52 protein-coding genes (1 of these 52 cut by a window edge) are annotated in these 45,884 nt (G+C 52.8%); 12 read left to right on the plus strand and 40 right to left on the minus strand.

Translation table 11 applies throughout. From position 1 onward, the window contains the following. Nucleotides 1–1,296, plus strand: the 3' portion of a protein-coding gene (gene abc-f, locus DQG23_RS25300; protein ID WP_113033812.1) for a ribosomal protection-like ABC-F family protein. The gene continues 582 nt to the left of window position 1, outside the view; 1,296 of the gene's 1,878 nt are visible here — the last part of the coding sequence; its start codon lies off the left edge, out of view; its stop codon occupies nt 1,294–1,296. A gap of 350 nt (nt 1,297–1,646) precedes the next feature. On the opposite strand, the gene DQG23_RS25305 is transcribed toward abc-f, so the two are convergent. After that, nucleotides 1,647–2,786 carry a M20/M25/M40 family metallo-hydrolase gene (locus DQG23_RS25305; protein WP_113033813.1) on the minus strand — a complete coding sequence of 380 codons (1,140 nt, stop codon included), beginning with the start codon at nt 2,784–2,786 and terminating at the stop codon, nt 1,647–1,649. Between the two features lie 153 nt (nt 2,787–2,939). Here DQG23_RS25305 and prli42 point away from each other — a divergent pair, with 153 nt between their 5' ends. Beyond that, entirely contained in the window at nt 2,940–3,047 is a 108-nt protein-coding gene (gene prli42 / locus DQG23_RS42255) for a stressosome-associated protein Prli42 (RefSeq protein WP_158560677.1), read from the plus strand. 259 nt (nt 3,048–3,306) lie between these two features. Here the strand turns inward: prli42 and DQG23_RS25310 are convergent, their stop codons facing one another. The 4 genes from DQG23_RS25310 to lpdA form a co-directional block, all read right to left on the minus strand. Next, the gene (locus tag DQG23_RS25310) at nt 3,307–4,674 is read right to left on the minus strand and encodes a dihydrolipoamide acetyltransferase family protein (RefSeq protein ID WP_113033814.1); all 1,368 of its coding nucleotides are present in this window, start codon (nt 4,672–4,674) and stop codon (nt 3,307–3,309) included. A gap of 147 nt (nt 4,675–4,821) precedes the next feature. Then, nucleotides 4,822–5,802: an alpha-ketoacid dehydrogenase subunit beta gene (locus tag DQG23_RS25315; protein ID WP_113033815.1), complete on the minus strand. Its 981-nt coding sequence runs from the start codon at nt 5,800–5,802 to the stop codon at nt 4,822–4,824. A 3-nt stretch (nt 5,803–5,805) separates the two neighbouring features. Next, nucleotides 5,806–6,819 (minus strand): thiamine pyrophosphate-dependent dehydrogenase E1 component subunit alpha, encoded by a 1,014-nt coding sequence (locus DQG23_RS25320; protein ID WP_113033816.1) that lies wholly within the window; start codon nt 6,817–6,819, stop codon nt 5,806–5,808. 127 nt (nt 6,820–6,946) lie between these two features. Next, nucleotides 6,947–8,368 carry a dihydrolipoyl dehydrogenase gene (gene lpdA, locus DQG23_RS25325; protein WP_113033817.1) on the minus strand — a complete coding sequence of 474 codons (1,422 nt, stop codon included), beginning with the start codon at nt 8,366–8,368 and terminating at the stop codon, nt 6,947–6,949. Nucleotides 8,369–8,578: 210 nt separating this feature from the next. On the opposite strand from lpdA, the gene DQG23_RS25330 reads away from it, so the two are divergent. Next, on the plus strand, nt 8,579–8,854 hold the full coding sequence (locus DQG23_RS25330) for a DUF2627 domain-containing protein (RefSeq protein ID WP_113033818.1): 276 nt from the start codon (nt 8,579–8,581) through the stop codon (nt 8,852–8,854). Between the two features lie 184 nt (nt 8,855–9,038). On the opposite strand, the gene DQG23_RS25335 is transcribed toward DQG23_RS25330, so the two are convergent. From DQG23_RS25335 to steA, 5 genes are all read right to left on the minus strand, one after another. Then, nucleotides 9,039–10,037: a DUF4871 domain-containing protein gene (locus DQG23_RS25335; protein WP_113033819.1), complete on the minus strand. Its 999-nt coding sequence runs from the start codon at nt 10,035–10,037 to the stop codon at nt 9,039–9,041. Beyond that, the gene (locus DQG23_RS25340) at nt 10,034–10,576 is read right to left on the minus strand and encodes a sigma-70 family RNA polymerase sigma factor (RefSeq protein WP_113033820.1); all 543 of its coding nucleotides are present in this window, start codon (nt 10,574–10,576) and stop codon (nt 10,034–10,036) included. Before DQG23_RS25340 ends, DQG23_RS25335 begins: the two co-directional genes overlap by 4 nt. Before the next feature lie 55 nt (nt 10,577–10,631). Next, nucleotides 10,632–11,543: an MraY family glycosyltransferase gene (locus DQG23_RS25345; RefSeq protein WP_113033821.1), complete on the minus strand. Its 912-nt coding sequence runs from the start codon at nt 11,541–11,543 to the stop codon at nt 10,632–10,634. 61 nt (nt 11,544–11,604) lie between these two features. Next, a complete protein-coding gene (locus tag DQG23_RS25350) occupies nt 11,605–12,321 on the minus strand; it encodes a glycosyltransferase family 2 protein (protein ID WP_113033822.1) in 717 nt (238 codons plus the stop codon). Continuing rightward, the gene (steA, locus tag DQG23_RS25355; RefSeq protein WP_113033823.1) at nt 12,300–13,346 is read right to left on the minus strand and encodes a putative cytokinetic ring protein SteA; all 1,047 of its coding nucleotides are present in this window, start codon (nt 13,344–13,346) and stop codon (nt 12,300–12,302) included. The genes DQG23_RS25350 and steA overlap by 22 nt, the downstream gene beginning before the upstream one ends. 220 nt (nt 13,347–13,566) lie before the next feature. On the opposite strand from steA, the gene DQG23_RS25360 reads away from it, so the two are divergent. The 6 genes from DQG23_RS25360 (at nt 13,567) to DQG23_RS25380 (ending at nt 16,145) form a co-directional block, all read left to right on the plus strand. Beyond that, complete coding sequence (locus tag DQG23_RS25360) at nt 13,567–13,776, plus strand: hypothetical protein (RefSeq protein WP_113033824.1); 210 nt, start codon at nt 13,567–13,569, stop codon at nt 13,774–13,776. 25 nt (nt 13,777–13,801) lie between these two features. Then, the gene (locus DQG23_RS25365) at nt 13,802–13,981 is read left to right on the plus strand and encodes a DUF2524 domain-containing protein (protein WP_113033825.1); all 180 of its coding nucleotides are present in this window, start codon (nt 13,802–13,804) and stop codon (nt 13,979–13,981) included. A 34-nt stretch (nt 13,982–14,015) separates the two neighbouring features. After that, nucleotides 14,016–14,300: a hypothetical protein gene (locus DQG23_RS25370; RefSeq protein WP_113033826.1), complete on the plus strand. Its 285-nt coding sequence runs from the start codon at nt 14,016–14,018 to the stop codon at nt 14,298–14,300. Nucleotides 14,301–14,334: 34 nt separating this feature from the next. Beyond that, complete coding sequence (locus DQG23_RS43060) at nt 14,335–14,448, plus strand: DUF6254 family protein (RefSeq protein ID WP_238178021.1); 114 nt, start codon at nt 14,335–14,337, stop codon at nt 14,446–14,448. 215 nt (nt 14,449–14,663) lie between these two features. After that, nucleotides 14,664–15,533 carry a S1C family serine protease gene (locus DQG23_RS25375; RefSeq protein ID WP_113033827.1) on the plus strand — a complete coding sequence of 290 codons (870 nt, stop codon included), beginning with the start codon at nt 14,664–14,666 and terminating at the stop codon, nt 15,531–15,533. 174 nt (nt 15,534–15,707) lie between these two features. Further along, on the plus strand, nt 15,708–16,145 hold the full coding sequence (locus DQG23_RS25380; RefSeq protein WP_113033828.1) for a GreA/GreB family elongation factor: 438 nt from the start codon (nt 15,708–15,710) through the stop codon (nt 16,143–16,145). A gap of 218 nt (nt 16,146–16,363) precedes the next feature. On the opposite strand, the gene spo0A is transcribed toward DQG23_RS25380, so the two are convergent. The 29 genes from spo0A to DQG23_RS25525 form a co-directional block, all read right to left on the minus strand. After that, the gene (gene spo0A / locus DQG23_RS25385; RefSeq protein ID WP_113033829.1) at nt 16,364–17,170 is read right to left on the minus strand and encodes a sporulation transcription factor Spo0A; all 807 of its coding nucleotides are present in this window, start codon (nt 17,168–17,170) and stop codon (nt 16,364–16,366) included. 222 nt (nt 17,171–17,392) lie between these two features. After that, nucleotides 17,393–18,724, minus strand: a complete 1,332-nt coding sequence (gene spoIVB, locus DQG23_RS25390) for a SpoIVB peptidase (RefSeq protein WP_113033830.1) — start codon at nt 18,722–18,724, stop codon at nt 17,393–17,395. 166 nt (nt 18,725–18,890) lie between these two features. Next, nucleotides 18,891–20,618 carry a DNA repair protein RecN gene (recN, locus tag DQG23_RS25395; protein ID WP_113033831.1) on the minus strand — a complete coding sequence of 576 codons (1,728 nt, stop codon included), beginning with the start codon at nt 20,616–20,618 and terminating at the stop codon, nt 18,891–18,893. Between the two features lie 33 nt (nt 20,619–20,651). Continuing rightward, a complete protein-coding gene (gene ahrC / locus DQG23_RS25400) occupies nt 20,652–21,101 on the minus strand; it encodes a transcriptional regulator AhrC/ArgR (RefSeq protein ID WP_113033832.1) in 450 nt (149 codons plus the stop codon). After that, a complete protein-coding gene (locus DQG23_RS25405; RefSeq protein WP_113033833.1) occupies nt 21,098–21,568 on the minus strand; it encodes a hypothetical protein in 471 nt (156 codons plus the stop codon). Before DQG23_RS25405 ends, ahrC begins: the two co-directional genes overlap by 4 nt. A 315-nt stretch (nt 21,569–21,883) precedes the next feature. Continuing rightward, nucleotides 21,884–22,747, minus strand: a complete 864-nt coding sequence (locus tag DQG23_RS25410; RefSeq protein WP_113033834.1) for a TlyA family RNA methyltransferase — start codon at nt 22,745–22,747, stop codon at nt 21,884–21,886. A 35-nt stretch (nt 22,748–22,782) separates the two neighbouring features. After that, nucleotides 22,783–24,666, minus strand: coding sequence for a 1-deoxy-D-xylulose-5-phosphate synthase (gene dxs / locus DQG23_RS25415; RefSeq protein ID WP_113033835.1), 1,884 nt, complete (start codon nt 24,664–24,666; stop codon nt 22,783–22,785). Further along, nucleotides 24,641–25,273 carry a hypothetical protein gene (locus DQG23_RS25420; RefSeq protein ID WP_113033869.1) on the minus strand — a complete coding sequence of 211 codons (633 nt, stop codon included), beginning with the start codon at nt 25,271–25,273 and terminating at the stop codon, nt 24,641–24,643. The genes dxs and DQG23_RS25420 overlap by 26 nt, the downstream gene beginning before the upstream one ends. Nucleotides 25,274–26,059: 786 nt before the next feature. Next, the gene (locus DQG23_RS25425; RefSeq protein ID WP_238178025.1) at nt 26,060–26,965 is read right to left on the minus strand and encodes a polyprenyl synthetase family protein; all 906 of its coding nucleotides are present in this window, start codon (nt 26,963–26,965) and stop codon (nt 26,060–26,062) included. Between the two features lie 192 nt (nt 26,966–27,157). Then, nucleotides 27,158–27,727 (minus strand): GNAT family N-acetyltransferase, encoded by a 570-nt coding sequence (locus DQG23_RS25430; RefSeq protein WP_113033836.1) that lies wholly within the window; start codon nt 27,725–27,727, stop codon nt 27,158–27,160. Nucleotides 27,728–27,780: 53 nt separating this feature from the next. After that, nucleotides 27,781–28,392: a TVP38/TMEM64 family protein gene (locus DQG23_RS25435; protein WP_113033837.1), complete on the minus strand. Its 612-nt coding sequence runs from the start codon at nt 28,390–28,392 to the stop codon at nt 27,781–27,783. A gap of 276 nt (nt 28,393–28,668) precedes the next feature. After that, a complete protein-coding gene (gene xseB, locus DQG23_RS25440; protein ID WP_113033838.1) occupies nt 28,669–28,920 on the minus strand; it encodes an exodeoxyribonuclease VII small subunit in 252 nt (83 codons plus the stop codon). Next, complete coding sequence (gene xseA / locus DQG23_RS25445) at nt 28,917–30,269, minus strand: exodeoxyribonuclease VII large subunit (protein ID WP_113033839.1); 1,353 nt, start codon at nt 30,267–30,269, stop codon at nt 28,917–28,919. Before xseA ends, xseB begins: the two co-directional genes overlap by 4 nt. Before the next feature lie 16 nt (nt 30,270–30,285). After that, nucleotides 30,286–31,167: a bifunctional methylenetetrahydrofolate dehydrogenase/methenyltetrahydrofolate cyclohydrolase FolD gene (folD, locus tag DQG23_RS25450; protein ID WP_113033840.1), complete on the minus strand. Its 882-nt coding sequence runs from the start codon at nt 31,165–31,167 to the stop codon at nt 30,286–30,288. Nucleotides 31,168–31,232: 65 nt separating this feature from the next. Next, nucleotides 31,233–31,685, minus strand: a complete 453-nt coding sequence (nusB, locus tag DQG23_RS25455) for a transcription antitermination factor NusB (RefSeq protein WP_113033841.1) — start codon at nt 31,683–31,685, stop codon at nt 31,233–31,235. Between the two features lie 147 nt (nt 31,686–31,832). Next, a complete protein-coding gene (locus DQG23_RS25460; RefSeq protein WP_113033842.1) occupies nt 31,833–32,060 on the minus strand; it encodes a DUF2273 domain-containing protein in 228 nt (75 codons plus the stop codon). A gap of 15 nt (nt 32,061–32,075) precedes the next feature. Beyond that, nucleotides 32,076–32,636, minus strand: a complete 561-nt coding sequence (gene amaP / locus DQG23_RS25465; protein WP_113033843.1) for an alkaline shock response membrane anchor protein AmaP — start codon at nt 32,634–32,636, stop codon at nt 32,076–32,078. 91 nt (nt 32,637–32,727) lie between these two features. Next, nucleotides 32,728–33,138, minus strand: coding sequence for an Asp23/Gls24 family envelope stress response protein (locus DQG23_RS25470; protein WP_113033844.1), 411 nt, complete (start codon nt 33,136–33,138; stop codon nt 32,728–32,730). Nucleotides 33,139–33,259: 121 nt separating this feature from the next. Next, complete coding sequence (accC, locus tag DQG23_RS25475; RefSeq protein WP_113033845.1) at nt 33,260–34,618, minus strand: acetyl-CoA carboxylase biotin carboxylase subunit; 1,359 nt, start codon at nt 34,616–34,618, stop codon at nt 33,260–33,262. 45 nt (nt 34,619–34,663) lie between these two features. Continuing rightward, the gene (accB, locus tag DQG23_RS25480; RefSeq protein WP_113033846.1) at nt 34,664–35,155 is read right to left on the minus strand and encodes an acetyl-CoA carboxylase biotin carboxyl carrier protein; all 492 of its coding nucleotides are present in this window, start codon (nt 35,153–35,155) and stop codon (nt 34,664–34,666) included. Nucleotides 35,156–35,314: 159 nt separating this feature from the next. Then, a complete protein-coding gene (locus tag DQG23_RS25485) occupies nt 35,315–36,055 on the minus strand; it encodes a SpoIIIAH-like family protein (protein ID WP_113033847.1) in 741 nt (246 codons plus the stop codon). A gap of 36 nt (nt 36,056–36,091) precedes the next feature. Continuing rightward, a complete protein-coding gene (gene spoIIIAG / locus DQG23_RS25490) occupies nt 36,092–36,727 on the minus strand; it encodes a stage III sporulation protein AG (RefSeq protein WP_238178022.1) in 636 nt (211 codons plus the stop codon). Nucleotides 36,728–36,820: 93 nt separating this feature from the next. Next, nucleotides 36,821–37,516 (minus strand): stage III sporulation protein AF, encoded by a 696-nt coding sequence (gene spoIIIAF / locus DQG23_RS25495; RefSeq protein ID WP_113033848.1) that lies wholly within the window; start codon nt 37,514–37,516, stop codon nt 36,821–36,823. Nucleotides 37,517–37,579: 63 nt separating this feature from the next. Then, nucleotides 37,580–38,818 carry a stage III sporulation protein AE gene (spoIIIAE, locus tag DQG23_RS25500; protein WP_113033849.1) on the minus strand — a complete coding sequence of 413 codons (1,239 nt, stop codon included), beginning with the start codon at nt 38,816–38,818 and terminating at the stop codon, nt 37,580–37,582. Nucleotides 38,819–38,855: 37 nt separating this feature from the next. Then, entirely contained in the window at nt 38,856–39,245 is a 390-nt protein-coding gene (spoIIIAD, locus tag DQG23_RS25505) for a stage III sporulation protein AD (protein WP_113033850.1), read from the minus strand. A gap of 132 nt (nt 39,246–39,377) precedes the next feature. Then, nucleotides 39,378–39,581, minus strand: a complete 204-nt coding sequence (gene spoIIIAC, locus DQG23_RS25510; RefSeq protein ID WP_113033851.1) for a stage III sporulation protein AC — start codon at nt 39,579–39,581, stop codon at nt 39,378–39,380. A gap of 63 nt (nt 39,582–39,644) precedes the next feature. Then, nucleotides 39,645–40,163: a stage III sporulation protein SpoIIIAB gene (gene spoIIIAB / locus DQG23_RS25515; RefSeq protein ID WP_113033852.1), complete on the minus strand. Its 519-nt coding sequence runs from the start codon at nt 40,161–40,163 to the stop codon at nt 39,645–39,647. Next, nucleotides 40,151–41,161 (minus strand): stage III sporulation protein AA, encoded by a 1,011-nt coding sequence (gene spoIIIAA / locus DQG23_RS25520; RefSeq protein ID WP_113033853.1) that lies wholly within the window; start codon nt 41,159–41,161, stop codon nt 40,151–40,153. Before spoIIIAA ends, spoIIIAB begins: the two co-directional genes overlap by 13 nt. Before the next feature lie 88 nt (nt 41,162–41,249). Further along, nucleotides 41,250–41,516 carry a YqhV family protein gene (locus DQG23_RS25525; protein WP_113033854.1) on the minus strand — a complete coding sequence of 89 codons (267 nt, stop codon included), beginning with the start codon at nt 41,514–41,516 and terminating at the stop codon, nt 41,250–41,252. Between the two features lie 178 nt (nt 41,517–41,694). Between DQG23_RS25525 and comA the strand changes: the two genes are divergently transcribed. From comA to DQG23_RS25540, 3 genes are all read left to right on the plus strand, one after another. Next, nucleotides 41,695–42,537, plus strand: coding sequence for a phosphosulfolactate synthase (comA, locus tag DQG23_RS25530; RefSeq protein WP_113033855.1), 843 nt, complete (start codon nt 41,695–41,697; stop codon nt 42,535–42,537). A 102-nt stretch (nt 42,538–42,639) separates the two neighbouring features. Beyond that, complete coding sequence (locus tag DQG23_RS25535; protein ID WP_113033856.1) at nt 42,640–43,371, plus strand: 2-phosphosulfolactate phosphatase; 732 nt, start codon at nt 42,640–42,642, stop codon at nt 43,369–43,371. Between the two features lie 56 nt (nt 43,372–43,427). Continuing rightward, a complete protein-coding gene (locus DQG23_RS25540) occupies nt 43,428–43,892 on the plus strand; it encodes a DUF441 domain-containing protein (protein WP_113033857.1) in 465 nt (154 codons plus the stop codon). 72 nt (nt 43,893–43,964) lie between these two features. On the opposite strand, the gene DQG23_RS25545 is transcribed toward DQG23_RS25540, so the two are convergent. Then, nucleotides 43,965–45,227 carry an aspartate kinase gene (locus DQG23_RS25545; RefSeq protein ID WP_113033858.1) on the minus strand — a complete coding sequence of 421 codons (1,263 nt, stop codon included), beginning with the start codon at nt 45,225–45,227 and terminating at the stop codon, nt 43,965–43,967. Between the last annotated feature and the right edge of the window lie 657 nt (nt 45,228–45,884).

Consider the following 45,884-nt stretch of genomic DNA (forward strand, 5'->3'; position numbering starts at 1 on the left):
CATCTGGACCGGGAGTCGCTCGAGTGGCTGGAGCGCTGGCTTCAGTCATATGACGGCACTATCCTGTTCGTTTCGCATGACCGGGCATTTCTCGACAGCGTTGCGGACGCGATTTACGAACTGTCTTCTGCCGGATGCAAACGGTATGCAGGCGGATACTCGGAATACCGCAAGCAAAAGCAAATCGAGCTGCAAACGCAGCAAACGATGTATCGCAAGCAGGAACAGGAACGGGAGGCGCTGCTGGCTTGCATACAGCGTTATAAGCAATGGTTCCAGGTCGCTCACCGCGATGCGGCCAAGGTCGAAGACCCTGTGACGAAGGGCTTCTGGCAGGCAAGAGCAGGCAAAAACGTCTCTCGCTTTCATGCCAAGGAGAAGGCGCTCGAGCGGCTGGAGCAAAACCGCGTCGACATGCCGAAGCAGGCTCCAAGCGTCCACGTCCGGTTCGGGCATGACGCGATCGCCGCAAATACGCTTCTGAAGACGGAGCGCATGACTTTCGGCTATAACGATCGGAGCACGCTATTCCGCGATGTCTCGCTTTCTATTGAGCGGAATGAGCGCATCGCCGTCATCGGCCCGAACGGTGCGGGCAAAACGACGCTGCTCAAGCTTCTGCTTGGCCATTTGCAGCCGACGGCAGGAAGCGTGACTTGCAATCCGCAAGTGAAAGCGGGATATTTCTCGCAGGAGCTCGAGCAGCTGGAAAACGGCGAATCCGCACTCGACCAGCTGCTCGGTTTGCCCGATATGACACAGTCGCAGGCGCGAACGATACTCGGTTGTTTTCTTTTCTCCCGCGACGACGCTTTCAAGAAGCCGGAAGAGATGAGCATGGGCGAAAAATGCCGGCTTGCCTTTATCAAGCTTTATTTCAGCGGGGCTAACCTTCTCGTGCTGGACGAACCGACCAACTACCTCGATATCGACACCCGCGAGCGGATGGAGGAAGCGTTCCAGCGTTTTCCCGGCACGATCGTCATCGTATCGCATGACCGGTACTTGATCGATAAGCTGGCTACACGCATCGTGCTGATCGACGGCGGCGCGGTCACGCAATACGCCGGCACTTACCGCGAGTTTACGGAGCGTAATTCCGCAAAAGGCGCGGTTACAGCGGAGGAGCAGTCGCTTTTAAACGAGCTACAGCGGTTGGAGCTGGACTTTTCCACGCTTATGGTCAAAAATACCGGGGACGATCCGGAACAAAATGAGCAGCTGCTGCAGGATGCTAGAAACATTCGTACGGAAATAGAACGGCTGAAAAAAACGATGAAAGACGCAAAAAGCTAATCGCTCTATCCATTGCCTCTAATCGAATTTACTTCTTCTTTTCCGTACCGCGTACGACTCACGTCGCGCGGTGCTCGGTCACACATCGGCCGTTATACCTCGTGCGGCAAGAAAAAGCCTCAATCGGCATCGGCCGATTGAGGCTTTTCTGGGCGTATTTGTGATTTCAATGATTCGTCAGCAATCGGAATTACCGGGTTGCCGATGTTGACGGCGGCCTGGTGCCGGTTTCGGCTCCCGGGCCGGCGCACAAGAGGTTTGACTGCCACTATCTCACCGAGCACCGCAGGCATGGAGCCGCAACGCTGCGGATCTCCAATTCCCGCGGGTGGCCGAGCTGCCCCTTCCGCCTACGCGCGTTTCATTGCTGCGGCTTCCTCAATGATCGCCAGAACCGCTTTTGCGGTGTCGACAAGCTCGCTGAGCGGGATTTGTTCCTTCGTCGTATGGATGTGCTCATACCCTACGGCCAGGTTGACCGTCGGCACGCCCATACCGTTGAAAATATTGGCGTCGCTGCCGCCGCCGGAATGAAACGTCGTCGGATTTTTGCCGATTTTCCGCAGTGCTCCGCTGGTAAGTTTCACGACTTCCGACGATTCGTCGAACATGAAGGACGGATATATCAGCTCATGCTTGAACTCTACCGTACCGCCCATTTCTTGCGCCGCCGATTCGCTGGCCGAGCGCATGGCTTCGATCTGCTTATCGAGCTTCTCGCCGACGATACTGCGCGCTTCGGCCTGCAGCGTAACCGAATCGCAAACGATATTGGTCGCTCCGCCGCCCATGAAGCTGCCGATATTGGCGGTCGTCTCTTTGTCGATCCGGCCGAGCGGCATGCGGGAAACCGCTTTGCTCGCCACGGTGATCGCGCTGACGCCATCCTCCGGATTTACGCCGGCGTGCGCCGACTTGCCGCCGAAAACGATCGATATTTTCGCTTGCGACGGCGCAGCCACGGCGATCTCGCCGACTTTGCCGTTCGAGTCCAGCGCAAAGCCGAACTCCGCGTCCAGCCGTTTCGAATCCATGGCGCGAGCCCCCATAAGGCCGGATTCTTCTCCGACCGTAATGACGAACTGCACTTGACCATGATCGATCTTGTTTTCCTCCAGAACGCGAACCGCTTCCAGCATAGCCGCAAGGCCCGCTTTATCGTCGCTTCCGAGAATCGTCGTGCCGTCTCCTCTTATGTAGCCGTCATCGTCCAACCGCGGCTTGATCCCTTTGCCCGGTACGACCGTATCCATGTGCGACGTAAAGAAAATCGGCGGCGCTTCCGCACCTCCCGCGGTCGCCGGCAGCGTGCAAATCAAATTGCCTGCGCCATGCCCTGTTTTCGCCGCGGCATCGTCCTCTTCCACCTTCATCCCGAGCGAAGCGAACTTTTCCTTCAGCACTTTGCTTATCTCCTGCTCGTGCTTCGTTTCGCTGTCCACGCGGACCAGCTCGAAAAACTCTTCCATTAAACGTTCCTGCCGAATCATCGGACTTCCCTCCGCTCCGTAAAATAGGTTACAATATAAGGGACTGTCTGGCTTCTTAGACTGCGCATTTGCGTTTATGCCTAGAAGCTATGGTTCCAGTATAACCATATTCGAAACACGCCAACAAGCAATCATAGATAAGGAGTCGATCGCATGTCACGCCGCAACAAACTATGGTTTCGCGTCATCATTTACGTTATTCTCATTACGATGGTATTGTCCAGTCTTATTCTGGCGATAACGTCTGCCGTTACCATGTAGTCAGGCTTAGCGTTACCGTTATCGATGGACGCAAACCGTGCTTCAGCCGATAAGGAGAATCGGACATGCCATGGCTAGTCAAAGATGAACGCCTTCCGGCGTATAACGTTGGCATTTCCCGAAGGTCTACGGACGCTTCCATGATAGTCGATATCCGCTAGACCGAAAAAAGCGAGTGTTCCGGCAACTGCCGCAACGGCTCGCTTTTTTTATTGGGATCGGCGCTAACCGGCTAATCGCGCTCTGCGCTATATATCCGTCAGAACAGCTTCGTATCCAGGTTGTAGCTTTCGAGATTTTCTTTGACCCGCTGCAGAAAACGACCGCAAATGACGCCGTCCAAAATCCGATGGTCCAGCGACAAGCACATATTCGCGATCGAGCGAACCGCAATCATATCCTGGATGACGACGGGCTTTTTCACGATCGATTCGAAGGTCACGATCGCCGCTTGCGGATAATTGATGATCGGATACGACAAAATCGAACCGAACGACCCGGTATTGTTAACGGTGAACGTGCCGCCGGTCATCTCGCTTAAGCTGAGCTTGCCGGCGCGCCCTCTTTTCGTCAGATCGTCGATTTCCTGGGCAAGGCCCGCAATGTTCTTCTGGTCGGCTTTCTTGATGACCGGGGCAAGCACCGAATCCTCCGTGCCAACAAGCAGCGACAGGTTGATATCCTTCTTGACGATAATTTTATCTACCGCCCACACCGAATTCATGATCGGATAATCTTTAATGGCATTAACGACAGCCTTCAGAACGAATGCCAAGTATGTCAGGTTGAAGCCTTCCTTGCGGATGAATTCATCCTTCCACTTGTTCCGAAGTACGACCAAATTCGTAACGTCCACTTCGATCATCGTCCAGGCATGCGGAATCTCCGTGACGCTCTGGCGCGTGTTTCTGGCGATCGTACTGCGAATCGGGGTGACATCGATAAAATACTCGCCGCGCCCCTCAACCGTCTGGCCAACCGTTTCGATTCTCGGCGTCGGCGGATTTTCCGATAAATGCATGCCCGTCGACCGCACCGGCGCCCGAGCCGGCTCAGGGATCGCAACTGGGGCTTGCGTACGAACCGGCTTACCCTCTTCCACATACTGCAAAATATCTTTGCGCGTAATGCGTCCCCCAAGGCCCGTTCCCAACACATGCTCGAGTCCGATGCCATGCTCTTCGGCCAGTTTCAGTACTGCCGGAGAGTACCTCTGGCGCATTGAGCCTTCTTCGGATTGAGCCGCGGGAGCGCCATCTTTTCTTGCTGCAGGTGCCGTATGTATCGCTTCGCGATTATTCGCAGCAGCGGCGACAGCCGGAATCGCAGGTTCTTGTTTAGCGGCGGGCGCCGACGCTTCCAAGCCTGCCGCTTTGCCAGGCTCTTCAATTAAACAGATCGGCGCGCCCACATCGGCGGTTTCGCCTTCTTGAACAAGAATCGCCTTCAATACGCCCTCGATCGGACAAGGCATTTCGACGGTTACTTTCTCCGTCACAAGCTCGCATATGACATCATACTGCTCGATATAATCGCCCGGCTTTCTCAGCCATTTCGCTACCGTAGCGGAAACAAGGCTCTCCGCCAAATGCGGCACGGGCACTTCCGTTCCATGCACGTTATTCATGTTCTACCTCCCGCTTGGTTCCTTGCAAAGCATTCCCCGCAAACCGCTCCGATCATTCCGGAAACGATGCGGGGAACCTCACGCCGTTTAACGAAAGTCAGCGAACGCAGCTAGAACCGGCAGCATTGCGGCTCGCTGTCATTCGATTTATATTTCAGCCAGCTTCCGCATGGCGTTCTTCAGCTTCTCCGGGCTAAGCAGATAAAAGCGTTCCATCGGCGGATTCATCCCGACAGGAGGCACATCCGGCGCAGCCAGCCGCATTATCGGCGCATCCAGTTCATAAAACATCTCTTCGGAAATAATCGCTGATATTTCGCCGCCGACGCCGCCCGTCTTATTGTCCTCGTGAACGATCAGCACTTTGCCCGTGCGCTTGGCCGCTTCGAGAATCGCTTCCTTGTCGAGAGGCTGAATCGTGCGCAGATCAAGCACATGAACGCTGATACCCTCTTTTTCAAGCTCGGCTGCGGCTTTCAACGCATAATGGACCGTAACGCCATACGTGATGACGGTTATGTCGGTGCCTTCCCGTTTCACTTCCGCTTTGCCGATCGGTACAATGTAATCTTCGTCGGGCACTTCATCGTTTACCATGAAATAACATTTGCGATGCTCGAAATACAACACGGGATCTTCATCGCGAATCGCCGCTTTCATCAGTCCTTTGGCATCGTAAGGCGTCGAAGGCGCGACAATCTTCAATCCCGGCGTTCCGAAAAATACCGACTCCGGGCATTGCGAGTGATACAACGCGCCGCCGCCCGTAGCCCCGTAAGGAACGCGGATGACGATCGGGCAATTCCAGTCGTTATTGGAGCGGTAACGGATTTTGGCCGCTTCGCTGATGATCTGGTTCGTCGCCGGAAAAATAAAATCCGCAAACTGCATTTCGGCTACCGGCCTCATGCCGTACATCGCGGCGCCGATCGCAACCCCTGCGATCGACGACTCGGCGAGCGGAGTGTCCAGCACGCGCTCTTCTCCGAACTGATCCCTCAAGCCTACGGTCGCTTTAAACACGCCGCCTTTGCCGACATCCTCGCCCAATACAAATACGTTCTCGTCCCGCTCCATCTCTTCCTTCATAGACGAGCGAATCGCTTCCAAGTAGCTGATAACCGCCATTCGTTATGCACCCTCCCCGTTCGTTCCGTAAACATGAAGCAGCGTATCCTCCGGTTTCGGGAACGGCGCATCGTCGGCATATTGCGTGGCATCGACGATTTCTTGCTTAATCCGCTCATTCATGTCTTGCTCCTGTTCTTCGCTCCACAATCCGCATTCGATCAAGTAAGCTTTGAACTTCGGAATTCCGTCCTTCTCTTTGTTCGCTTCAACCTCTTCCTTCGTCCGGTACAACATGTCGTCGTCGGACGTGGAGTGCGGCGATATCCGGTACATCACGGCTTCGATCAGCGTCGGCCCTTGTCCCGCAAGCGCCCGTTCGCGAGCTTCCTTGACCACCCGGTACACCTCCAGCGCATCGTTCCCGTCGACGCGGACGCCGGCGAAGCCGTATCCGATCGCCCGTTCGTAGATGTTGCCGGAAACCTGCTTCGCAATCGGAACCGAAATGGCATATTGATTGTTTTCACACATCAGAATGACCGGGAGCTTATGAACGCCGGCAAAATTGCAGCCTTCGTGAAAATCGCCCTGGTTGCTCGAGCCTTCGCCGAATGTAACGAAAGTGGCGAAGCTCTGCTTCTTCATTTTACCGGCGAGGGCAATGCCCACAGCATGCGGCACTTGCGTCGTTACCGGGCTGGATCCCGTAACGATATGATGCTTCTTATGGCTAAAATGACCTGGCATTTGCCTGCCCCCGCTGTTCGGGTCTTCCGCCTTGGCGAATACCGACAGCATCAGATCGCGCATAGTCATGCCTACCGATAAAACTAATCCGTAATCGCGGTAATACGGAAAGAAGTAGTCCTTACGCTGCTCCAGCGCGAACGCCGCGCTGACTTGCGCGACTTCTTGGCCGATTCCCGATACGTGAAAGGCAATCTTGCCGGAGCGCTGGAGCACGAAGCAGCGTTCGTCGAATTTACGGGCACGCTGCATATTGATGTACATATCCACAACTTGCTGGTCGGAAAGTCCGAGTGTCTGATGCTTCGTCAATTGGCCGATCGTCATTAGATCAACCTCCTTATGAATGGGAAAATTTATTACCTGGTCTTAAGACTTACCCTTATATTTATATTATAAGCGCTTTTCGATATGAATACAATTGTACGCAAGTCGAGACCTCATTTTCCTGTTATCAGACGCCGATCGCCTTCCCGTCGACTGCCAGCATCGCTTCGCCGAGCGCCTCCGATAAGGTCGGGTGAGGGTGAATCAGACTGCCGACTTCCCATGGCGTTGCGTTCAACAGCTGGGCAAGTGCCGCTTCGGTAATATAGTCGGTTACATGCGGCCCGATCATATGCACGCCCAAAATATCGTTCGTTTTGCTGTCCGCAATTACTTTGACGAAACCGTCCGCTTCACCGTATACAAGCGCTTTGCCGATTGCCTTGAACGAAATTTTGCCCGTCTTGACATCGAAGCCTTGCTCTTTCGCCTGCTTCTCGGTCCAGCCTACGCTTGCCGTCTCGGGACGCGTATAGACGCAGCGCGCTATCAAATGCCGCTGCAGCGGGTGCGGACTCAAGCCTGCGAGATGCTCAATCGCCGTAATTCCTTCATGGGAAGCCTCATGTGCAAGCTGCAGACCGCCCGTCACGTCGCCGATCGCATAAATATGCGATTCCGCCGTTTGCATATGATCATTCACTTTAATAAAGCCGTTCTCGATAAGCACATCGGTCGTGTCGAGGCCAATCCGCTCGACATTCGCCTGTCTGCCTACGCAAACAAGCATTTTTTCGGCCTGCAGATCGACAACATTGCCTTTGTGGTCTACTTGCACGGTTACGCCATGCTCGCCGGTTGCTGCAGTGTCGGCAAGCAGCTTAGCTTTCGTCATTACCTTGACGCCGCGCTTCTTGAGAAGCCGCTCCAGCTCGCGCGAAACGTCCTCGTCTTCTTTGGGAACTAAACGCTCGTCATACTCGATTATCGTGACCTGTACGCCGAAATCGTTCAGCATCGAAGCCCATTCCACACCGATAACGCCGCCTCCGACAATAAGAATCGATGCCGGCAGCTCCTCCATCAACAGCGCATCGTCGCTTGACAGGATGCGCTTCCCGTCAAACTCAAGTCCCGACAGGGGGCGCGGCCTGGAGCCCGTCGCGATGACAAGATTGTCCGGAATAAGCAGCTCAAGCTCGCCATCCGCAAGCTCGACGCTGATTTGACCGGTTTGAGGCGAAAAGATCGACGGTGAAATAATGCGGCCTACGCCGTTGAATACGTCGATTTTATTTTTTTTCATCAGAAATTGAACGCCTTTATACAGCTGCTCCACGACGTTCTCCTTACGCGATTGCACCTTCGTAAAGTCGATCGCCGCGCCGCCGACCGTAATGCCGTATTCGTCGCCGCGTTTCACATGCGAATACACTTCCGCGCTCCGCAAAAGCGCTTTGCTGGGAATACACCCTCTATGCAAGCATGTTCCGCCCAGCTTGTCCCGCTCGACGATCGCTACGGATTTCCCCAGCTGAGCAGCTCGTATCGCAGCAACGTATCCCCCGGTGCCGCCCCCTAATATTACAACATCATATTTTTTGGACATATTCGGTCTCCTCTTTTCCGTAAACGATTATTCCCCTATTTTACCCTTAGTTCACACCGAAAATATAGTACAAAATGTGAACAAGATGCAAGCTTGCGGGATATTCGCCGTTATCCGTTCATTTCGATTCGACAGAACCGGCCAACCCTAGTATCATAATAATGATCCCGTTTATTCACTGAAAACCCGCAATAGAAAGAGGATATAACGATGAAGGATACTCTTGGCCGATTTATAGCAGCCATTATTTTGGTCATACCCGGCGTTTCCGCCACCTACGGTTTTTTGGCGATGAAGGATGCGATTTTCGCCCAATTCGGCCCGCCCGAAACGAACCCTCATTTCCTATGGGGAAAGTTTCTGCTTGGTCTCGTATTGTTCGCCATCGGCGTGGCGTTTATCGCCGGCTGGATTTTTTTCCGCGACCGCAAACGCAACTATGTCGCTCCCCGTTTCAGAGCCAACCGCCGCAAGCGGAAAGCTTAGCGGGCTCTTACAAGCACACAAAAACCGCCCGGGACGTGATGTTCCGGACGGTTTTTTATTAATATCAGCATTTATAGGTTTCACAATAACTTAAGCCTGATCGTTCACCGGTAAGCGCGCCTGTCCTTATGCGTATGCTTATCGAAGCCGCTATCTTCTAAAGCATTTATCTTTGCATACGGCATTATTTCACATTAACGACTACGCTGCCGAACAACGTCCCGTCAATATAGGCCATGAGCCTCCATAAACCCGGCGTAGGCATCGTCATTAATGACGGCATATGTGCATCCGCCCCGTTATTAGGCCCTCCCGTTTCCGAAGATTCAAATAACAGTAAGGGGACGGAAGATCCCTTCTGAACGCCGTAAATGGAAACCGCTCCTTGAATCTCCTTGTCGTTCCCCCAAAAATGCCACATCGCTTTATTGCCTTTGCCTGCTATAAAGCCCGGATCGATGATACCGACTCTGCCCTCGACTCCTCTAAGCATGTATGCTCCGGAAGGAAAAGTCGGACTTTCCGCCCACACCGCATCCGGCACATCGTATTCGACATCTCCCCACAGATTGCCGTCGATATAAATATCGAAGCGCCACTGTCCTGCGAGCGGCAGCGCAAACCTGGAGCTTATACGCGAAAAGTTTTCCTTGGAGCCTTCCTTCCACACATATTCCATCCCCCGCTCCGAAAAAACGGTTTCCGTAAGCTCCGTCTGCTTCCATCCGGATTGATGGATCGCATCGATCCGAATGCGGCTGTCTTTGATCTGCTCGAACGGCGTGTAGAAGTTCCACCAGATACCGTTTTGCTGACCTGCCGCGAAATCGCCGCCTGCAACCGATTCGAGCAGCTTTTTGCCGCCGCTCCAATATTCGCGCCAGCCGGAATCGGCCTTCCCGCTATTGATGCTTTTCTCCGAACCGATTCCCGGCAAAAACGCAGGCCAGCCGTTCGAACCACCCAGCCATATGGCGGCCGCTACAAGACATGCCAGTCCCGCTCCGACAACCGCTTTCGTACGAAACCTTGCGCCATGCCGCCGCTCGGATTGAACCGCCCGTTTGCGGATATTCCGCATCAGCTCCGCCGAAAAGCCTTTTCCAAGCTCCGGTCTTTGCCGTAAGCCGGCATACCAATCCGGCTCTTCCGCCCCTTTGGCCTTCAGGTCATTCTCGTTCATATCCGCTCTCCTCCTTGCAGCAAGCGTTCCGCCTTCGCCCGCGCCCTATGCAGCCGCGATTTGACGGTTCCTTCCGAAACGTTCAGCATCGACGCGATTTCCCGGATGGAAAGCCGGTAATGGGCGTCGAGGATAATGACCTCGCGGTATTTGCCGGGCAGAGCCAGCACGGTACGCCATATTTCATCGACGCTAAGCTTGTCAAGCGCTTCCTGTTCAGCCGATCTTTGAGTCGTTCGCGGCTCCCGGAAGCCGAAAAGCGTCACCTTGCGGATAAAAGCGGATTTCAAATAATTCAGCGACGTATTTCGGGTTATGGAAAGCAGCCATGTTTTCACGGAGGAATCCCCGCGAAACGCATACAGCTGACGGTAAGCCTTCAGAAAAACATCCTGCGCGATATCGTCCGCCGCCTCCGAACGCTTTACGATCGTATATGCATATTGCCAAACGTCCTGCCCGTACGCTTCCATCAACTGCTGCAAAATCGTTTCGGGGTCATCGCTGGACGTCAAAACCTTCAAATAATCGAACTCCATCCGATCACCTCAACCATTAGACAACGCAGAGCGTTGAAAGTTCCCGGCGAATCGATTATTTTTCCGTTCGGCCGAGCCGATCGAGCCAGTTCATCCAGACATTCCGTTCGATTACGGCGGTAAACGATATGCGTTCCGCAGCGATATGCATAAAAACGAGCGCTCCGGCAGCGGTCAGCTGCCACGGAAAGCCGGTCAACAGCACGAGCCCGCAGCCGAGCGCAAAGCCGAGCAAATTCGCCCCGCAATCGCCAAGCATCGTTCTGGCGCGCAGGTCGGAGGGCAGTATGATAACCGAGGCAACGGATAACGGATATAAAAGCGATAGCCAAAGCTCGAGCTTTCTTCCGCCTAAAGCGAAAACGAATAGCAAACCGGAACCTGCAGCAAAAAGCTTAAGCGCCCGTCCCGGACGCAGATCGAATAAATTGACCGCATTCATCGACATCGCGATCAGCGACATATGAAACAGCCGTTCGCCCCAACCGCGATCGACCGTATAGGCAAATAATGCGGCAAGCATAATACCGATAAAGGCTTTCCACAATCCCGTCGTCACTTTTCCATGCATCAGAAGCTGACGAATATGTCCGAGCAATCCTTTAATCTTGCGGTCGCCGAACCGGTCATCCACCCATCCCGCCGCAAAAACGCCGCTTAGACAGCACAAATAAGCAATCAACAACTCCGATGCCGCGCCTTCCGGAGCAGTCTTCGATGCCAAAGCGCCCCAACCTATCGGCAAATAAAAAACGAAACCCGCCAACAGCATCATCCACAAAAAAACGCCCAATCCCGTCGGAATATTTTCGCCGCGATAGTTGCTGCATACGAAACCTTTTCTCCTATGCCGCTTTACGACATAACGAAGCATCACGGAACCCGCCAAAATATAAAGGATGGATACGATTGCAAATAAAGAAACGTTTGCGATTATAGTACCTGCTCCTAACATGAATGCCGTCATTCAGTCCACTCCCGATATTCCCACCAAAATTCTCGTTGTCTACGTTAAAATTTCATCTTGATTAGCGCCGCTGAAAGAAGCTTACCCGTCTTTTTCGCCAAAAAGCGCCTGCTACGCTGCACAGCTGCTTCCCCCGATGCAGCCATCCTGCCAGATCGTTGCCCGTATACCGATGGACAAAAGGCAGCTCGATTTCAATGATGCGGAAGCCTTGTCTCGCCGCGTCGATCGTAAGGCCCACCTCCACCCCGAACCCCCTTTCGAAGCGGACGATTCGTTCCAGCACCTCTCGTTTCATCGCACGTTGTCCGGATAAGCTCGCCCTCACGTTGCAGCCGCCGAGCCGACGGACTCCGATCTGGGCTAATCGTTTCACAAGACCTAATCCGCTGCGATTGACCGGTTTGGGAAATACGGCGATCGTCATATCCGCAAGATCGGATAAAACGGGCTGAAGCAGTTTACATGCATGCGTTGCGGAATGTCCGAGATCGGCGTCGAGAAACAGAATGACATCCCCTTTCGCGAGCCGGAAGCCGCTCTCCATTGCCGCTCCCTTTCCTTCATTGCGCGGATGCCGAATGAGCCGATCGGTAAAGGAGCGGGCTATCCGCAGCGTATCGTCCGTGCTCCCGTCGTCCACTACGATGAGCTCGTCCCAAAACGGCAAACGTTTCTCATCGCCACCCAACGGCTGAGCCTGGAGCGCAAAAAGCGTTTCCCCTATCCGTTCGGCTTCGTTCCAGGCTGGAATAATTACGGAAACGGCAGTTCGCATATCGCCTCTCTCCTTTTGGGCTTAAATAGCTTGCTTAAGCCTTTGGCATCGACCAGCCTGCCGCCCAGCAGCATGCGAACCAGCAAAGTGCTGCCCATCCCGCACCGGCCCTTCTCCAAGTACTCGACCATATGCGTATGCATGCCTACGGTAACGATCAATTCCGCTTCCGCTCCGTAGGCAAGCAGCAGCGCCATATCTTCGCTCGTACCCGGCGTTCTCATCGCTTGCGCATATAATCCGAGCCGGACTAAACGATCAAGGCCTGGAGCGTTACCGCTGCCGTAAGCGTGGACGACAAGCTCGGCACCGCCCCTAAGCGCCGCGTCGGATACGCTGTCCATATCGCCTACGATCAAATCGGGCGAAAAACCCGCTTTTCGCAGTATATCCGCCCCCCCATCGACGCCGATTAATACCGGTTTGCGCTCACGGATGAATTCCGCAATCACAAGCAAATCGTTTAACGCCCCGTTTCCGCGGGAAACGACGACAACCGGCCGATTCGCTATGGTTACATTCAAGGGAGGACATTCATGGGCTCTCACAACCTCCGCTATTTCAATCTCCGCATAAGTAAGCGTGTTAGCGATAAAACCGAGCAGCAGCTTGTCCATTTGACCGACTGCCCGTTCGTAAACTCTTGAGCAGCGTTCCAGCGTCACAACTGAGCATGGAATCACGTACCCTCCCGATCGGATCGCTTGCGATTCGATAATCGCCTCCTCGCCTTCGAGGAACTTCTCAAAATCGTTCGCGGACGTTTCCAGTAAAGGGATGCCCGCTTGCAGAAGCTGCAATGCTCCCTTTACCGGATAAGCGCCGCTAATCGACGGCTCCGTATTGATAATCGCTGCAGGCCTAACATCCATTAGCTGGGTAGCTGCAGATTCGTCCAAATCGCGATGGGAAATGACGAGCACTTCATTCGCCGAGCATCTGCGAAGAAGCTCCTTCGTAAGCTTGCCTGCCCGCACGACCCCGCTTAGCGGGAAAGTCGACCTTAGGCGATTCAAAACAGCCATGGCGTATCGCAGCTCCTTTTTGTTTAAGGGTTCGACTTCGTTCCGTTTATATGCTATTTTCCCGAGCTGCCAGCGATTTCATACCATGACCGCCTGAAAATGGGCGATATCCGAAAGCCTGCCCTTGTCGTAAAAAACGCAAAACCGGGAATCTTAAAGGTACCCTGCATAATCAAATGATCAAAATGAACCGAAGCTCCTGCAGAAAGGAGGAAGCCGATTGGATCGCGAAGAAATCAGAGCGCTTGAACCCAAATATACGAACAATGAGAGGCATCTTACCGAGGGGGAAGCAGCGGAAATCAAAGCGGAAGAGGAACGGCGCGGCGACGGCGAGTTTCCGCTCGAAGCGTCCCTTTTGCCGCTAGTGCCGTTAGCCGTATTCGCGCGCAGCGGCATCGATTCGCCTAACGGTATAAAGCCCAATTGACATTATTCGTAAAGGAGATAACCGAATGCTGAATCATTTGGAAAGCGACTATGACTGCGCCAATGCCGGAGAGGATTTGCATCAATTGATCGAGCAGCTGGCATCGCTTGAAGCCAAGTCGACGCATGATCAGGAGGAGCAGGAACATATAAACAGGCTTCAGAACCAAATTCATTTCATCCGCAGCAAATGCCGTATTCATTAGCATCCAGCGTTAAGGAAGGGAGTGCCGAAAAACGATGACCAAGCAGGACATGCATCAGGCCGAAATCGTACGTGCCATGGAAAGCGCGAATGAAGCGATCAAAAAGACGTATGTAGCTCAAGAAGCGTACGAGCAAGCGGTGAAAACCGCCGACCCGAAAAAGATCGCGACAGTGCGCGCACAAGCCGAACAAATCGAATTGTCCGCCGAGAAAGCGCAGGCCCGCCTCCACGGAGAAGCCTCCAACCAAGACGAGCAGCAGGTTCAGCAGCTTGAGGAGCATCTCGAAGACGCCCACCAAGATATTCAGCATTTATAACGGATCTTCCATTACCGAGACGAAGGAGCCGATCATGAGCCAATCCAAAAGACGCCGCGAGAATGAAGATAAAATCCGCAAGCAAACGCCGCATCCGCACGGCAAAGTCAAATCGCTGAAAGAACTCTCCGAGATGACGGATAAATAGTCCGGCTTCCGACCCTATATATAACCCCCCTTCAAACTGCAGCTCGCAGCCGAGGGGGGTTTTTGCTTGTTGCAGCATGTATAAAAATCGCACCTGAATAAAAACCGCATGGAATTTAAGGAATCGTTCAGCGCACGTTCAGCGGGATATCATATTCTTTTAAGGTTAGGCCTGCATAATCAATAGTGTCAGTTACTACTAAGGAGGTTTTCGACATGAAGGAAAAAAAGACGATCGATGTTCGCCCGCGCGGAAAAATGGCGGTTATGCTGCCGGCTTTTTTGGCAGGCGCGCTGTTCATAAGCAGTTTAATGCTTGCTGCGGACAAGCTCCGCTTTTTCGGCGGAACCTCTAGTCCCTCGGACTCGTTTCAAACCGCATCAGGCGATACCGCCTCAAGCGGCGTTACGAACGCCTCTCTTGACTTGTCCGGCACAGGCGGATATCACGCGATTGCTTCATCCGCCGGACCTGCCGTAGTCAAAATCGAATCCAAAGTGCAATCGGGCGGCGGCGTTTCGCGGCAGCAGTCATACCGGCAGCAAGGAGAGCTGCAAACGAGCGGCACGGGTTCGGGTTTTCTTTATGACGCATCGGGATATATCGTAACGAACGAACATGTTATCGACGGAGCGGATCGGATCGAGGTTTCGGTTCAAGGCTACGATTTGCCTTTTCAAGCGGAGGTTGTGGAAAGCCGCTACGATTTGGATCTCGCCGTCTTGAAAATTACGGGCGATCAACCGTTCCCGTTTTTATCCGTCGCCGACTCCGATCAGACGCAAATCGGCGCTTCCGTCATTGCGATCGGCAACCCCTACGATCTGGATTTTTCGCTAACGACCGGCGTGCTTAGCGCGACTGAGCGTCAAATCAGCATTCCTGACGAACAAGGAACCCGCAGCTACGAGCATTTGCTGCAGACGGACACCGCTATCAATCCCGGAAACTCGGGCGGTCCTCTCCTGAATTTGCGGGGCGAAGTGATCGGCGTCAATACGGCGGTTAATGCGGAAGCGCAGGGCATCGGCTTCGCGATTCCTGCCAGTACGCTGCATACGGTGCTCGACTCGATTAAGAAATAATAACGAATCCGTCATTGTAAAGCTCCAGGATAGACTTTCTGTGTTTTTCTGTTACTATAAGTGTGAGAGGCTCCTTCCGGGGCCTTATTTGTTCATTGGGAGGAAAGTGTATGGAACAAGGCTGGAATACTGAAGTCATAGTGATGGATTTGAGATTGGAAGGTGAAATCTTCTATGAACCATAGTTTAGTCGGCGCCAAAACGCAGCTGGTCAAGCAGCTTGTCTACTTCGATGAGGAGATGAGTCATTTTCTCGATCTCTATACGCCTGTCAATAACAACGAACGAAGCAAAACGGAGCAGCAGCTGTTGAAATATACGTCATCTTTGAACCGGATACTGAATGAATTCAATGAAGATACGCTGCATTCGAAAGCTTTGATCGGCAGTAAAGTCAAAGTCCGATACTTGGAAGACAACGAAGAAGACGACTACACAATCGTTTTTCCGTCCAACGCGGATCCGAACCTTAATCGCATCTCCTTCCTGTCGCCGATCGGGAGCCGACTGCTGATGGGTGCTCCGGACGAACAATATTCGATTGAAACGCCGTCCGGCGTCATCCATGTAAAAATTGAAGGCATCAGCTATATGAATTACGGCGAAATCTAAATTATGGGGGAAACGGCCTGCATCGGATACCCTGAGCTTATGCTATCATAAAGCACCAAAAAGAGTCGCAACCTGCGGCTCTTTTTGGTATCCTCTACATTCGCACGAAAGCTTGCAAACAAAAAATACCGTCCTTCATTGGATCCGTAAATCCAATAAATAACGGTATTAGTTGGCATGGAGAGCAAGTTATGCGCCATGCGTATTCCCTAATCCTTTCAGGAAACCTTATGCTCAATCCGAAGCTTATCCGCCACCATCGCGATGAATTCGCTATTCGTCGGTTTCGCTTTCGAGATATTAATCGTGTAGCCGAAAAGATGGCTGATGCTGTCGATATTGCCGCGCGTCCAGGCGACCTCGATCGCGTGACGAATCGCGCGTTCGACGCGACTTGGCGTCGTTTTGTAACGTTCGGCGATCGCCGGATACAAGGTTTTGGTAATCGCGCCGAGAATTTCGATATTGTTGTACACCATCGTTATGGCTTCGCGTAAGTATTGGTAGCCCTTGATATGGGCAGGTACGCCGATTTCGTGAATGATGCTCGTAATATTCGCATCCAGGTTGCGGCCTTTGGAGAGCGGCACGACGTTGGCTTTATGATGCGTGGTCGGGCTGCTTACCGATGTAATCGATTGATTGCCGGTTACAAGCTGACGAATGCGATTCGTAAGCACTTCCATATCGAACGGTTTCAATATGTAATAAGATGCGCCGAGCTGCACCGCTTTTTGCGTGATGTTCTCTTGACCGAAAGCCGTCAGCATAATGATTTTAGGTTGCGGCGACATATTGACCTCGCGCAGCTTCTCCAGGACGCCAAGCCCGTCAAGGTGAGGCATAATAATATCCAGAATCAAAACATCGGGCGCTTTGCGCTGCTGCTCGATAAAACGCAGCACTTCATTGCCGTTATAAGCGACTCCGGCAACCATCATATCGTCCTGTTCATCGATATACTCCGAAAGTAAATTGATAAATTCGCGATTATCATCCGCAAGCAGTACTTCAATCTTTTGCAATTTCGGCTTGCCTCCCTTTTTTTACGATTATTTACATTCACTCTAAACAATTTCGACAACCGGAATGAAATTCCTTCTGTCGAAAATTATTTTTCTTTATTTTTTTTGGAAAATCCATTATAATAATTTTTTTGTCTATAATACAACACTTTTCGACAAATACCAAGAATTTATGGCTATAGGCTGCTTTAACCGGTGTTTTCGTAAAAAAACAACTGAAAGCTAAGAAGCCTTCAGTTGTTCGTTCTGCTCTTTTTTGAGCATAATGCCCGCGTCCTGCAGCATCCATTCGATGAAACATCCGTATCCGCTTGTCGGGTCATTGACGAATACATGCGTTACGGCTCCGATGAGCTTGCCGTTCTGGATAATCGGACTGCCGCTCATTCCTTGCACGATGCCCCCGGTTTTATCAAGCAGACGCGAATCGGTTATTTTGATGACAAGTCCTTTGGTAGCGGGAAAATCCTGCTTCGCGATATGCACCACTTCAATATCGAATTTTTCGACTTTCTGTCCGCTTACCACCGTATAAATTTGCGCCGGTCCTTCTTTTACTTCCTCTGCAAGTCCTACGGGAATCATTTCATTCGTCACGCTATGATCCGGCTGGTGAATCATTTTGCCGAAAATGCCGAACGGCGTATTTTTCTCGATGCTGCCGAGCACCTTCTTCTCATTGGCGAAATGCGCGCGTTTCTCGCCGGGCTCGCCGTTATGGCTTTTGCTTATCGAGGTTACGTTGGAATGTACGATTTCTCCGCTGCCGACGACAATCGGCGTTTGCGTATCGATATCGGATATCACATGCCCAAGCGCTCCATAAACCCCTTGATCCGGCGCATAAAAGGTCAATGTACCGACGCCGGCAGCCGAATCACGGATATACAAGCCTAACCGGTACGCTTTATCCGATACGTCGTACGCAGGCTGCAACGTGATCTTCATCGCCTCGCCGCCGCGAACGATATCCAGCTCCAGCGGTTTGCCGCTCTCACCCGCTTTGTTGACATGATCGGAAACCTTCGTCACATCGTTGACCGTCACGCCGTTCATTTTCATAATCATATCGCCGACCAGCACTTTCGCTTCCTCGCCCGGCGATATTTTTCGTTCTTCCTTCGTCGTAACCAGATGATGACCGACAACTAAAATCCCTGCCGACTTCAACTTGACACCGATCGTTTGCCCGCCGGGAACTACCTTGAGATCCGGCAACACTTTTACTTTCACGTTTTTGAGCGGGATCGCTCCGAACAGCTTCAGCTGCATTTCCGTTTGCCCCGACTGTTGGCTTTGCAGATTTATCGGGTGTTTCAAATTCACTTGAAACGAGTGATCGGCCGAGCCATTGACCCGTACGATATTCGGGTCCTTGACGATAACCTTCGCACTGACCGGCATCGATAAATGCAATTGTTTGTCCTGACCGGTAAAAAAACGCAGCTCGTGTGGAAATGAAGCATAGCTTTGAAAAGGGGCGGATATCGTAATCATGCCGACAAAGAAGACGAGCAAAAGTCCAATCCATCTTTTACGGTTTCTGGATGTCAAGCGGGTTCACGCTCCTTCTGCCTTCACTGCTGACGATAAAGGTGATCGCCAATTGCGTACCTTTAAGGTAACCCCGCCCCCATGCTTTTATAACTGTATAAAACCTGCCACGACAGCGCAATTCTTGCTTTCCTGCGTGTCATTCACAGGCAGCCGAACAAACGTTTCAGACGAATTGCGCTTTTTTGCCGTCCGCCAGCTTGATCATTTCTTGTGCATGATGAAGTGTTGTTTCGGTAACTTCAACACCCCCGAGCATGCGCGCAAGCTCTTCTACCCGGCGCTCCTCGCTAAGGTCGTGGACCCTCGTATATGTACGCTCGCCCTCGACCGATTTTTGGATCAGAAAATGAACGTCCGACATACATGCGACCTGCGGCAAGTGGGTAATCGAGAACACTTGGCAGCTCATCGAAAGAACGGAAAGCTTCTCGGCGATCGCTTGAGCCGCACGTCCGCTAACTCCCGTATCCACCTCGTCGAATACGAGCACCGGTATGCGATCCATTCTTGCGAATATCGCCTTCATCGCGAGCATGATACGCGAAAGCTCGCCGCCTGAAGCTATTTTCCCCAGGCCCCGCAATGGCTCACCCGGATTCGGGGAAATAAGAAATTCTACGTTATCGCAGCCCTGCCGTGTCAAACGAACGCGCGTGCCGTCGATGTCGATACCCGACGCATCGGGAACACGCTCGATTTGCACGCCCATTCGCGTTCTTTCCATATGAAGCTGACGAAGCTCGGATTCGATTTGCGACGTAAGCTGTGATGCGGCTTGCTTGCGCAGGTTCGACAACGCTAAAGCCAGCTCGACAAGCTTGACCCGTTCCTCTTCGGCTTCCTTCTCCAAACGATGAAGAGATTCGTCTTTATTTTCTATAAGGGCAAGCTCATTATTAATTTTATCCAAGTAAGCGAGCATCTCGCCTACATTATCTCCGTATTTGCGGCGCAGAGAGGAAATCAAATCGAGCCTGTGTTCGATTTGATCGAGTCTGCCCGGATTAAATTCGACATCGTCCCGATAATCCCGCAGTTGATAAGCAGCATCCTCAAGCTGATAAAACGCCGACTGCATTTGCTCGGCAAGCGGCGTGAGCGACGCATCCAGCGCAGCGATATCTTGCACACGCTGGAACGCCTTGCGAATGGTATCGAGCCCTTTGCCCGCTCCGTAAACGGCTTCATAAGCATCGGAAGCGTTCTGGTACAATTTTTCCGCATTAGATAGCTTGCGCTTTTCTTCTAATAATGATTCATCTTCGCCGATTTTTAATTTGGCCGCGCTGATTTCTTCGGCTTGGAATCGGTACAAATCGAGCATTTGCAGCGCTTGCTTGCTCGTTTCCTGGAGATCGCGAAGCTGACGAACGATTCCGGCATGCCGTTCGTACGATGCTTCATAGCGCTCCTTGGCATCGGCAATTTCACGTCCGCCGAATAAATCGAGCCATACGATATGCTCGTCCGCCTGCAGCAGCGATTGATGCTCATGCTGGCCGTGAATATTGACTAAGCGCTGGCCAACCTCGCGAAGCATCGCCAAATTAACGAGCTGGCCGTTAATTCGGCTGGAGCTTTTGCCTTGAACGGTTATTTCTCTGCGGACGATCATATCCTCGTCGGGCGATGCTTCCACGCCCAGTTTATCGAGCACTTCCCAAACGGGATGGTCGGCGGCAATGGAAAATAACGCTTCAATTTCCGCTTTATCGCAGCCGTAACGAACAAGCTCCGAAGAACCGCGGCCGCCTGCAATTAAGCTCAGCGCATCGATAATAATCGATTTGCCCGCTCCGGTTTCCCCGGTTAATACATGAAAGCCCTGGCGAAAGGTTAGCTGGACCGATTCAATGACAGCCAAATTACGAATCGAAAGTGCCGTTAACATCCGTTCCCCTCCTCATTTATCCCATAATGTACGTTACGATATCATCCCGGTAATTTGGCCCACTACGCGACCGCTTTGCTCTTTGCCCCTGCAAATCAGCAAAATCGTATCATCGCCGCAAATGGTTCCCATCAGCTCCGGCCAATCCAGATTGTCCAGAAGCGCGCCGATGGCATTCGCCGTCCCCGGCATGCATTTCATGACTACCAGGTTATCGGTAAAATCGATGCTTATAAAATGATCGCTAAGCGCCCTCTTTAAACGCTGCACCGGATTATATCGCTGTTCCGGCGGAAGCGCATACTTATAACGGCCGTCATCCAGAGGCGTTTTGATCAGATGAAGCTCCTTAATGTCGCGCGAGACTGTCGCTTGCGTGACCTGGAAGCCCGCCGATTTTAACGCATCTACAAGATCGTCCTGCGTTTCGATTTCCTGCGTCGTCAATATTTCGCGTATTTTGATATGTCGCTGGCCCTTCATTCGGATTCTCCCAACATGTGAAATTGTATTCGATGAATCGACTGCTCTTCCAGATCCACTACGATGACGCCTACCGCTTCCGGATATAGCAAATGATACGAAAGCAGCTCGTCTCGCAGTCCGCTGCCGCTCCATTCAAGCTGTTTGTCCTCTTTCATTACTTTGACCGCATAAATGCCTTCCTCGTCCCGAACGAAATGGTCGATCGTAAACCGGGTCGAATATTCTTCGGAATCGTTTACGACAATCCGGATCGGCACTCTGCGCTTTTGAGTCAGCACTTCATAACCGGAATGCTCCAGAAGCTCCACCGCCTCGGTTACCGGAATTTCATCCTCCGGCTCGATATGCCATTCCGCCATCGTCGTTCTCGAGGGAAGCCGAAGCCATCTGCGGAAGGCGATCCACAGCCAAACGACCAATATGATTACGACAAGAATCAGAACGAAAGTATCCCCTTGCTGCATGACTGCTCCTACCTCCCATCGTCTCCTACGGAAACGCAAGATAAACTTAAGCCGCAGCATTTCCTGTATATTTACGGCGCAACCGACACGACGAAAAGACTGCTGAAATATGACTTCGCGACGATTCCTTGAAATTCCTGTCGAAGCTATAAAATTACGCAATGCGATTACATTTTCGTTATCTTTCAACTTGACCGTGGAAATAAGTTCGCAATGTTTGTATATCGATAAAAAAACACCCAGGCGTTGAGCTCGTCCGGCTGCCATTCGACAGCTTAACGGCTTCATTGTCCGGGTGAGTTGCTTACTTCCCTTTTATTCGTTCGAAGAAACGCCGGCTGCAAATCGAGCCGAAGCTTCCTTGACCACAGCGTTTATACGCTGCTGAAGCGCTGCCCGGACACCGTCCTCGTCTGTTGTCTCTTCCCCAGCTATCGCTTGTGCGTGCCAATACGCGAGGAATTCGATATTGCCTTCTCCGCCTGTTATGGGAGAGAAAGTAAGACCTTCCAGCCGAAAGCCGGCGGATGCCGCAAATGTCAGCACGTTTTCGAGCACTTCACGATGTACGGCGGAATCTCTGACAACGCCGGTTTTCCCCACTTTCTCGCGTCCCGCTTCGAATTGCGGCTTTATAAGCGCCATTACGCTTCCGTTTCCGGCAAGGATGGCTGCAAGCGGCGGCAAAATAAGCTTAAGCGAAATAAACGAAACGTCGATCGTGGCAAAATCCGGACGTGGGCCGTTCAGGTCCTTCGGCTCCATATAACGGAAGTTCGTCCGTTCCATGACATGAACCCGAGAGTCGCTTCGCAGCGACCAATCGAGCTGATTATAGCCGACGTCGATCGCATAAACGAGCGCTGCGCCGTTCTGCAGCGCGCAATCCGTAAACCCTCCCGTCGAAGCGCCGATATCCATCATGATTCGGCCTTCCATCGGAATGACGAATTCACGAAGCGCTTTCTCGAGCTTCAGTCCTCCGCGGCTGACATATGGGTGAACCGCCCCCTTGACGGTAAGCTGCGAGTCTCTGGCGACTTTCGTACCCGCTTTCTCCGTCCGTTCCCCGGCAACAAAAACAAGGCCTGCCATAATCGCAGCCCTCGCCTTTTCCCTGCTTTCAAAATAACCTTGCTCAACGAGCAATATATCAATACGCTCTTTATCCGTTGCCATACGTGCTCCTTTTCTAATCCCTTTGCGGGCAATAACTAAGCCCGCTGACGTTTCCGCGGCATGAGCGACATCGCTTGCGCGGCAATACTTTCGACTGTCAAGCCGACTTCCGCACGCTGCTCCTTCACGCTGCCATGCTCCACGAAGTAGTCCGGTACGCCCATAATGCGAATTTGCATGCCGTCGATTTCGTTCATCGCATAAAACTCTAGAATCGCACTTCCCAATCCGCCAAGTACCGCGCCTTCTTCGATCACGACAAGACTTGTATTTTGCTTAGCGAGACGCTTCAGCATTTCTGCATCGAGCGGCTTGACGAAGCGCGCATTAATAACCTCGGCCTTAACGCCTTGCATACTCAAGACGTCGGCCGCCTGCTCAGCCAGCTCGACCATCGGACCGATCGCGAGCAAAGCGACGCTTTCCCCTTCGCGGACCGTTTCCCAAGAGCCGATCGGAATCGATCTCATTTCCTTCTCCGGCTCGACTCCTCTTACCGCAATGCGCGGATATCGGACGGCGATCGGGCCGTTATTGTATTCAAGCGCCGTTTTCATCATATTGCGCATCTCGTTCTCGTCCTTAGGCATCATCACCACGATGTTCGGCAAGCTGCGAAGGAAGGCGATATCGTAAACGCCTTGATGCGTTTCGCCGTCGGCGCCGACAAAGCCGGCGCGGTCGATCGCGAAAGCGACGTTCAAATTTTGCCGGCAAATATCATGTACCACTTGATCGTATGCGCGTTGCAGGAAAGTGGAATACACGGCAAAAACAGGCTTCATGCCTTCGCCGGCGAGCGCTCCGCATAACGTAGCGGCGTGCTGCTCGGCAATGCCGACATCGATCATTCTGCCCGGAAATTCTTTGGCGAATGTAAGTAATCCGGAACCGCCCGGCATTGCCGGCGTAACGGCGACGATACGCGAATCCCGCTTAGCCAATTCAATAAGCGTATTGCCGAAAATATCCGTATATTGCGGCAGACCCGAAGACTTTACCATTTGACCGGATTCGATTTTGTACGGGCTTGCTCCGTGCCATGCGAAAGAGTCCGCTTCCGCCGGGGTGTAGCCCTTGCCCTTCGTCGTAACGACATGGATCAGTACGGGACCTTCCACATTATCCGCTTGCCGGAACGTATCGAGCAGAAGCGGAATATTATGCCCGTCAACCGGTCCGAAATAGGTCAGGCCGAACTCCTCGAACAGCATGCCCGATACGAGCAAATACTTCATGCTGTCCTTTACCCGCTCCGCCGTCTTGGCGAGAGTGCCGCCGATAGCCGGAATTTTTTTGAGCAGATGCTCGACTTCTTCTTTCACTTTCTTATAATGCTTATCCGAGCGGATTTTGGACAAATAGTTATGAAGCGCTCCGACGTTCGGTGCGATCGACATCTCGTTATCATTAAGCACGACGGTCAGTTTGCGTTTCTCATGTCCGATATGATTAAGCGCTTCAAGCGCCATCCCGCCGGTCAGCGAGCCGTCGCCGATCAAGGCGATCACTTTGTTGCTTTCGCCTTTGAAGTCGCGCGCCATCGCCATCCCCATTGCAGCCGACAGGGAAGTGCTGCTATGTCCGGCTTCCCACACATCGTGCTCGCTTTCGGATTTCTTGATAAAGCCGCACATGCCTTTGTACTTCCGCAGCGTATCGAACATATGCTTGCGGCCTGTCAAAATCTTATGTACATAAGACTGATGGCCGACATCGAAAATAAATTTATCCTTCGGACTATTGTATAAGTAATGCAGCACCAGAGTCAGCTCGACAACTCCAAGATTGGAGGAGAGATGACCGCCGGTCGCCGACAATTTTTCGATCATAAAACGACGAATGTCTTCCGCCAGCACAAGAAGCTCATCCACCGATAACTGCTTGATATCTTCAGGCTGATTGATTCGTTCTAGCACGCTTGTTCCCTCGCTTCGTGTTTGTTTTCTGTTTGCGCTTGGGCGTGAAAATCCTGATCTTCAGCCTATGTTCCAGCACATAAAACAATTTGCCGATAAAAAGCACTATATCCGTAGAGTAATGGATCGCAAACGATTTGCCCATCGCTTTGCCGCCAACCGTCAGAGCCGATACGACAGCCGTAAATACGACGCTTACGACGGTCCGCATGACCTCATTCCCATCGCCGAACGAACTCATCAATTTAATAACGACTGCGGCGCTGGCCGCACCGCTAATGACGCTGGCCACGTCACCCACGACATCGTTGCAAAAGTTGGAGAATCGGTCGGCATTACGGACGATAAAAATAGCGTGCCGGGAACCCGATACTTTCTCCGATGCCATCCCGTGAAAGGGAACTTCATTCGCAGCAGCCGCAGCCAGACCCATAATATCGAAGAAAATGCCGATAAATACGAGTACGATGACGACCAGCATGCCGATTGCCCACGTAACCCCTTCAAGCAGCGTCGTTGACGCTACGGTAAAAATACACGCGAGTATGAATGTAACGATCGATATAAAAATACTCCATCGAATGGAGTTTCGGATTGAAAATTTCATTTGTCGCTTATTCGCTCCCCATGAGGCGGTAAGAAACGGCATTCCAGCATCCCTTCACCCGCTTCATACAAATTTGGAGTGGCAGCTTCCTGAGTAAACGCTGTGGCTTAGGTCCAGTAGGTTTTCCCAGACAAGACACCCTAGCGTCGCCGGAAGGGCGGTTTCCCTTTACGCTCATCTTGATGCCGTCTCCGGACATCAGACTGGATTACCACTTAGTCCACACTATAATCCCCAGGAAGCCTCACATCGTGAACAGTCTAGGAGTTTTCCTCTGACAGCCCTTAAACCATCCCTTAGCCTCTTTTGCAAGCCAGATTTCATATAGCATCCAGCACCGGTCTCTTTGGCCGAAAAAACGGGTGCCTACCATCTATAATCCCCTCTGACTCACTCAAGGCAGGCTACGCTGCACACAAGTCGTTTTAGCATAATGGACGATATAAGTAGTCCTCCATACAGGTGAGACTCGCCTTTGCAGGTTCATACCCCAAGCCGTAGCCGGGTGCACGGTGGCACAAAAGCCACGAACTTGGGCCTCCGCGGAAGCAGGGTCAACGCCCACATGCCATTGTGGATCGCCCTTCAACCTTAACTCCCAGCATCAGCCCCCGACTGGGCGTCGAAAGCCAACACCAGGAACTTCATCGATGTGCCCTTTGGCGAATTTTTAGGCCCGCCTTCAGAATGGTAGCCTGACTAGAATACTGCGCCACTCGCTCATTCGCCCCTCCATTATATCACAGGATGCGAAGGCGACTCAACGAAATTGCTGAATATTGGAAATTAATGGTCTCTTTTCACTAAATAATCGGCAAGCGCCATTAAGCTTTCCGGATGCGGAATCACTCCTCCGGCAATCGCCGCTTTGGCATCCTCCGTCAAATCGCGAACCTTTTGCTTGGATGCAGCCATGCCGATTAAGAACGGATAAGTCACTTTTTGCTGCTTCTCGTCGCTGTTAACCGCCTTGCCCAGCTTCTGCTCGTCGCCTTCGACGTCGAGGATGTCGTCCTGGATTTGAAACGCCAATCCGATCGCATAGCCGAACCGGGTAAGCGCCTCAAGCTGCGCTTCCGTCGCACCGGCCGCCCATCCTCCCGCCCGCAAGGAGAACACGATTAAATCGCCTGTTTTATGACGGTGTATATAATCAAGCTCTTCCCGGCTGGTAATTCCCTGCTCGCCAAGCACGTCGGCCGCTTGCCCGCCTACCATACCCGACGCTCCGGCAAGCTGCGAAAGCTCCGCCACGATCGCGATCGCGCTTTCGGGCGAGAGCAGGCCTTGCCGCCCCGCATCCGAGACAACGTGAAAAGCGTGCGTCAACAGTCCGTCACCGGCCAGTATCGCCATCGCTTCGCCATAAATTTTATGATTGGTCGGCTTACCGCGCCGATAATCGTCATTGTCCATTGCCGGCAAATCGTCGTGAACCAAAGAATACGTATGAATCATTTCGATCGCGCATGCGGCCGGCATAGCAGCCCGCTCGGTGCCGCCCAGCGCTTCCGCCGCAAGCAGCACAAAGACGGGACGCAGTCTTTTGCCTCCCGCCATCAAGGAATATTGCATCGATTCTCTCAGCTTTGCGGGGACATCCCAATGCATAGGCAATGCCTTGTCCAGCGCAGCCTCCACTTGCTTCGCCTTATCCGCAACAATCTGCTGAATCGTTATCGTTTCTTTCAATACGCTCACCTTTCGCCTTCCGTTCGTCGCTGTCCCGCTGTATGAGCGGGCGCATATGACATAGTTATGCGGTTCCAAAAATCGCCCCGAAAACGGACGATATCGAAAACAGACTCATGTTTGTCGATTTCTGTACTGTCACGGTTAGTATAAATCAGCGAATAGCGCAATGTCAAAACCACTGGCTTGAAGCTAGTCTATGTTCAAGACCAATTTGGTCATTCGCAGATAACGATGGCCGTAAACCGTTAATTCGCCGGTATGATCGTAGCCTTGCTTGACGTAAATGGAATGGGCTCGTTCGTTGTTCTCTTCGACGATCAAGGAAACCGTAGGGTGCCCAAGCGCTCTGGCTTTGCTCTCAAAAGCCGACATCAAAGCCTTGGCGATTCCTCTGCCTTGGAAATCCTCATGAACCGCAACCGCATCCAAATAATACTCGTCCTCTCCGGCTTCCCGTTCAATCTTGTAGTCCCGGATGCCTTGCACGCGGCTGATCCGCTCCAAGAAAGGGCGGTCCAGCGCTTCCGCTTCGCTGCCGTGATAAGCGACAAGCATCCCTGCGATTCGTCCTTCACGTTCATCAACAATGATATTCTCGAAGCTGATCCGGTTGCCCGAGGATAAATAAAAATCCTTCAATATTTCAAGCGCTTCTTGCTCGTTCTCCGTTCCCGCAAGCGAGCTGGCGATCGAACCGATCGCGCTGTGAAGCAAAGGCATGATTTGCTCGGCATCCGCTTTAACAGCCTGTCGAATCATGATGTACCATCCCCCTTCATAACGCTGTTTAACGGAATCGAACTGGATATCCGTTACGCCTCAAGCTGAAACCGTTTTTCCAGCCTTTTGCCGAAGTACCATAACAGGAATAACATAACGACCAATGCCGCGATGCGCCAAGGCTGGGAAACAAACCCCTGCCAGTCGTGTCCGACGAAAGAAATGACAAATACCATGACCGCTTTGCCCATCAACAGGGCGGCTAGAAAGGTTTTGAACGATACGGCGCTCATGCCCGAAGCGATATTGACAAGCAGAGACGGCACGAACGGAAAGCAATACAACAGAAAAAGCGGGGTAAATCCTTTGCGTTCCGACCATTTGAATAGCTTTTCCGTTTTGGGAAATTTTTTGACGATGACTTTGCCGAATCTTCTGCCGAACTTGCGAGCAAGCCAGAACACTAGCAGCGCGCCAAGACTCGTTCCGATCCATGAATATAAGAAGCCAAGCCATAATCCGTACGCCGACGCATTGCCGATTACGATGACGAATAAAGGCAGAAACGACAGCACTGCTTCGGATAAAGGCAAAATAATGCCCGGCAGCGGCCCTAACGACGCGTAGTCCAACAGCCATTGTTCGATTTGAGCCATATCGAGATTCGCTAAATCATGCGTTGCTTGTTCAAACCAGCCTGTCATCGATTTCTCCTTCCTGATGCCGCCCCTTCATGATCATATCCAATCCCGTTACGATCATACATGACAATAACACTTAGTCCTTGACTGTTTAACCGGTTCAACCCCGGCAGTCATACAAACGTTTCTATTATACAGCAATTCCTCATTTCCGGCTAACATCAATATAACGCCCGATGCCGGCACCCTCCTTCAGCGTATTCGCAGCATGCGGAAGAGAACCGCAGCCAACGTAAAAATGCCGCATCGCCCGCAAGGCGATACGGCATATGAGTATGACTATGATTCCTGAGTTGCGCCTTCCGCAAGAAAAGGCTTTTTCTTAAGCGCGCCGTTTTCCTCGACGAGCATTTCGATTTTGCGCTCGACCTGCTCGAGCTTTTGGCCGCACAGCTGAGAAAGCGCCATGCCGTCCTGAAAAAGGCCGATCGCCTGCTCCAGAGGCACGTCCCCGTTCTCCAGCCGCAAAACGATCTCTTCCAGCTTCTCCATCGCTTCCTCGAACGTCAGCTTCGCTTCTTCTTGATTCATCCCTTTTTCTCCTCCATGGACCAAACCTGGCAATCGACTTGTCCGTCCGAAAGCCTAATTTTAACGACATCCCCCGGCTGCAGCTGACTGACGGAACGAATCAGCCGCGTCTCTTTCTCGTCGTAAACGAGGCTGTAGCCGCGCTGCATGACCTTGAGCGGGCTCAATGCGTCGAGCTGCTTAAGCTGCCCGCCAAAACGCGCCTTTGCATCCTTGAGCACGCTTTGCATGGCCAGTTGCAGCCTGCGGCGCGCCGCCGTTTCTTTGTCCCGCGCGGCCACGATCTGATTGGCCGGATTAAAGCCGGTCAATCGCTGATTAAGCCGCATCTGCTTGTGTTCGGCTTGGGAAAGCTTGGCGCTCATCCGGTAATGCAGCTGTTCTTTCAGCCGATCCAGCCGTTCCGCAGGCTGTCTAAGCTGCTTATGCGGCTGTTGAAGAGCTGGAGATCGGTTCAGTCTGGCCAGACGGTCGCGGCCGGACTGGAGCCGTTTCATCAAGCCGCCCTGCAGACGCTGCATATAATGATGCAGCTCCTGCTTCAGCTCCAGATGATGCGGAACGGCCAGCTCGGCTGCCGCAGTCGGGGTAGCCGCCCGCAAATCCGCGACGAAATCCGCTATCGTAAAATCCGTCTCATGACCGACCGCGGAAATAACGGGAATTTCGGACTGATAAATGCTGCGCGCTACGATTTCCTCGTTAAACGCCCAAAGCTCCTCTAGGGAGCCGCCGCCCCGTCCGACAATGAGCACATCGACCTCTCGCCGCTCGTTCATCGTCTGAATCGCCCGAACGATCGACGGAGCCGCTTGGCTTCCTTGCACAAGAACCGGATACAGCAAAATAGGCACGGACGGGTAACGCCGTTGAAGCGTCGTCACGATATCCCGTACGGCCGCTCCGGTAGGCGAAGTGATGACGCCGATCGCGCCTGGAAAGCGCGGAATCGTCTTTTTGGCAAGCGGAGAGAACAGGCCTTCCGCTTCGAGCTTTTTTTTCAGCTGCTCATAAGCAAGATACAAGCTTCCTACGCCGTCGGGCTGCATTTGCGTCACGTAAAACTGATACTGGCCGTCCCGCTCGTAAACCGAAATATTGCCGCGGGCGATTACGCGCGTCCCTTCCTTGGGCATAAACGGAAGCCGCTGGTTATAGGATGCGAACATGATGCATTTAACCCGGCTGTCCTTATCTTTAAGCGTGAAATACATATGTCCGCTTGAATGATGGGTAAAATTCGAGATTTCCCCGCGCACCCATACATCCGCAAGCACATCGTCATCTTCAAGCAAACCTTTGATATACCGGTTTAAATCTTTGATCGAAATAATGCGCGGCTGATTCATCGATCCGCCTCCGCGATTAATGAGACGCATGCTGAGCCGAGGTTTGTCCGGCGTTTGCGCGGCGCGCCGCTTCCAGCGTGTTCTGCAGCAGCATCGTAATGGTCATCGGACCGACGCAGCCCGGAACGGGCGTAACGGCACCGGCCACTTCCAGCACATCGTCGAAGTCCACGTCGCCCGCGAGCTTGCCGTCAGGCATCCGGTTCATGCCGACATCGATCACGACCGCGCCCGGCTTCACATAATTCCGGTTGATCATTTTGCCTCGGCCGATCGCTACAACCAGAATATCCGCCTGCTTCGCCACTTCCTCCATGTTCGCCGTTCTCGAGTGACATACCGTGACGGTTGCGTTCTCGCGAAGCAGCAGCATCGCCATCGGCTTGCCCACAATATTGCTGCGCCCGATGACTACCGCATGCTTACCGGCGATTTCCGTTCCGGTGCGCTTCAGTACCTCAATAACGCCGGCGGGCGTGCATGGCAAAAAGCTGTTTTTGCCGATCATCAGGTTGCCTACGTTGATCGGATGGAAACAGTCGACGTCCTTGTTCACGTTAATCGCATCGATAACCGTATCTTCGTCGATATGCTTCGGCAGCGGCAGCTGCACGAGAATGCCGTTAATTTTCGGATCTGCGTTCAATTTGCCGATCAGCTCAAGAAGCTCGTCCTGCGGCGTTTCGGCAGGCAAGCGGTATACCTCGGAATAAATGCCTACTTCATCGCAAGATTTCGCTTTATTTCTTACATATACGGCAGATGCCGGATCGTCGCCGACAAGTACGACCGCCAGGCCGGGCTGAATGCCGTTCTCCTTCAAAGCGCCGACTTCCGCTTTGATTTGTTCGCGTACGGAACCAACGATTTCTTTCCCGTTAATAATTGTTGCCGACATAAATGGATGCCTCCCGCTATTGACGATAACGTATCATTATGGTTTCTGTTGCGTATGGCGCTGCACTATACTTGCTTAGCTTTGATCGAATCGAGCTCCTTGATCATTTTACCCAGCACGCCGTTGACGAATTTGCCCGATTCCTCCGTTCCGAAATGCTTGGCGAGCTCGATCGCCTCGTTGACGACAACCTTCGGAGGCACGTCATTGCGATAAATCATTTCGTAAGCGGCAAGACGCAATACTTCTCGGTCGACCTTGGATAGACGGTCGATTTTCCAGCCTTTTAAATATTCGGCAAGGAGCTCGTCGATCGTTTCTTTGTTATCTTCCGCCCCTTCGACCAGTTCCTGCACGTACTGCGGAGATATTTTATCGTCTCCGGTTTCAAGCTCCGCCTCATTGTCGTTCTCCGCTTCAAAGATCGCCATCGCGATCGCATCCTTTGAAGAAACGTCGTTCATCTGCATTTGATAAAGACTCTGAAGCGCTATTTCTCTGGCTAGCCTTCGCCTCACCGCAACCACCTCAACATTATGTTTAAGCGAATATGTAACGCCTTCGCCCTTAAAAAAATCCTATGAGCGGCAACCCTCCGCAAGCGACCCGGAGTAAAATTCGCCCCGAAAGTGTAGCGCTTTGTGAGTGCGTTGCCTTTCACAGGATTATCTGAACATTCTCCACCGTTCCGTAAGCCACCGCCATAGTTCCTCTATGCCGAGCAGCCGTTCACCGCGGTCAAGCTTGTTCCCCAAATAATACCCGATAAACACGATGAATGCAAAGATCAGCATGTCCCAAAAACCGAAAAACAAGTATACCAGGCCGAAAAAAATGCCGCACGCGGCTCCGATGCACTTGCCTCTGTGCTTCTCCCAAAGCTCGTTCCACATTGCGAAAGCCCCCCTCTACTCGACTCTGCTTTTGAAGGTTGGCGTCGTCTGGGAAACGTTCGCAACGAACACGGAAACCGAAGCTACCGGAATGCCGGTGATCTCTTCGACGTGGGACTTGACTGCGCTTTGCATTTCTTCCGTAATGGCAGGTATGGAAGCTTCCCCGTCCACGATCGTACGGATCGTTATCTCCAGCCCGGCGCCGCTAACGCGAACGCGCGCCCGTAAATCTTTCACCCCGCGAGTCCGCGAAGCCGCCCGAAGGGCAAGATTCTCGACCGTTTCCATCGAGATGCGGATATCGCCGTAATCCGAGCGCTGATCGATTGACGGCGCTTGAGCTTGTCCGGTACGTACGGAAATGTAGAATAAACGGATGCCGATCAGCAAAACGACGATACAAACCGTAATAAAGACGACAGCCGTATCGATCTCGAAATAGACGTCTCGCCAGAACCGGGTTGTCCAATCGTAAGGAACGATGGCAAACGCCGACAGCAGCAAAAAGCAAACGGCCACAATGGCGGCGAGGCTGAAAACAAACAATAGAAATCTGTCGATAATTTTAGCCACAGTTGTCGTCCCCTTGAAACAAATTGGTTATTTAACGAGAAACCCCCCATAGCATAAAGCGGGGGGTTCTCGCCTTGCTTATTCAACTCATCTATCTCACGCGATGTACGGCGTTCTCTTCGTCTACAACTTTCTCCGCAGCTTTAAAATGAACGTCATGAATATGGACGTTCACTTCGACAACACCGAGTCCTGTCATCGATTCGATCGCTTGCTTGACGTTGCGCTGAATGGCGCTCGCAACTTCCGGTATACGGTGACCATATTCCACGATGATCGAAACGTCCACTGCGGCTTCCCGCTGACCGACTTCGACTTTCACGCCTTTGGATAAATTTTTGCGGCCGAGCAATTCCGCAATGCCGCCGGCAAAGCCTCCGCTCATCCCGGCAACGCCTTCCACTTCAATAGCGGCAAGACCTGCAATAACCTCGATCACTTCCGGAGCAATTTGAATATTGCCCATGTCGGTTTTTACGTAATCCGCTGCAATCGAACCCATGAAAGCACCTCCTGACGATTTGTAAAACCTACTGCAACGTATGAGCTTGTTTGCATCCTTCTTAATTCATAACTATACCATTCCCCTGAAAATATGACAATGAAACCGCTCAATCCGCACCTTAAGAGTCCGGATCGTTAATATCATGCTCTTCAAGAAATTTGATATCGAAATCGCCGCTCAGAAATTTATTATGATCCATCAGCTTCAGATGAAACGGAATCGTCGTATGCACGCCTTCGACGGCAAACTCGTTCAGCGCGCGCTTCATGCGCGAAATCGCTTCGTCGCGCGTGCTCCCCCATACGATCAGCTTCGCGATCATGGAGTCGTAATGCGGCGGAATCGTGTATCCCGGGTAAGCCGCGCTGTCTACGCGTACGCCCAAGCCGCCGGGCGGTAAATAAAATTGAATTTGTCCCGGAGAAGGCATAAAGTTGCGGTTCGAATCTTCCGCGTTGATGCGGCATTCGATCGACCAGCCGTTGATTTTAACGTCTTCTTGCTTGAAAGAAAGCGGCTCGCCTTGAGCTACGTTAATCATTTCTCTGATCAAGTCGACGCCGGTAATCATTTCCGTAACCGGGTGCTCGACCTGAATCCGCGTGTTCATTTCCATAAAGTAAAACTCGCCGTCCTGACCTAAAAGAAACTCTAAAGTCCCTGCCCCAGAATATTGAACGGCTTTGGCAGCGCGGACTGCCGCCGCACCCATCCGGCTGCGGATTTCCGGCGTCAGCACCGGACACGGCGCTTCCTCGACAAGCTTCTGGCGTCTGCGCTGCACGGAGCAGTCGCGCTCGCCAAGATGAGCCACATTGCCGTGCTTGTCGGCGATGATTTGGATTTCCACGTGCTTCATGCCGGTCAAATATTTTTCAAGATAAACGCCGGCATTGCCGAAAGCTTTCTCCGCTTCCTGCTGCGCGGTCGTAATTTGCTGAATGAGCTCCTCTTCGTTCTCGGCGATGCGAATGCCTCTACCGCCGCCGCCAGCCGTCGCCTTGATGATGACCGGATAACCGATTTGACGCGCGATGCGAACGGCATCCTCCATATCTTCGACTAGTCCGTCCGAGCCCGGAATGACCGGTACGTCGGCATCCTTCATCGTCTGCTTTGCTACGGATTTGTCACCCATTTTGCTGATTGCTTCCGGAGAAGGTCCGATGAACGTAATGTTGCAGCGTTCGCAGATCTCCGCGAAATCGGCGTTTTCCGCGAGAAATCCATAACCAGGATGTATGGCGTCCGCTTCCGTAAGCGTCGCCACGCTCATCAGGTTCGTCAGGTTCAAGTAGCTGTCCTTGGATAGAGTCGGCCCGATGCAGTAGGCTTCATCGGCCAGCTTCACATGAAGAGCGTCGCGGTCGGCTTCCGAATAAACCGCCACCGAATAGATCCCCATTTCGCGGCAAGCTCTTATGATACGCACGGCGATTTCGCCGCGGTTTGCGATCAATATTTTTTGAAACTTCAAGTTGATTTCCTCCTAAACACTATACTGCCGGGCAGCGAATACAAGCTACACGCGAACGAGGAATAAAGGCTGGCCGTACTCGACCAGTTGTCCGTTCTCGACCAGCACCTCGACGATTTCGCCTTTGATTTCCGCTTCAAGCGGATTCATCAGCTTCATCGCTTCGACGATGCAAACGACCGTTTTCTCGTTCACGGCGCTGCCGACGGATACGAACGGAGGCGCATCGGGAGACGGCGCTTGATAGAAAGTGCCGACCATCGGCGAAACGATTTTGTGAAGATTGCTGTCGATCGCCACGGCAGCCGGAGGTTCGGCCGGAGCGGCAGGCACGTTATGCGGCAGCACGGCGGTTTGCGGCATTACTGGAGCATATGTATGTTGCATTGGCGCCGATGCTACGATAACGGGCTCGGCTTTACTCGGCTTCGGCTTACGAATCATCAGGCGGGCGCCTTCGCTTTCGATTTCCACTTCTTGTAAGGAAGATTGATCCACTAGCTTGATCAACTCTTTGATTTCGCTCAATTTGAACATGAGTAGGTTCACTCCTTCTCGGTTTGTGAAGCATGCCGGACGGGTGCTTGTCCACGACAACGGCACCACGGCGACGTTAGATATTATATCACAAACCAAAGAAATGGAAAGAGTCCAGATTATCCGGACTCTTTCTGCACCGATTTTGCGTGTTGTCCTTTATTGGGCGATCGATTGCACGACGACTTTCTCCGGCCCTACGTTCAACTCGTTCATAACGAGCGTTACGATGCTTGCGCCTTCGCTTTTCTCAAGCTTGGCCGCTTGAACGACGACCTTCCACTTTTCGTTTTCCTGCAGGACCACGACGTTATCGTAGTTTTTGCCGAGCGTTTCTTCAATGCCGGTCAGCTTCAGCTCGCGCTGTTCGATCGCATTGTATTCGTTCGTCGCTTTGACCGCTTCTTCTTGGCTTTTCTTCGGATCCGTCATGATGCTGATCAGGTTTTCCATGCTAAGTTTGAATTCCTCATTTCGTTTCATTTGCTCCGTAATGATGTACTCCTGGCCGGATTTTCCTTGCGATTGAATTTGTTGAATGACCTGCTCGTCGGTTTTGGCCGTCGTCGTTTCCTTTGTGCCCGTTTTCGTTTCAGACTCCGATTTGGCATCGACCGATTTGGAATCCGAAGCTTTCGAATCGTTCGTTTTGGTACCGTTAGTACCGGCAGATTTGGCAGCGTCCGTACCGCCGGCAGCGGCGGGAGCCGTTTTATCGGCTGCTTTAGCGGCATCTTCCGGCGTCAGCTCGTTCAGCCCGACGATGATGTCCTGCGTGTTCAAATCGCCCGCTGCGGTTTCCTTCTTATTGGGATCATCGGTAAACAAGTAGTATGCGGATAGGACGACCATCAAGCTCAGCATCGAGACCAACCAAATCGTTTGACGTTTCGAATTCATTGTACAATTCCTCCTTATATTGGGAAATCATTCGGTTTACTGCTTGCGCGGTACGATTGAAATGCGGTGCGGCGGAACGTCAAGCCCCCGCTCGACTGCATCGGAGATCAGCTTCTTGACGGTTAAGTTTTCAGCCCCTTTAGCGACGATGAGAACCCCCCTTATTTTCGGTTTGATATATTTCTGGACGAGCGGAGATTGGCTGCCCGAGTTGGAATACATGACGGTATCTCCGCTTCGTGTGACATCCGTAATGTTGCGCGTGGCGCCGTTCACGTCTTTCTCGCTTGTGACCTGCTGCGTATCCCTCATGTTTTTCTCGACTGCGACCTCTTCCGTCGAATCGACGGTAACCAGCACTTCCACATCCCCCACGCCGACGATTTTCTGCAAAATATCTCTAAGCTGCGTCTCGTATGCCTGCTCGTACTCCTTGAAGGCGGCGCCTTCCTTGCTCATGCCGTTCGCCATCGCAGGCAGCGTATCGTTAGGCGGCGGCGATGCTCTTCCCGCTCCGAGAGAGTCCACCTCCTTCATGGCAAATGAGCTGAACAGCATTAGCGCCGCGCCGATCAGCCCGATCAGCAGCAGCCACCGAAACGTCTTTACCCGCTTCGTACCGCCTGGACCGCCGCCCAGCCATTCCTCCAGCTGCGTCATCCATTTCGCCACCGGCTTCCCCTCCCGACATCGTTGATCCTGCCGCAATGCGACATCCCATCGATCGCTGCTTCAATTCTTTGAAAGAAATCCCCATTAACCGGGCTATTTTGCGGCAGCCCCGTCCACAACGGTTATACGTTCGGGAGCGAGCTGCCAATTCGTCTGAACATACCGGCTGACGGCACGCTTAGCCGTCTCGTTCATCCCGGCTGCGGGCTGCTCCTGCGCTTGAGCCGGAACCGTTCGTCCGCTCGGCTCAATCCTTACTTCGACCGGCTTGACCGGCTCTATAGGCGATCCGCCGCCACTCTCGACTTTTTTCGAAGGCTTCCCTAACGTGACGCGTACCGAATCGAGCGAAGCCTTGCCGCGATCATCCACTTTCACGATCGCCTGAACCGATTCGACGGCCATTCCTTCATCCCGCTCGATGCCTTCCTTGATGCCTGCGGCCAGCTGCGTCTCGACGAGCTTTTTGGCTTGCTCTAGATTCGCGTTCTGCAGCTTCGTCCCATCCTTCATTACCGCGTCTACCGGCTTCATCTTGTCCGTCCCTGCCGCCGATGCGGCCGAACCCGACTCCAGCTGCCAGGAATCCGCTGCGGACAACAGCTTGCCCGCATCCATCCCGCGCTGGAACAGTTCAAGAATCGGCGAAAGAATGGTCAGCAGAAGGAATAATCCGATAACGGTCCGCGCGTAACGCTGCATATTGTTGTTCGGAAGCAAAAGTTCGGCGAACGCAGCCAGCATGATGATCAGAATAAGCTCCTTCAGCCATCCTCCCAACCAATCCACCGCACTCCACCTCCCCCGGCGCAGCTCCGCCGCTATTGCTGCACTTGCGGCACCGGCACGATGTCACCGCATCATGACCGATACGTTTCCGACCGTAATCATGATCGTAATGGCGAGAAAAAACATAAATCCTACTGCAGCAAGCGAAGCAAACACATACATCATGTTTTTGCCGATCGTTTGCAGACATCCTCCGATCGGGCTGTCGCCAAGCGGCTGCAAGACCGCCGCCGACAAGTTGTAAATAAGCGCGAGCGACAATATTTTGAGCGCCGGGAAAGCGCAGAGCAGAATGATGACGACGACGCCTGCAAGACCGACCGCATTTTTAACGAGAAGGGATGCTCCCACAACCGTTTCCGATGCGTCCGAGAACATTCGCCCGACGACCGGCACGAAATTTCCCGCCACATATTTGGCGGTCCGGATCGCCACGCCGTCCGTGACGGCTCCGGTCGTCCCTTGCACGGAAATGACGCCGAGAAAAACCATGACGCAAAAGCCGAGAAGTCCGACCCCCAAAGTACGCAGCATGTTCGCCAGTCGGGTAACCTTGTACTTTTCGGAAAGCGAGCTGACGATATGCAGAACCGTCGAGAAGAAAAGCAGCGGGAATACGACGGTATAAATCAATGTGCCGACCATATGGACCATAAAAACGATCAGCGGATGCATAACGGCCACGGTCGTCATATTGCCCATGGAAGCCAGCATCGTCAGCAGCAGCGGCACGACCGCCACCATGAATTGGATCATGCCCCCGATGGCCGACTTGGCGTACCCGATCGCTATCGTAAAGCTGTTGATCGCGAGAACGATCAGCACCATGTAAATGATTGCGTAAGCTACTTTGCTGACCGCTTTTTTCTCGAATGCGCTTTGAACGGTTTCCAGAATCATGCTGAACACGGTCAGCAGGATGATGGTGCCGAGCAGCTTCCCGTTGGCGAGCACCTCGTAAAATAAATATTTCATCAGTCCGCTTGCGATCGATTTGATGCCGAAGCCGCCGCCCGGCGTAAGCATTTCTTTGAAGGAAGGGACCGTGCCGGACGGAAAAAATCCCCCGTAATCGACAACCAGCTTGTTCCAATAATCTTCGACCTGCTCGGTAGGAAGCCGCTGCGCTTGTTCGCCGACCATCGCATCGATCGGCCCTGCGGCATAAACGCCTACTCCAAAGCCAACGAGCATAACGGCCAGCACCGTCAAAACGACGGAAGCTCGTAAGGAAAGCCTGAATCCAAAAGACGGGCCTCTGATTCTTGCAAACACGGAGGGCTGATTATTCGGCTGCAGCATGCGGGATTCAACTCCTCTGGTACGACTTCTGGGGCATCTAGGCGGGCATCAGCTTTACGACCGTTTCGACAATGATTTTTATAATGGGAATTGCCATGACCATGATTAAAATTTTGCCTGACAGCTCGATCTTGGATGCGATCGCTTCTTGTCCCGCATCTCTTACGATTTGAGCGCCGTATTCGGCTATATAGGCGATACCGATTATTTTCAAAATCGTCTTGAGAAATACCATATCGATATGCGACTTGATCGCAAGTTCCTCCAGCACGCGTATGACGGCCCCGATCTTGCCCAATAAAAACAACAGGATGATGGCGCCCGTAAAAGCGGTCAGCAGAAACGCGAACATCGGCTTTTGTTCTTTAAGGACTAGCGCCAGTACGGTCGCCAGCAGTCCGAGTCCCACGATTTGGATGATGTCCATTGAACATTCCCTCCACGTTTTGCCGGGGCAAAACGCCTTCGGAAGCATATGTCTGCTTTGCGTAAACCGATCGACTCCGAATGTTCAAGCCGGTTTGCGCGAGAAAAAGCGAATCGACCGCAGCTGTAATCGCTACTGGAATAAGAAGATCGTCTTGATTTCGCGGAATAGCTCGTTCAGCATGCTTACGACCATAAAGAGCACGACGACAAATCCGATGACGGTTACCCAGTGCGCCATATCTTCCTTGCCCATCTGCTTCAACACCGAGTGAATCATCGCGATAATAATGCCAATACCTGCTATTTGAAATATTGCGTTCACATCAACATTCATGCCGGCACCTCACAACTAGCGGTTAGAGGAAAACGATCGGCCGCCGTCTTCGGCCCCCCTGCTTCAATACATCAAGATGACCAGCAGCGCTCCGACCAACACGCCGAGACTTTTCCACATCGTTTCGTAACGCTTCTGCTCCTCGCGAGCCGTCTCTTCCTCCGCCTGCAAATGGCTGATTGCCAGACGGAGATGTTTGATCTGGTCTTCGCGATCCGATACGCCAAGCGTGCTGCCCAACTGCTGCATCACTTCCTGCTCGCCGGCTTTCATCGCCGTGTGTCTCCATCCTTCCGTTATCGCCTCTTTCCAGCTTTCCGCCGCAGGACGTCCATCGGCATCCCGCATCCTGTCGGCGGCAAGCGTAAACATAGAAGCTAGCGGCGGAGAAACGGGCTTCGCGATGATTCCCAGCGCGTCCGGCAGCGGCGTGAAGCCGTAGCCGATTTCCGTTTCCAATCGTTTGAGCGCCTGTACGAGCTGACGGATCTGCTTCGGCCGTCTGGCAAACAGACCTGCCTGATAAAATCCGAGCATTGTAGCGGCAAACAAGATGCAAGCCGCGCCGATCAGCTTGAGCAAGCCTCATCCCCCCTCGCAAGCTTCGGGAAAGCGGAGCCCGCTATTTTTTTGCCCGCGCCGTCATAGATCGAAGCTATTGCGGGAATGCCGTCTCTTTTGGCCAAACATACGACTCTGCCGAACAGCCGGTCGGCAAGCAGCTCCCGCAGCACCGGCCGCATTCGCACATCGTCGTAATCGAAGCCGTGCGCGCTCGCTATGACCCGAATTCCCGCATGAAGCGCTTCTCGTACAGCGGAGGCGTCTTCCTGTCTGCCGATCTCGTCCACAACAAGCACGTCAGGCGACATGGAGCGGATCATCATCATCATTCCTTCCGCTTTCGGACAACCATCCAACACATCGGTGCGCGGTCCGACCTCGAAGCGCGGCACGCCCCGCACGCAAGCCGCCAGCTCCGACCGTTCGTCGACGATCCCGACCTTGAGGCCGCCTGTTCGTCCGTCGGGCCACACCCCTGCGCTCAGCAGTCTTGCCAAATCGCGAATCAGCGTCGTTTTGCCGTGCTGGGGAGGGGAAACGATCAGCGTATGATGCACCGAGCGGCCGAACCCCGTATCGTCCGTCAAGCACGGCAGCACTTGCAGCCCGCAGCCGACGATTTCCCTTGCCACGCGAATGTTAAAGCCCGTAATGTCGCGAATCAATTTAACGCTTCCGTGCTCGAGTACCGTTTTGCCCGCCAACCCGACGCGGTGTCCCCCCGCAATCGTAATAAACCCGCGCTTCAGCTCCTCCTCGAAGGTGTAAAGAGAATGATTCGTCAGCAAATCGAGAAGCGTAGCGCAAATCTCGCGATTGGGACGAAAGCCTTTGGAAGCATCCAAGGTCGGCTGGCTCTGCTCGGTCAAGAATGCATAGTGGCCTCTGCTCACGATTTCGAGCGGCCGATTTTCCCGGACCCGTATTTCTTCCAGCTCGTGCAGCATCGCATCCGGCATTCGCTTCAGTATCCGCATCAGCGCAGGGGGCATGGCGGCCCATATCGTCTCAAGCATGTCGCGCCTCCAAGTAAGTTGTCCAGTCTATCATTATCTATATGCTTGACCCTATAGAATATGACTTGTCTTCTTGCAAGGAACGCGTTCATTTTTTCAATATGCCGATGAAAATACAGGTCAAGCCGGCGAAAATCCAGACGATTTTCCCGAACGACAGCTTATCGGCCATTCCGACAAGCCCGATCGTCGTTGTCGCAAGCAGAACGATCGGTCCGACAAACGCGAGCGAAGAGTTGACGATCAGCGCTTTATCGACCTGATTGATCCGCAGCATGACAAGAGCGGCAATAATCTCAAGACTTCCGGAAAACATCCGGAGCATCGCCATACTAAGCACGAACTTATTCAGCATCGCAGCACCTCCCTCCAAAAATAGCAATCTTGTCCTACCACTACCTTATGCATGCTTGTCTATCGATAGAAGCATATGTTTAGCCGAATGAAAGCCCGATTCATGGGCACATCCCCTTAGCCCGCGCATATTATGCTCAAGAAAAGAACAATTTTTCGTATGGTGAGGAGATCACGACATGGAAGGAACATCCCGTTCTTGGCACCCGAAACTCGCGGATCCGTCCGGTATGCGTCAGGCAAAACCGCGCTTTAGCGGCAAAACGATGGTCATCGACAAAGGTCTCGGGATCAATGCGCTCGAGGATTTATTGGAAACGGCGGCGGCTCACATCGATATGATCAAAGTCGGTTTCGGCACCTCGCCTCTATATCCGCGAAAGCTGCTCGAACGCAAAATCGAGCTTGCCAAACGGTACGGCATCCGTATCTTTCCCGGGGGCACTTTCCTCGAGGTAGCCGTAACGAAAGATGTGACCGATTTGTATTTTAAAGGCATAACGGCGCTGGGCTTCGACGGCGTGGAGGTATCGGACGGTACGATTGAATTGCCGAGGGACGCAAGGAGCAGGCTCATTGCGCAGGGAAAGGAGGCCGGACTCACCGTATTTACCGAGTACGGCAAAAAATGCTGGGGCTCCACAATCGAAATAGAAGATTTGATCCGCACCGTGCGCACCGATATTCGTTTGGGCGCCGAGCTCGTAACGATCGAGGGGCGGGAGTCGGGAGCCGGAGTAGGAATATTCGATGCGGACGGCGCATGCAGGGACGATAAAATTCAAGCCGTGCTCGATCGCATCGAGAAGCCGGAGCAGCTGCTTTGGGAGGCGCCGCAAAAGTCGCAGCAGGTACATCTGTTGAACATGCTCGGACCGGATATCAACATCGGCAATGTCGCACCGCAGGACATTTTGTCATTGGAGGCGCTTCGCAGGGGGCTGCGGTCGGATACGTTCGATTTCATCCTGGACCATAAATCCCGCGCCGGTTTGGTCTATGAGCTGACTTTCGAAATATAAATAAAGGTAGGTTTCATCGAACCATATTACGGTAGTGCAATAGTCCGCGCGAGTGGCCCAAACACGCCGCGCTTTCTCTTGCGGGCGCCAAGGAGGATCAGCATGCAAATCGATGTCATTTCCTGTGTGAGCGAAGCCCGTTCCGATGATTTTGTCGGCAAAACGGCGCTGGTTATCGATGTTTTGCGGGCAACGAGCAATATGGTAACGGGTCTGAGCGCAGGATGCCGGGCTTTCGTGCCAGTCGAGACCGTTCAGCAGGCCAAACAAATACACGCGGCGGGCGATCTGCTCGGCGGGGAACGATCCTGCAATAAGATACCCGGCTTTCACCTCGGCAACTCGCCTTTGGAATACACCCGCGATGCGGTCGACGGAAAACGAATCGTCATGACGACGACCAACGGGACGAGAGCGGTGCAAAAATCGCAAAAGGCGCAGCATGTCCTCGCCTGCTCGCTGCTGAATGCGCGGGCGTGCGCCAAGGCGGCTCTTGATTTAGGAAGGGATATCATCGTCGTCTGCGCGGGAACCCAGGATCAGTTCGCACTGGAGGACGGACTCGGAGCGGGTGCGGTTGTGAAGGAAATAAGAGGACTCGCCAAAACCGAGCCGCAAGTGAACGATTTCGGCATTGCGATGGAAAGCTGCTTTTTGCAATTCGGCGACATGCTTCAGGAGACGCTGCAGCAAACCGCAACGGGCAAAAGACTGGCGAAGCTCGGCTACTCCAACGATGTCGGCTTTTGCTCGCGATTGAATATATTCGAGCTTGTTCCAGTGCTGAAGGAGGGCGTTCTCGTTCCCCTCGTACCGGCGCCGACATACAGATAGCTCGTTCTAAACGAATCCCCCTTTCATAAAATAGATAAGGACAAGGGGGACCGGCTATGAACGGAAATGTAATTCTCGTCATTCTCATCCTGATCGGCCTGATCGGACGCTCCAATATTATTACGACAGCCGCATGCATTCTGCTCGTTATTAAGCTTGTAAGTCTTGATCGTTATTTACCTGCGCTTGAACGGAGAGGACTGGAATTCGGTCTTCTCTTTTTGACGCTCGGCGTGCTTGTCCCGTTCGCAACCGAACGCATTTCCTTGCGCGACGTAACGTCCGTATTCACGTCATGGCCCGGCATTATCGCACTGGCGGGAGGCGCCATCGCCACGTATATGAACGGGAAAGGCCTGGAGCTATTAAAAATAGACCCACAATTGGTTGTGGGTCTTGTCATCGGTTCGATTTTCGGCATCATATTCATGCGGGGAATCCCGGTCGGGCCGCTGATGGCTGCGGGAATAACAGCCCTGCTGATGAAAATCGTGCAGTTTATTTGGAATAAATTCGTTTGATCGCAGATGGCGGAGCCCCAGCAAAGTTCGCTTATTTCGCTTCTAAGGCATCCGTCGCTTAGCTGGGATAAACTATCTGCGGTCGGACGGTCCGCCGACGAACGCTTGCTCGGTCGTGTCCAGGCCGTAAGCCGTATGCAGCGCTTGAACCACTTCGTTAAGCTGCGGCTTCTCGATAACGCACGACACTTTAATCTCGGACGTGCTGACCATTTTAATATTGACGCCGCGCGAGGAAATGACCTCGAACATTCTGGCTGCGACTCCCGGATTGCTGACCATGCCCGCTCCGACGATGGATACTTTCACAAGATCGTCCTCATGCGAGAGATCCCGGTAGCCGATCTCGTCTTTAATGCTTTCGAGAACGCCGGTCGCTTTGCCTACATGATCCGAAGCGGTCGAAATCGTGAACGAAACGTCCGCCACTTGCTCCCCGATGCCGCTTTGCACGATGATATCGACGTCGATATTTTGTTCCGCAAGAGCAGAGAACACTTTTGCCAACTGGCCCGGCTTATGCGGGACTCCTAAAATGCTGATTCTTGCTACATTTTTATCAAAAGCGATGCCGCGAACGACAACACCCTGCTCCATGACCGCTTCCTCCTTGACGTGTGTTCCTTCGTTATGGGTAAAGCTGGATCTGACGACCAGCTGCACTTGATAATGCTTAGCGTATTCAACGGCACGCGGATGCAGGACGGCAGCTCCAAGATGTGCCAATTCGAGCATTTCGTCGTACGATATTTCCTTCAGCTTGCGCGCCACCTTGACGACACGCGGATCGGTCGAATAAACGCCGTCCACATCGGTGTAGATCTCGCACAGATCGGCCTTAATCGCTGCAGCGAGCGCTACCGCCGTCGTATCCGAGCCGCCCCGTCCGAGCGTCGTGATATCGCCCTCCTCGGACAAGCCTTGGAACCCTGCGACGATGACCACCTTCTCTTCATCGAGGGCGCCTATTACGCGCTTCGGATCGATATCCGAAATACGCGCGTTGCCGTGTACCGGCTCCGTGGAAAATCCCGCTTGCCAGCCCGTAAAGGAAATGGCTTGTTCTCCTTCGGCAGAAATCGCCATCGCCAACAGCGCTACCGACACTTGCTCGCCTGTCGAGAGCAGCATATCCATCTCGCGCGCCGGAGGCTTACCGGGATATATTTGTTTAGACAAGTCGATCAAATCGTCCGTCGTATCGCCCATTGCGGAAACGACGACCACGCAGCGGTTGCCTGCGCGTTTGCGTTCGACGATTCGTTTGGCTACGCGTTTCATCCGTTCGGCATCGCCGACGGAGCTGCCGCCAAATTTCATAACGATTAAAGACACAGCTCGTTCACTCCCTACATCTTATCCTAATTTCCATAGGAGTCTGTTAACATTTTCACATTATAGCATACCTTATCAGCAGCATAAAGAACATTTATTGACGAATAACGTACGAATATTCGGGTTTATCAAGTCAATGACGAACGCTCGTGACCCTTCCGCCGAACGTCGAGTCTCCGCTATCTTGTAAACGCCAGCCCCGCGATCTTGTCTTCGTCAGCGCAGCCTATGACGCCGCCCACGGCTTGCAAGCGTTTCGCATCTTGCAGAGGACGCCAGCCAATCGACCGACCGCTTTATGTAGCGAAACATCTTGCATCGGGGAGCTGCTTGCGATTCGAAATGCGCTGCAGTCCGATTTTGCCCACTTGGATCGAGCTTAGGTCCCTTACCTTCGCTACAGTCCCAAAACGCGCGCTTGCAGAAGCTGTTTGGCTCGTCACACCCGTAAATCCATGCTACAAACAGGCAGTTTCGGTCTACAACTTATAGGAAGCCTCGATTCCTTGCTCCAAGCGGGGGAATTCGAATTACAGCATTCGGGACCTAAATATTAGCAAAACAAAAGAAGCTTCCAAAACCACTTTAGGAGGAGGCCACTGACAAACTAATGATTTTTCAGTGAGTTCCAGTAGCGGGTACAAAAAATGCGACACT

Source organism: Paenibacillus contaminans (assembly GCF_003285015.1).
Classification (GTDB): Bacteria; Bacillota; Bacilli; order Paenibacillales; family NBRC-103111; genus Paenibacillus_V; species Paenibacillus_V contaminans.

Excerpts from the sequence above, each read along its gene's own strand:
- DQG23_RS25375 (WP_113033827.1), top strand. The coding sequence starts at position 14,664 with ATGAAGGAAAAAAAGACGATCGATGTTCGCCCGCGCGGAAAAATGGCG.
- prli42 (WP_158560677.1), top strand. The coding sequence starts at position 2,940 with ATGTCACGCCGCAACAAACTATGGTTTCGCGTCATCATTTACGTTATT.
- ahrC (WP_113033832.1), bottom strand. The coding sequence starts at position 21,101 with ATGAAGGGCCAGCGACATATCAAAATACGCGAAATATTGACGACGCAG.
- folD (WP_113033840.1), bottom strand. The coding sequence starts at position 31,167 with ATGTCGGCAACAATTATTAACGGGAAAGAAATCGTTGGTTCCGTACGC.
- spoIIIAD (WP_113033850.1), bottom strand. The coding sequence starts at position 39,245 with ATGGACATCATCCAAATCGTGGGACTCGGACTGCTGGCGACCGTACTG.
- spoIIIAE (WP_113033849.1), bottom strand. The coding sequence starts at position 38,818 with ATGCTGCAGCCGAATAATCAGCCCTCCGTGTTTGCAAGAATCAGAGGC.
- DQG23_RS43060 (WP_238178021.1), top strand. The coding sequence starts at position 14,335 with ATGAGCCAATCCAAAAGACGCCGCGAGAATGAAGATAAAATCCGCAAG.
- DQG23_RS25370 (WP_113033826.1), top strand. The coding sequence starts at position 14,016 with ATGACCAAGCAGGACATGCATCAGGCCGAAATCGTACGTGCCATGGAA.
- spoIIIAA (WP_113033853.1), bottom strand. The coding sequence starts at position 41,161 with ATGCTTGAGACGATATGGGCCGCCATGCCCCCTGCGCTGATGCGGATA.
- DQG23_RS25485 (WP_113033847.1), bottom strand. The coding sequence starts at position 36,055 with ATGAATTCGAAACGTCAAACGATTTGGTTGGTCTCGATGCTGAGCTTG.
- DQG23_RS25540 (WP_113033857.1), top strand. The coding sequence starts at position 43,428 with ATGAACGGAAATGTAATTCTCGTCATTCTCATCCTGATCGGCCTGATC.
- DQG23_RS25345 (WP_113033821.1), bottom strand. The coding sequence starts at position 11,543 with ATGACGGCATTCATGTTAGGAGCAGGTACTATAATCGCAAACGTTTCT.
- DQG23_RS25460 (WP_113033842.1), bottom strand. The coding sequence starts at position 32,060 with ATGTGGAACGAGCTTTGGGAGAAGCACAGAGGCAAGTGCATCGGAGCC.
- recN (WP_113033831.1), bottom strand. The coding sequence starts at position 20,618 with ATGTTAACGGCACTTTCGATTCGTAATTTGGCTGTCATTGAATCGGTC.
- DQG23_RS25410 (WP_113033834.1), bottom strand. The coding sequence starts at position 22,747 with ATGGCAACGGATAAAGAGCGTATTGATATATTGCTCGTTGAGCAAGGT.
- DQG23_RS25430 (WP_113033836.1), bottom strand. The coding sequence starts at position 27,727 with ATGATTCGACAGGCTGTTAAAGCGGATGCCGAGCAAATCATGCCTTTG.
- lpdA (WP_113033817.1), bottom strand. The coding sequence starts at position 8,368 with ATGTCCAAAAAATATGATGTTGTAATATTAGGGGGCGGCACCGGGGGA.
- DQG23_RS25435 (WP_113033837.1), bottom strand. The coding sequence starts at position 28,392 with ATGACAGGCTGGTTTGAACAAGCAACGCATGATTTAGCGAATCTCGAT.
- DQG23_RS25315 (WP_113033815.1), bottom strand. The coding sequence starts at position 5,802 with ATGGCGGTTATCAGCTACTTGGAAGCGATTCGCTCGTCTATGAAGGAA.
- DQG23_RS25305 (WP_113033813.1), bottom strand. The coding sequence starts at position 2,786 with ATGATTCGGCAGGAACGTTTAATGGAAGAGTTTTTCGAGCTGGTCCGC.
- xseB (WP_113033838.1), bottom strand. The coding sequence starts at position 28,920 with ATGAATCAAGAAGAAGCGAAGCTGACGTTCGAGGAAGCGATGGAGAAG.
- accB (WP_113033846.1), bottom strand. The coding sequence starts at position 35,155 with ATGTTCAAATTGAGCGAAATCAAAGAGTTGATCAAGCTAGTGGATCAA.
- DQG23_RS25380 (WP_113033828.1), top strand. The coding sequence starts at position 15,708 with ATGAACCATAGTTTAGTCGGCGCCAAAACGCAGCTGGTCAAGCAGCTT.
- DQG23_RS25335 (WP_113033819.1), bottom strand. The coding sequence starts at position 10,037 with ATGAACGAGAATGACCTGAAGGCCAAAGGGGCGGAAGAGCCGGATTGG.
- xseA (WP_113033839.1), bottom strand. The coding sequence starts at position 30,269 with ATGAATCAGCCGCGCATTATTTCGATCAAAGATTTAAACCGGTATATC.
- DQG23_RS25365 (WP_113033825.1), top strand. The coding sequence starts at position 13,802 with ATGCTGAATCATTTGGAAAGCGACTATGACTGCGCCAATGCCGGAGAG.
- spoIIIAC (WP_113033851.1), bottom strand. The coding sequence starts at position 39,581 with ATGAATGTTGATGTGAACGCAATATTTCAAATAGCAGGTATTGGCATT.
- DQG23_RS25330 (WP_113033818.1), top strand. The coding sequence starts at position 8,579 with ATGAAGGATACTCTTGGCCGATTTATAGCAGCCATTATTTTGGTCATA.
- steA (WP_113033823.1), bottom strand. The coding sequence starts at position 13,346 with ATGGCTGTTTTGAATCGCCTAAGGTCGACTTTCCCGCTAAGCGGGGTC.
- DQG23_RS25350 (WP_113033822.1), bottom strand. The coding sequence starts at position 12,321 with ATGCGAACTGCCGTTTCCGTAATTATTCCAGCCTGGAACGAAGCCGAA.
- DQG23_RS25405 (WP_113033833.1), bottom strand. The coding sequence starts at position 21,568 with ATGCAGCAAGGGGATACTTTCGTTCTGATTCTTGTCGTAATCATATTG.
- DQG23_RS25525 (WP_113033854.1), bottom strand. The coding sequence starts at position 41,516 with ATGCTGAATAAGTTCGTGCTTAGTATGGCGATGCTCCGGATGTTTTCC.
- DQG23_RS25340 (WP_113033820.1), bottom strand. The coding sequence starts at position 10,576 with ATGGAGTTCGATTATTTGAAGGTTTTGACGTCCAGCGATGACCCCGAA.
- comA (WP_113033855.1), top strand. The coding sequence starts at position 41,695 with ATGGAAGGAACATCCCGTTCTTGGCACCCGAAACTCGCGGATCCGTCC.
- DQG23_RS25535 (WP_113033856.1), top strand. The coding sequence starts at position 42,640 with ATGCAAATCGATGTCATTTCCTGTGTGAGCGAAGCCCGTTCCGATGAT.
- DQG23_RS25420 (WP_113033869.1), bottom strand. The coding sequence starts at position 25,273 with ATGAAATTTTCAATCCGAAACTCCATTCGATGGAGTATTTTTATATCG.
- DQG23_RS25470 (WP_113033844.1), bottom strand. The coding sequence starts at position 33,138 with ATGGGTTCGATTGCAGCGGATTACGTAAAAACCGACATGGGCAATATT.
- DQG23_RS25310 (WP_113033814.1), bottom strand. The coding sequence starts at position 4,674 with ATGAATAACGTGCATGGAACGGAAGTGCCCGTGCCGCATTTGGCGGAG.
- DQG23_RS25320 (WP_113033816.1), bottom strand. The coding sequence starts at position 6,819 with ATGACGATCGGCCAATTGACGAAGCATCAGACACTCGGACTTTCCGAC.